The following is a 57,671-nucleotide window of genomic DNA, read 5'->3' on the forward strand; positions in this document are numbered from 1 at the left end:
GCGAAAATTCCAGCTTACGACATGATCAAAACCTCGGTAAACATCATGCGTGGCTGTTTCGGTGGCTGTTCTTTCTGTTCAATTACCGAGCACGAAGGTCGCATCATTCAAAACCGTTCGCAAGAATCTATCTTGAACGAACTGGAAGAGATCCGCGACAAAGTACCGGGCTTTACTGGCACAATTTCAGATCTTGGTGGCCCAACGGCCAACATGTATCGTCTCGGTTGTAGCGATCCTAAAGCAGAAGCAAACTGTCGACGTCCATCCTGCGTGTTCCCAGGTATCTGTAACAAACTCAATACCGATCATAAACACACTATCGATCTCTACCGCGCTGCTCGCCAAGTAAAAGGCGTGAAGAAGGTAATGATCGCATCAGGTGTTCGTTATGACCTTGCGATCGAATCACCAGAATATGTTCGTGAGCTGGTTACCCACCACGTTGGCGGTTACCTAAAGATTGCGCCTGAACATACTGAAAAAGGTCCTCTGGATCTGATGATGAAACCGGGCATGGGTACCTACGATCGCTTCAAGGAAATGTTTGAGAAATACAGTGCTGAAGCAGGTAAGAAACAGTATTTGATCCCGTACTTTATTTCAGCGCACCCAGGCACTGAAGATGAAGACATGTTAAACCTAGCGCTATGGCTTAAGAAAAATAACTTCGAGTGTGACCAAGTACAGAACTTCTACCCGTCACCTATGTGTAATGCAACGTCGATGTACTACTCGGAGACTAACCCACTCAAGCGCGTGAAGTACAAACAGCGCGAAGTAGTGCCTGTCGCTAAAGGTGAACGTCAACGTCGTCTGCACAAAGCACTACTTCGTTACCACGATCCAGCTAACTGGCCAATGATTCGTGAAGCACTAATGGACATGGGTAAGAAACACCTCATTGGTGATAAGCCTAATTGTTTAGTACCTTCAGAAGATCAGGACGTGCTAACACCGGCAGAACGCCGCAAATCAGGCCGTCATGGATCGCAACGTTTCGCGACTAAACACACCAAAAACCAACCGGGCTTTGGCAACCAAAACCAAGGTAATCGAGGTGATAACGGCAGACGCGGTGAAAATGGTAAACGTGGCGAGAATGGCAACCGTCAAGGTGGTCAAGCGCCAGCAAAAGGTGGATTTATTAAGCCGGGAGCGAAGAAACCTGGCGCAAATAAATCACAACAACGCGGTAATGAACAATCTTCACAAGGCGGCAATAAAGGCGGCTCAAATGGTTCCCGAAACCAACAAGGTAACCGCGCAAACCCGCAAGGAAACCGTAAACCTAAGCGTCGTTAATTAGCTTATCAAACCAAGGCCGGCATCACGGCCAGCCTTGGTTATTTCATTAAACTCCTTTCTAGCATAATCCCCTACACCACAGCTTTTATTATTGGCAAGAACCAAGCACCGGTAGGTTAATAGTCCCAATCGAACAATACCCTCATTAAAGTCATTGATATTAATGGTAAAAATCCAAATTTAATCGCTATCACCTGTTCGAAAAATTAAAGTTTTCTTACAATTAATTACAGCAATTTATTCAGAATTAAGAGTAATTCCTATTAATTAGAATGAAACGTTGTGAATGGAACAATATAACTAATCAACAGCACCATTAACTAATCCTTAATTGCTAGAGTGTCGTGGTTTTAATTTTTGTTATTGAGTCCAATATATGAAACTAAGCAATTTAGCAATCAAACATAAACTCACTTCCATAGTAAGCTTGTCTATTTTACTCATTGTTCTAGCGTGTCTCGTTAATTTATTTCAACAAAAAGAAGCCACTCTGACAGAGCGCAAAGCAAAGCTTAGTGCCCAAGTGCAAACGGCACTGAGTGTCACTCAACACTACTATGAAAAACGTGAGTCACTAGGTGACAAAAAGGCTCAGCAGTTTGCTTTAGAAGCTCTAAATTCACTGCGATATGATGACAACAATTATTTCTGGGTAGTCGATCAAAATGTGCAAATTGTAATGCACCCGATCAAGCCCGAGCTTAATGGAGAAAACGCCAATAGTTTTCAAGATGCCTCCGGCAAGTATTATTGGCGCGAGATGGTTAGTTTATCCCAAAACTCAACTCAAAGTGGTTACCTTGACTACCAGTGGTTAACACCCAATCAAGAGCTCCAAGATAAAATTTCATATATTAAGTTATTCCCGGAATGGAATTGGATTATAGGTAGCGGTCTTTTAGTCTCTGACATACAAGAAACTTTTTATGAACTTGCGGTCAAAGAAATCTCAATTGCGTTACTACTTTCGACCATTCTATATGCGCTTGGCAGAGCGATCTCAAACAACATTGTTTTTCCTCTCAACGCCCTAATCGAACATACTCAACAAATTGCTCAAGGAAACCTAAAAGAGCGCATGAATATGTCTCGTAGCGATGAGTTGGGCTCGGTCAGCACCCAAATTGACAAGATGCTCGATAAGCTACAAGAAACGTTTGCTACCGCCAATAATTCAGCGGCCCAGTCAAGCAATATGGCGAGTAATATCGCACAAGCAAGTGAGGAAGCAGCGACAAGTGTTAATTCCCAGCACGCTCAGTTGGAACAATTATCAACTGCCATGACGCAAATGAGTGCAACCATCGCCGACGTTGCCGCTAATGCAGAAGCGACCTCCGCCAGCACCAATAAAGTCACCGAACATGTCCATTTGAGCGATACAGCGATGGCTTATACTTCCGAAACCATTGCAGATGTGTCTCATAATACCTCGACCGCCAATGACCTGATTAAAGAGTTGCAAACTGGTGTCGCAGAAATTGGGAATGTTGTCGATGTAATTCGTGATATCTCCGACCAAACTAATCTTCTCGCACTAAATGCTGCGATTGAAGCCGCGAGAGCCGGTGAACAAGGACGTGGTTTTGCAGTGGTCGCTGAGGAAGTTCGTAACCTTGCTAGCCGCACACAAAGCTCTACCGATGAAGTCCAGCAGACTATTGAAAAACTTACAGAGCAAGCAGGTAAAACAGTTAGCGCGATGGAAAGTGGCCACCTAAAGGTCAGTCAAAGTGTACAAGCATCTGAAGATACGAGGCAGAAACTCAGTGCCATTGTTGATGAAATGCGAAGAGCCAATGATATGGTTGCACAAATTGCCGCGGCTTCAGATCAGCAAAACGCGGTCGCAAGCGACATGAACCAAAATGTCGCGAGCGTTCATCTCTCCGCTAATGAAATTCTACAAGCCTCGCACTCTTTAGCGAGTGATAGTCAAGAAATGGCCTCTACGGCTGAACAACTAAATGAACAGCTCAAGTACTTTAAAGTTTAAAGGTAATGCCCTTAAAACTACAAAGCCCCAAGGCAATCAACCTTAGGGCTTTTCATCTTCATCGATATCGCCAAAGCAACTATTTAAGCGCTTTTTTCATTTGTAAACCAAGGAAAATAAAGCTGATACCTTCAAACAACAACGAAATGCCGACAAACGTACCTAATAGTGACAACGAGAATGCTGGATCATCAAGCAGCGTAAAGAAGTAACCACCGATAAGAAGTGAAACTAAACCACTGACAATAATCCAACCACTGCCTGGTAGAGAGCGGCTACGCAAACCCAAAATCATACGGGTTGCGCCATTAAACATCATTACAACCACCATTAACATGGTCATGGTAATTAAACCCGCGAACGGTTTAAGCAGAATGAAAAGACCGCCAACAATGTACAACACTGCACTAAGCACATACCAGACTTTGTCTTTCCACGCCAGAATACTAAATGTGTGGTAGGCCTGAACCAATCCACTAAATAAAAACAAACCACCAACGATAGTTGTTATCGTTACGCCGGCAGCCACAGGAAGGCTCAATGCGCCAAAACCAGCAAGCGCCACCAGCACACCAACAATAGTGAACCATTTCCAACCTTTTGAAAGTAAAGTTTGCGCCGCTGTTTGAGGGGTGCCCTGTTGAATGTCACTCATGATGATTTCCTATTATTGTTATTTCATATAACCACTGTGCAATCAATTTACGCTTCTTAACGATGCTCGCAACTACCTAATGCAAAAGCACATATTCCACTAATAGTGCTTGAAATCGTCTGCAGCTCGACTAACCGTGTAAATCAACGATGCGTTAATGAAAGCTAAATCTGCAAGATTCAAAGCCTCTCAGCATAGATATGCTTTGTGATGAGGTTTGTGAGTGCCAGTCAACACTGCTGCAACTTCAAGTGAAGCGGGTTTTAGATTTAGCGTTGTTTGCGATAAGTGTAGTCGATATAAAAATGACAGAAACAAAAAAGCCGGCAAATAGCCGGCTTGAGAAATCAGGGAGAACAATACGCTTAAGCGTTTTCCGCTTCAAATTCACGCATAAATTCAACCAAAGCTTGTACACCTTCCAGCGGCATCGCATTGTAAATAGAGGCACGCATACCACCGACAGCACGGTGTCCTTTCAGAGCAACAAGACCGCGAGCTTTTGCCTGCTCAAGGAACAGCTCATCCAACTCTGGTTTAGCCAGCTGGAATGGCACATTCATACGTGAACGGTTATTGCTGTGGATGTTATTGCGGTAAAAGTCTGATGTGTCGATGTAGTTATATAGCAGCGCCGCTTTCTCACGGTTCACTTGCTCAACAGCAGCAACACCACCCTGCTCTTTCAGCCATTTAAATACTAGGCCCGAGAGGTACCAAGCAAACGTTGGTGGTGTATTAAACATCGAGTCTTTCTCTGCCAAAACCTTGTAGTTCAAGAAACTCGGTAGAATATCGCTCGCCAATTCCAACAGATCATCACGCACGATGACAATACATAGACCAGAAGGACCGATATTCTTCTGCGCGCCTGCGTAAATTACGCCGTACTCAGAGACATCTATCTGGCGAGAAAGAATGTTTGACGACATGTCTGCAACGATTGGCTTGTCTGTCTGTGGAAGATCGTCAATTTCTACACCATCGATGGTTTCATTTGGACAGAAGTGAACAAACGCTGCATCTGGGGCAATTTTCCAATCGCTCGCTGGCGTTACCGCAACTTTGCCATCGATTTCAGTTTTCGCGTTGAACACGTCTACTTCACAGTATTTTTGCGCTTCATCAATAGCACTCTCTGCCCAGTAACCAGCGTCAACGTAAGTCGCTTTGCTATTTGAGCCGAGTAGATTCATTGGAACGGCAGCAAATTGTGCACGTGCGCCACCATGGCAGAATAGCACTTTATAGTTGTCTGGGATGGACAGCAGATCACGTAAATCTTGTTCTGCTTCTGTTGCGACTTGAATAAACTCTTTACCACGGTGACTCACTTCCATCACCGAGGTACCGAGTCCATTCCAGTTAATCAATTCCGACTGGGCTTGCTCCATTACCGCTTTCGGTAAAGCCGCTGGGCCGGCACTAAAGTTAAAAACGTTATCCACGGTTTCTTTCCTTGCTCATGCTTTATATAAAAGAGGTATACCAAAATAACCTGACTATATAACCTAGCTGTATAATCTAACTATACAGAGTATTAGCGCGTCTCTACGAGACAACCTATTGAGGTTACTTAGGTATCTCTATCATTAATACCACTTTTTTTCGTATAGAAAAAGCAACAAAAGAGGTCTTAAGACCTCTTTTGTTTGGATAGTGTAAATTTGTTTATACTGAGTAAGCGCTAAGCTACATCATCAAAGGAAGTAAAAGACTCATTAGCGGCACTTTTTGTCCATTTTCAAAGACAATATTACCTTCTTTAATTTCCGCTTTTACTTGGTAGCCTTTGTCGGTTTGCTTAACAAATTCCATAATCAAACCTTCATCGATCGTTTGTCTGATTGATGGGTATTGCTCGACCAACGCATTTGAAACAAATGAATCAAAGTGCCCTTGCAGCGCAGGCATCACTTTCATCGGATCTTGCGAAACATTATCTGTCCCTTCTGGCACGACAAGTTTCCATTGTGAGGTAAACTCACCATCACCAATGTTCATCGCAATTTTGTCACTTGCTAGATAAAAGCCTTTCGCAAACAGACTGTCTACATGCGGTAACATTTGCTGAATATCTTGCGCGTTCAAAACGGGTGAATTTTGGTAAAGCGTAACCAATTGCTCAAATGCGACTGCGTCCAAATCACCAAAGGAGAAATCAACCTCTAAGTTGTCCAGACTCTCTTGATCGACATTAATCTCACTAACGCTAACACCATGCTTACTCGCAACTCGCTGTGTTGCCTCTGCATACTCCGCTGAGTAGTGGTATTGGCCATCTTTAAAGCTAAACATTGAATTTTTCTGTGCGTCACTCACTGACACTTGACCAATGTTCATCACCTGATCACCAATCCAGAAACTATTCATTTTTTTGCCCGAACCCTGACCAGAGACATTCTCAATCATCAGTTTTTCGCCGGTGTTAAAGTCCACTTCGATAGAAGGTACATCAAGTTGGTAATCAACCTGCCCTAGCACAGTCGCATGGCCTTTTAGCGTTGATGGCGTGATTAACATCATCGCACCTTCATTGCCTTCGGTCGTTTGACGCCAAGTGTCCAGTTTAAATTCAAAGTCTGTGTTGCCGTTAAGCTGCGTCACTGTATTTAACGTCAGCGGCATATCAGGCCAATTAGTTAATACCGAATCAGCAGACAAACTGAATAAACCGTGGCTAAGCTCACTATTCACTAGAATTTCCGCAGGAACACCATCAGCGGCAAGTTGTGCTGCAATAGCGGGATCCGTCACTTTATAACGAGTAGTCACAGTAGAAGATAAATAACCACGATCATAATTAACGATTTCAGCCTGCAATGTATCGGAATTTAAATTCGCAATACTATCTTGAATGACATTTTGGCCAATCTGACCAACAGCCAGTGGCCAACAAAGGGCTAAAGATATTGCACCACCAATCGCAGCAAATTTTTTTAGTTGTTGCATCGAACTCACTTATCTCGTTATCCGTTTCTTTGAAAGTATAGCGATTGTTTTGCAATCAACTTGCTAAAACACGCGCTATTTTGTTTAGAGTCTACACTAAAAAAGCATGAGTTAAATCAGACTATTGGAAGTTTTCAGTTAAGGCGAATAATTTCTCTAACTCAGCTCTCATCAACTTCGAGACAAAATTGTTAAAGTAAATGTCTGGCAAGACATGTGATTGGACGCCCTTTTGAATCAATACGCCTTAATCTATCTCGACAACAATCCTGCGAGTTTTGAGCAACTGCGAAATGAGCTTAATGTATTTGCTTCACGATTCGATATCCACTTTGCTCATTCCCTTGAAGCTGCTAACGCTTCGTTGCAAGCCTGTATAGATAACAAACAAGCCATCGCATTGGTTATTGCCAACCAAAATGAAGACTTTAACGGTTCTGATTTTCTAATCCAGCTTGATAAATCACCGTTTACACAGAAAACACGCAAAGTACTCATTAGCTGTGGACAAGACATACAGGCCATCCTCGCCGCGGTAAATGAAGGCCGCTTAGACCATTGCTTGACTCAGCCCCTGCCACGAAATCAGCTTTATAAGACGGTTCAGAATGAACTAACCAATTTCGTAATAGAAGAAGACAAAGAAGATGTCCTTTCTTACGGTTTAATTTTAGACCAGCAGAAATTGCTTCGAGCGCATATCGACTTAAAGATGCGCAGCTATCAAGCTGGGTTTATTTCTGATCATCATAAGATGTCTGACAGTGTGCTGGCTGAAAAAGTCATTAGTGCTTTAATCAAGTTCTTCGCCAACGACGATGAAACTCAAGCTGTCCGGCATTATTCGAGTGACCATCTGCTTACGGTGGAAGGCGAAGAAAATAACTTCCTTTGGTTTATTACCTCAGGCGAAGTTGCACTGTATAAAAAAGACGAGCTAGGTATGCAACGCGAGGTGGTGCGTCACACCAAGGGGAATTTAGTCGGTGGTATGTCATTTGTCACTGGGGAGCCCTCATTTTCCACCGCCGTAACGCTGACCGAGACTGATGTAATCAAACTTGACCGCGAAGTATTTAGCCGCGTGATGTATTCGGACACCGCATTACTTCCCTTGTTTACCAACTTACTACTGCGCCACTTCAACCGTCGACTGCAACGTAACATCAACACTAAAATACAACTTCAGCAAACGCTTGAGTCGTTAGAATCGGCCCATCATCAGTTAATTGAAAGCGAAAAAATGGCGATGCTCGGCCAGCTCGTCGCTGGGGTTGCGCATGAACTTAACAACCCCATCGCTGCAATCTTACGCGGCACCGAAACTCTCACAGATAGCATTACTAGCCTCGTCAATGGCGAAAACCGATGTTCACCTGAAATGACCAGTTATATCATGACACGCGCCCTATCATCTCGACCTAACTCTACTGCCGAAGAACGACAAAAAACCAAAAGTGTCGAAAACCTGGTAGGAGACCGGCGACTGGCGAAAAAACTCGTGAAGCTTGGTTTAAACGAAGACCAACACTGGCTCAAGCGTGCAAAAAGTAATCCTCTACTCGTAAGTGATGAGCTCAATGAGCTTGAAAGCTTTCACGTTGCGGGGGCAACACTGCGCTCTATTAATGTGTGCGCTCAAAGAATCGCAGACATGGTGAAAAGCCTCAAAGGCTATGCACGTCAGGATGATGAAACCTTTCACTTCGTCGATATTCATGAAGGTATTGAAGACACCTTAGTCATATTTGAAAACAAACTAAAACGTCATCAACTCGAGAAACATTACTCGCAATTGCCACCCGTGCGCTGCCTACCCATTGCGTTACAGCAAGTGTGGACCAATCTTATCTCCAACGCAATTGATGCCCTTCCTGAACAAGGGGAATTATCCATCACCACTCGCTTACAAAATAAAGATGATAAACAGTGGGCAGTTATTGAGGTACAAGATAACGGCTGTGGTATCTCTCCCGAATTACAGCAACAAGTATTCGCCTTAAACTTTACGACAAAAAAAGAAGGAAACTTTGGCTTAGGTATCGGTTTGTCGGTTTGCCAGCAGATTATTCATCAACATGGTGGCATTATTGACGTAGATTCAACAGTTAACGAATACACCAAAATGTCGGTCTGGCTGCCGATAGAACAGAAATTTGACAACAGCGAGGGATAAACCATGAATAAATACCTCATTCTATGCGTAGATGATGAACGAGAAGTATTAGACAGCGTACTTCAAGATCTCGACTGTTTCGAAGAACATTTCTTACTTGAAGGTGCTGAATCGGTTGCCGAAGCAAAAGAGATCATTGAAGAAGCTCAAGCAGAAGGCACGCAACTGGCGTTGATCCTATGCGATCACATCATGCCCGAGCAGACTGGCATCAGCTTTTTGATTGAGCTCCACGACAACAATTTGACAGCCAAGGCTAAAAAGTTGCTTTTGACAGGGCAAGCAGGGTTAGAAGATACCGTTGAGGCGATTAACCACGCCAGCCTCGACTTTTACCTCGCAAAACCTTGGGGTGGCGAGCAAATCCGCTCAGCCGTTAAAAGCCTGCTTACTCAGTACATAATTGATAATGAACCAGAACCTATGCCTTGGGCGCGAGCTCTGGATACTGAGAAGATCTTTAATGCAATTGCAGAGAATCGAATCAGTTTTGGTGAATAATTAGCCAACACACTGCTATTTAAGGCATCGAATTTGCATAATTTGTAAATATCGACAAAACAATGACATTTTTGCCTAGAGATACCTCGCAACTATCAGTAATATGCACTTGGTATTGAGGGCTGTATTGTCGCCCAAACATGGACAAATAACTTAAAGGTTTAATTCCTTATGCGTAAAACAATCTTAGCTACAGCGCTAGTACTTGTAGCTGGCCAATCTTTTGCAATGACTGATCCTAGCAGTCCAACAGTTATGAGTAACTTTAGCTACGATTACCTTGAAGCTCGTATCGGCGCTAGCCCTGGTACCTTCGGCGCAGGTATGAGTAAATCAATCCACCCAAATGCACACGCTGTCGTTCGTATTGACTCTGAATTCTCAAACGACTTCGACTCTGCTGCTGGTGTGGGTTTCCATGCTCCTGTTAATAACTGGGCTGACCTAACTGGTGAGATCCTGTTCCGTATGGTTGATAACAAAGAAATCGGTACAGAAACAGGTATGGAATTAAACTTAGGTATTCGTCAATGGCTTGGTCCACAACTTGAAGTGGGCGGTAAAGGCGGTTACGTTTCTATCGACGACAACGAAGATTGGATCGCTTCTGCTTACGCACGTTTCCACGCTACAGAGCTATTCTCGCTAGGTGGTGAAGCTCGCTTCAACGAGTTCTATGGCGACCAATTGATGTTTAGCGCGCGCTTTAAGTTCTAAGCGGCCCGCAATAGACAAAAAAACCGGCGATTGCCGGTTTTTTTATATCGTTCTGACTACTACTCTAAACCCAACTGTTCTGAAATCGCTTTAATCTGCTCAAGATCCATTTCATGCACACGAATCATTTGGTTTATTTGACTCATTCGTGAGTTAGCCTCATCTTGCTTATCACAAGAGTCAGATTTCGCATCCCAGGACGTGCCATCTAAATAAGCATTACACTCTTTTTTCAATGTCTCATACTTAGGCTCAAGCTTAACAAGCTCTTTTTTCAAACTGTCCAGCTCTTGCTTGATCTTCAACTCATGTTGAAACAACTCTCGGGAACGCTCAAGCAGTGATGTTTGCATATCTGCTTGTTGATTTAACTTAGTGTTTTTCTGCTCCGCTTGAGACAGCTCATTCTTTTGCGCGTTAAGCTGCTGAGTTAGCTTCTGCTTGTCTTGATTCAACACAGCAATTTGCTTTTGTAGCTCCGCCAATTCGGCTTGATGGTTCTGTTGAAACTCGCCGACCTTCGCTTCAAGTTTCTTCTCTAATTCAAAATCAATATTGGCAGCACGCTCTTCAACATTGCTCACAAGCTGTTTCTTTTGGTCTTGCGCAGCTTGGTATTGCTGCTGCAATTCTACATACGTAGCTTGCCATTTATTTGCGGTCACGGTCGAACCTAAAAGACCACCAAGCGCGAGGCCTAATACCCCTGCAATAGCGATATAGAGATAGCTACGTTTATCACGCTCCTCAATGACGACTACATCTTCTTCGCTGTTATCTAAATCAGGCGATTTGTTCACTGTTGGCTCCTAAGACCGCTAACGCATAAGTTCGGTGATCATGATGCTGGCAGTGTAGACTAGAAAGCCGGAGATCAGCGTGATGACAACATACTTTTGTAGCTTTTCGTTGGTTCGGTAACGAACCAGCACAAACGCAAGTGCAATAAGAAATACAATCGCAATCAATCTTGTCATAACTTCTCCTTAGCTAGACTCTACGCTAGGCACCATTAATTCTGGATTCTAAACACCTCTTTTATACCATTTTTTTGCTTAAAAAGGTCAGCGCTAGGTAGTTTTCTCGCGTTAAATATAGCTTAGCAATATCGCAAGCTATGAGTTTGATTAAGATCCGCCCGATCAGACTAAATAATTGGTATTATATTTGGGTGATGACGATATTTACTGTATAAACAAATTGTCCTAATGATTCGAGGCAAAAACATGAAACCATTTAAACAAGAAAACAAAAAACGTCGTATTTTGAAGAAAATGTACCTAGGCGAGTTCGCAATGCTAGGTTTCGAAGTAAGCTGCAAAACGAACATTGCAGACTTCGATCGTTACGACGTGTTCGTTGATGAGTTCATCGACTACATCGACAGCCTAGGTCTATGCTTTGGTGGCGGTGGTCTTGAGCTATTCGAAGGTTTCATCTGTGCTTCTGAGCGCTACCAGGACGTAACAGAAGAACAACAAGCACAAGTTGTTGCTTGGCTTCAAGCTCGTGACGAAGTAACTGACGTGATTGCAAGCGAGCTAGTTGACGCTAACTACTTCTAATCGCACGCATATTCATGCTTAAAAACGCTCCTTCATGGAGCGTTTTTGTTTTCTAAACCTTAACTTTTTTCCCCTTCACTGCCAATTTATCCTCAAGCAAAGGTTTTCGTTTATTTCTTCCGCTAAAAACCTGTTGAATTGTTCAAAAAAAGTGATAGAGTTCTCCTGTCGATAGCGACCAGTGCTAACGACTAGCATTTACTCACTAGATGAGTAATTGTTCCGATGAAGACTGCAGGAGAGTGGTTATTAACCAAATTTTAACATTTGGTCAGATTAACCTACCGAAGAAGTAAATCTTTCAGGTGCTACCTAGGTAGCGAGGACTGTAGTTGGAGGAACCTCTGGAGAGAACCGTTAAATCGGTCGCCGAAGGAGCAAGTTTTGCGCAAGCAAAGTGAAACTCTCAGGCAAAAGGACAGAGGAGTGGAAAGAAACATCCTGTCACTTAGACTCGTCTAAGTGCTCTATCTATTGATCGTCCTTTTTATATTGGACTGTCATGCCTTTCCCTCTTCTCCTTAAAGCTTTATTAATTAAGGGGAAACCATGAATAACCTTCATACATTACTAAAAACTATCGACGACTTTGTCTGGGGTCCACCACTACTAATTCTATTAGTTGGTACAGGTATATACTTCACTTTTCGTCTAGGTCTACTGCAATTTAGATACCTGCCAACCGCGTTTAAAATGATCTTCAGTAAAGACGATTCGGATAAACAAGGTGATGTATCGAGCTTCGCTGCACTGTGTACTGCGCTCTCTGCCACTATTGGTACAGGTAACATCGTCGGTGTTGCTACCGCTATCAAACTGGGTGGTCCTGGTGCTCTATTTTGGATGTGGCTCGCTGCCCTATTCGGCATGGCAACCAAATACGCTGAATGTCTACTGGCGGTAAAATATCGCCGTATCGACGACAATGGTGAAATGGTTGGCGGCCCAATGTACTACCTACAATATGGTGTAGGCTCAAAAGCGTTAGCGATCATGTTTGCTATCTTTGCGCTTGGCGTCGCGTGTTTCGGTATCGGTACATTCCCGCAAGTGAATGCCATCCTTGACGCAACTGAGATTTCGTTTGGTATTTCCCGTGAAATTGCAGCCAGTGTTTTGACTCTACTGGTGGCGTTTGTAACGCTAGGCGGTATTCAGTCTATCGCAAAAGTCGCAGGTAAAGTGGTACCAACCATGGCGCTATTCTATGTACTAGCGTGTTTGAGCGTGATCATCATGAATGCCGACCAACTACTACCAGCCGTTGAACTCGTGCTCACTTCTGCATTTACTTCAACAGCAGCAACTGGTGGTTTCTTGGGTGCAAGCATTATGCTGGCTATCCAATCTGGTATTGCTCGCGGTGTCTTCTCTAACGAATCTGGTCTTGGTAGTGCACCTATGGCAGCAGCGGCTGCGAAAACAGACTCTTGTGTAAAACAAGGTTTGATTTCAATGACAGGTACGTTCATTGATACCATCATTATCTGTACCATGACTGGTCTTGCGCTAATCCTTACCGGCGCTTGGCAAAGCGACTTCGCTGGCGCCGCGATGACAACTCACGCGTTTGCGGTTGGCTTGAATATGGACACATTCGGTCCAATGCTGATCTCTATTGGCCTGATGTTCTTCGCTTTCACCACCATTTTGGGTTGGAACTACTACGGTGAGCGTTGTGTTGTCTTCCTATTGGGTACTAAAGCGGTTCTACCTTACAAAATTATCTTCGTAGCACTCGTCGCATCAGGCGCTTTCTTGCACCTAGATATGATTTGGATTATCGCGGATATCGTCAATGGCCTAATGGCAATCCCTAACCTGATTGGCCTGATTGCTCTGCGCCAAGTGGTGATTGAAGAGACGAAAATATTCTTCTCTGCCAACAACGAGAGCACACTGGACTCAGTGAAAGCCTAACCTCGTCACTAAATTCAAGCGATAAAAAACGCGGCTACTTAGCCGCGTTTTTTATCTTTAATTTTTCTCAACACTATTTATCTTCAAGCAACAGCTTGACGCCCAGCGCCACCAGCACAACACCGGTTGTCGCTTCCATCCAAGTCATAAAACGGCTGCTCTTAAGCAAACCTTTTGCGGTATCTAAAGCGCCAGCTAAACCACATTGCCAAATCATCGCTATCACAAAGTGAATCGCCGCCATAAGCAGTGACTGGGCAAAAGCTGAGCCTTCTGGATTAATAAACTGCGGCAAGAAAGCAAGATAGAAAACCGCGGTTTTAGGATTCAATACGTTAGAAAGAAAGCCCTCGCGCAATGAACGCTTTAAATTCAAGCTCTGCTGGTTCAAGGTTAATTCTGAAGGCATCGCCTGCCCTTTCGTCAAAGCTCGTAAGCTCGAGAAGCCTAACCAAATCAAATACGCCGCGCCTACCAATTTGACCGCAGCAAACAACTGTGCCGATTGAGCCAACAGCGCTGAAATACCAATAGCGGAAAACGTTGCATGGACAAACAAGCCCAAACAAATACCCAAACTGGTTGTCGCACCATCCACCACGCCCCCGCGTGAAGAGTTACGAATCACCAGTGCGGTATCCACACCTGGAGTTAAAGTTAAAATAGTAATCGCGATTAAAAAAGCTTCAAAATTGACAATCATACTGCTGCGTCCTTGTAGTTGTACTTTCTTTATACCGCTAACTTAGCGACTTGGAAATAGTTCACTATGCCCCTTCGCAATTTTCCTTGCACTCGTATCAGTGGCAATGCTTTGAATCCAGCACCTTTAAGTCACTTGAATAAATTGTCACAACAAACAATTTATCTTCGCCACACTGATTGCTAGACTGAGGTATCTTTCCTATTTAGAAGGCCTAACCCGATGAGCGCATTCGAAAAACTGGTTTCTCACTCAAAGAAAATTGCCCATTTTAATCACCTAGCCGCCATTTGCGGTTGGGACCAAGCTTCGATGATGCCAAGTGGCGGTAATCAAGCGCGTTCTGAAGCAATGGCAGAACTGTCCGTTCACATTCACTCACTACACACGCAACCGCAACTGGCAGACTGGTTTGCCGAAGCGGAACAAGAACCCCTAACCACCGATCAATCGGCAAGTTTGCGCGAACTAAAAAGACAGTGGCAACAGGCGAATTTACTGCCTGAAGATCTCGTTCAGGCGAAGTCACTGGCCGGTTCAAAATGCGAGCACGCATGGCGCACACAACGTAAACAAAACGACTGGCAAGGTTTTGAAAAGAACTGGGCGGAAGTGGTAAAGCTCTCGCAAGAAGAAGCGCAGTTACGCGCTGATGCAAATGGCTTGACGCCTTATGACGCTATGCTCGACATCTATGAACCGGGAACCTGTTCAGCGTCACTCGATACTTTATTCGCAGATGTGAAACTTTGGCTACCAGAGATGATCGATCAAGTGATTGAAAAGCAGGCGAGTGAAGCTTTTATTGAGCCAACTGGTCAATTTGCCGCTGACAAGCAAAAGGCACTGGGGCTTGAAGTGATGCAGCTGCTGCAATTTGACTTCGAGCACGGCCGCCTCGATGAAAGCGTGCACCCATTCTGTGGTGGCGTACCAAGCGATGTGCGTATTACCACTCGCTACAATGAAAATGAGTTTGTGCAATCACTGATGGGGATTGTGCATGAGACAGGCCACGCGCGTTACGAGCAAGGCTTGCCAAAAGCACTAGCTGGCACACCAGCGGGCGAAGCGCGCTCAATGGGCATTCATGAATCACAATCACTGTTTTTTGAGATGCAAGTAGGCCGTAGCGATGCGTTTATTGCGCACTTAGCAAACCTTGCCGGCAAGCACTTTAACACTGCCAGTCCTGAGCTATTCTCGCAGCAGAATTTCCAAAAGCTCTACACTCGTGTGAAGAAAGATTTCATCCGCGTCGATGCCGATGAACTCACCTACCCTGCGCACGTCATTCTGCGTTACGAGATTGAACGCGATTTGATTAACGGCAACATCAAGCACACTGACGTTCCAGAACTTTGGAACCTGAAAATGCAGCAATACCTTGGCCTATCAACCGAGGGTAACTACAGCAATGGCTGTATGCAGGATATTCACTGGACAGATGTCAAGGGAACAGTCAACACTAATGGAAAACGCCTTGCAAAACATAACTATAAAGATGGGTGTATGCAAGACATTCACTGGTGCGATGGAAGTTTTGGGTACTTCCCAAGTTATACACTAGGAGCTATGTACGCAGCACAATTTATGGCTGCGATGAAGAAAACCGTTGATGTGGACGCTGCAATTCGAAGCGGTGATCTAACTCCTATCTTCACTTGGCTTAGTGATAACATTTGGACCAAAGGTAGCTTGCTAACGACTAATGAGTTAGTCAAGCAAGCTACTGGTGAAACACTCAACGCTGCGTATTTCAAAGATCATTTGAGAACTCGATATCTAGACAAAGCATAAACCAATGTGCAGAGTCCGCGTGCTTTCGCGGACTCAAAATGGACACTCGATATTCATGCTAGTTATTCTAATTAGCTTTATCTGATAGCTAACGGCAAACTAGGTGGCTAACAAACATGCCGCTCAGCGAAATTGAACACCTCAAACACCCTGCAAAACCAGACCTAAAATGCCCAGTGTTTGTTTGTCAGTCTAAAGGGTTTTGTTATGCATTTAGCAGCAAGTACACCATCAATGACATCACTGTCAATGAGATGGGTAATCTATAGAACACTGATAACGTTGCCATTTTATCTAGAAATTGGCTATATCTTGATGTGAGAAATGCAAGATACCAAACAATTAGGTTAAAGCAGATGACAAAAAATAAAGAAACTACTACTCCTGAACCGAAAAGCCCTGCTTGCCACCATGTTAACGTGTCATAGGGCAGAAAAAACAATTGACCTACAACCAACCCTAAAGTTAAACAGCCAACAGAGTACGTATTTAATAAAACCCTGTTTGTAACATAAGAAATACCACGTGTTTTGGGAAGCAGCAAACATGCCCCAAAGAGTAACACCCCTAGACTACCGATTAAATTCCAAAAATTTGGCGCTTTACCCTCATTAATAGCCTTAGAATAAAACTCAGATTCAGGGTAACAATAAGAACTCCACAGCACGAATAGAAAAGCAGGTAAAAACCAAGAAAAAAACGAAATCAATGCCTTTACGTAATCCTCATCTTTCGGTTTTAATGCTGTCTTACCAAAATGATCGGTAACTCTTACTCCAATTTTCATCATGTTAACCTCTGATACCAAACGCCTGCTAAAGTGCAGATAACTATTATGATACCTGAGCAAGTCTGCGTAATCACTAAACCCAAATAACCAAATCAGCAGAGTTGCTTACACCTCAACTGAGCCTGAAGATAACCAGAAAACAACTGTTTAACCATTTTTTTGAATAGAGCGTGCTGAGGTTAACCAATAAGTGTATAGCGACCCAAGCAATGTTGGTTGCCAGCGGAGAGACTGCAATAAGAGATCCTCAATATGTGTTTGTCGCAAGCAATACTTAATGACCGAAATGACAAAACGAAATAGATAAACTTTGTTGTTCGCAGATCATTGGCTTATAACGCAGTCAGCGGGATGTTATCGCCCATTGACAGGTAGAAGGCTCATATGTTTGTTATACCGTTGTTTCACGCTGATTTGCTTTAAATTGCTCAATAGACTCCTTAATCGTTTCACGAGACTCAAACTCTGTAATGCAAGAGTAAAGCATCCACTGATGAATTAGCTTTGGTTGAGCACGAAACGCGATAAACGAGTTGATTTTTGCATACCTCTGTAAAGACTTAGATTTAGTGTATATTTTTGCTTTCAAAAATGCCCGTTCGTACGCAAGGAAATAGTAAAAACAATAGATGTATGGCAGCAAACTAACAGATAGCAACATGGGGACGAGAAAATCACGAAATGTCCCGATACTGAAAAATTTAGTTGGTTCGCTATAGATGTTTAGCAACGAATCAATGAGTAAGAACAGCCCCAAAATAGCGATGGTTACATCGACTACTTTTTTCACTGGTAGATGTTTCGGTTTCACGGCGAAAGCACTGCAAAAACTAAGAAACGTCAATAATGACACTAAAATTAATTCCTCCACAAAACTATATGAATGAAATGCCACCAAAAATTCAACAAGCACTATTAATTTTAACTGACTATTTAAGGACTCTCGAAGAAACTCGATAGGTTCGCTAACTTTCGTTGTTTTTAATAGCTGAACGAATGCGACAAACACAAACCATAATATGGTATTTTTTAACTGACCAACATTCCAAACATCAATACGCTCAAGTAAGAAAACCACGAAGATTGTATAAACGGCTAGTGTCGCAAGCGTAATGATAATTGTCTTCTGTAGCATAGATCGGGCAATACAACCTAGCGAACGTCGTACTTCTGAGTCTTTAATCATCATCAAAGCAAAGAAGACAATTATGATAGTCGCCGAGGCTAATTCTCGATTATTGAATACGTTCAAAATACTCCTCACTTATGAGAACAGTATAACTGTCATTAGACCTTAAATTTCTACATTTAAATGCTAATTTTTCTATCTAGTTCTTTGTTATCACAAGTTTAAATGAAATTTTCATTATAAACAGTGGGTTATATTTAAGAATCAGAACGTCAAATCCAAACTATACTGTTAATCTGCATAGTTTAATGTAAGCGGCTAACGCATAGGCTTTTAATTAAAGAAAAGGCTTGAATGAGGTGATATGAGTCACCATACGACTACGATGACTCAACGGCATCTCCTTAACGACTAGCTAAGCTTCAACTATCGTTCCCTACCTCTGCTATTTCGATTTGACTGCCCCTTTTCAAACAAATCCAAATCAATATCTGCGGCAAGCAGCAACTGACGAATTTCAGCCGACACATCAAAATCAAGCTTTTCTGCGATTTGTTCTGTGAACTCTCGAACTGCTCTCGGATACTTTTTATGCTTAGCTTGCATCAGCATATAAGCATCAACTAAAATCTCTTTAATCAACTGTTTAGTTCGCTGATCTGCACCTACTAGTTGAGCTTCTTTTTCAGCTAACAATAACTCAGCTTGAGCGAGTTCACCGTTTTTTTCTAACAAACGCTCTTCATAATAAATATAGCGATTTGTGGCTTCTTGAAGTTCGAGTTGGTAATAGCTTGTCTTTCGCTCGATTTCTTCGAGTTCGTCCGCTTTTAATTTGAGATTAGCATGTAACGTATCAAGCTGACTGACCATCGCATCAAATTTATCGGATTCGTCTGCTCGTTCATCTTTTAGCTCTTGTACTTCAGCTGTTAAACTCTCCATTAGGCGAGTCTGATAGTTAAAATCTCTTTGTGATTTAGGAAGTTTTGCTTGGCGAAGCATAGATTGATACCGTTCGGTCTTTTTTTCAGTCTCTTCAGTAAACTCTGCATCTAAACCTTTAGGGTTCAGCAATTTAGTGTTCATGAATGTTTGTACCAAACACTGCCAATAGTGACCCAAAGATCTCGATTGCGCATGACTTAACTTCCCATCTATCGGTAATAGTTCATCTTCTATCCGTTGTTTAGTAATGTACTCGTTAACTAGTAAAATTTGACGTTTTCTCAAATCATACTCACCCGTCTTGTTGTTTCTACCAGCCAAAAAGTAGTGAGTGTGCATACCCGTTGTTTCATTCGAAGACCGCTCATCGTCATGCCCTACAATTGCTTTAATCGAATGGTCAGGAAAATGCTGTTCTAAAAACTGTTTTGTCGCTGCAATATACTCTACTAGCGATATATCATTAGAAGTAACGTTCCATTTATGCGGTATTTTGAAAATACCTTCTTGTACCACTGTGCTATTCGAGCTTGGTGGGTAGTGACATAAAATATTATGTGATATCGCATATTTTTTAATAGTGCTCATCCGCTGCTTTAATCTAGACAGCCCAACTACCTGGATATCTTTCAAGTGAACACGAGTAATTTTATCTTTTTCATTTACTATGCTTTCTATAAACTTAGCACCTTGCTCATTACCACGCGCCCTTTCGGATTTAACTAATTTCTTAAGCTTATGCCGATATTGTCGATGCTGTGTTTGATATTTCCTGTGATTTTTTACCTTAGCCTTAGGTGCAATTCCAAGAAGTATTTTCCATCTTTGGTCATCTGTAATATGCCTGTTTAACCTATAAAGCTTATTATTGGTAAATAGTAAGTTATTGCCAGTGAGGTCAGGATTCCATTCAAGATTTTTGACTGATTCAGTTGTTAGAGATATTCGCAATGAATGTTTGAGCGATTTTTCACATCCACGACGACTTTTTGAAGTAGAATTAAAATTAACATGACGATGGAATAGACGGATAACTTTTGTTTGACTAGTCATTCCAACCTCCTTGAGGAGGTTGAATCAAGAGAGTCGAGAGATACTTCTCTCGCCCGCGGCTTTCGTTCATCTTTTGCTTAGCAAAAGTGTGACGAAAGCGTAGCGGGTTACCCAAGCGTAACATTTCCCAATGTTGCTTGATTTCCCCCACTTCACCTTTGGCGAATGACGTCACTTTTACGATGATGCAAGGGCTACTGCCCTTGCCTTTTTCTATATTCAAAACAATTCCTCCTCATCAGAAGAGGAGCATAATTTACTTATATTGAACTCTTTAAGCTGTTCAAACTGATGCTGTAGCTGGCGCTTCAATTCATCGCGTTCTAAAGTTATTGCTTCATACTTACCTTGCAGTTTCGCAATATCTTCTCTCTGGGTTTGTAACTCATCTTTGATCATTAGCAACTTTGCATTTTCAATCTCGAGTTCTTCTTGCTTATGATTACGAATAAGAAATTCTTCTTGTTTAATTTTCAACTCTTGTTCAAGCTGTTTAATATGAGACACAAGGTTTTCTTTTTCTACAAAGAGAGTATTTATATATTCTTCTAACTCAATATTCACGGACTCAGCAGAGCGTTGTCGCTCATGTGCCAGTTGAACTTGAGTCCGAATTTCATCCTGAATGTGAGATTGGGCTTCTTGCCACTTTGCAAGGCAGTTCTCTTTTATGCTATCTGCTAACACCGAATACCAAACGGGACAATCAGAATACTCGTCCTGAACAGTAATTTCTTTCGAAAGAAGATCATAAGCAAACGATGCTATATTAAACTTCCCTTGAATAACTGAGTGGAATTGTGTTCGAGTTATGTTTTTTGAACGATTTTCTGTTAATCGAATATACGTTTGATAATAGTTGTCCCATGTATTCTTAAGCTTTGTTGGATCTTTAATTTTGAAGTGTTCGACTAACAGTTGATGAAAATCCTCGTTAGATCGGATGTTTTGATAGTTATTATTACTCATTACCAGCCCTCCCTATCCTGAAAGACGACTGTAATGTATGAAGTATCACATCTAACGGTGTTTGCCAGACAAGCAGATGGACAGACTCTTTTATATAGAGCTATTGAATACAAACTTGGAGAGTGCTTTTTTACAAGCTGTTTATTTGAAAATAACATCTTCATTTTCCTCACTAACTGAGGCAAATAAAGCTTCGATTAAACCCATCATGGGAAAGATCCAACAACATCAACTTAGATTTGACGCAAATCACTAATCTCTACATGAAGATCAGCGTTAATTGAGTCTAATTATTATTATATTATCTTATGATGTTATTATTATTCATCTCGCATATATATGCGCTTGCTTGATGATGTGCAGCGTGGCTAGTGTGCTATCGATAGCATCTGTTATTTTGAGCTGCTAGTTATTGTTGAGGACCATCGAGCTTCACAAGCCAATGGTTTATTTTACGCTATCACTCACAGCTTCATATGTCAACACTTGCACAGCAACAAATTGAGAGCACTACTTTGATGGACATAAATGAGCCCATCCATATAAATAAGTAAGTCAGTAAGTCAGTAAGTCAGTAAGTCAGTAAGTCAGTAAGTCTAATCTAGACCTGGTCTATCTCGAAATAACTAACTCTCTCTGACTATACTATTCTTTTATCACTGCTCACAGATGCTCTTTGATCGTAGCGCACACATATTAATCAAAGCTAATACCTGCTTTTTTACATAAGTGCTCAGCAAACTGCTTCCTAGTACTTGCTCCGCCAGTGCTTACGATATATTTCTGTTGAACAGAATTAAAATATACACAGCTACAATCTTGCCAATGATTCGCTTTACGTGTGTAATCTAGCTTTCCCAATCCCTTCGCAGCTTTGAAAATCAAATTAGTTCGCTCGGCAGATGGTAACTCTCGCGCTAAGCTGCAAATTCGATGAAATACAAGACCTAAGCCTTGAACTAATGTCGTTACGAGTTGAAAGCCATCCCGATTCGCCGAAAAGCTATCTTCTTGCTCCTCTACCCACACAGAGAAAAACATCAACAAGTCATCACGTATCTCTGAAATATGCTTTTCAGAAAGCATCGTACCATCTTGCATTTCTCTAACACCACGAACTCGAGACTGCAGTTTATAGCCGCCTACAGCTCCTAGCACAAAGCGAGTTAACATATCGAGACTAACTACAAACTCACTTTTGTCCGTCACTCTAGAGCGCTCATCAGTCATACCTCCGTGCGCAGTAATACATGGCAGATTTCCTATTTCTCGAGCTAAATCGACAACAACATCTGTTCTCGCCAATTTCATAATTTTATTTGTACTGATAGGTTGCTGTTGACCATTGACGTCACAAAATATTTGTGAAAAGTCTCTTGCTTCCAGAGCTTTATCTATACGAAAAATAAATACAACTTGCATGCTCAAATCAGGCAACAATCTGGCTAATTCAACTCGACGCTGTAAGCGTCCATCTGAATCACTCTGTTTTTTGATAAGACTATTGTCATATCCGCCTAAGATATTACCCGACGTAATTAATCGGTTCAGTCCATCCACAATAAAATTGTTGTCAGGTTGCACAGTGAGGCAATCATTCTGTCTTGGGTCATCTGAAAATTCACATACAACATCAGACATACAGCCGACCAGAACTGGTGGAATAACCCCTCCTACAGTGGTGGTCCCCGTGAGGTGCTTATAATAGTAATCTTCAAATCCATTCCTTCTTGAAGCAGTTACCACTCGTTGTATTTCTCTATACATTTTCTTTAAGTGTGGCGGCACTAAATCTAAAGCACATGTTCGTAACAAATCGGCTACGGACATCACTGTCGACATGGTGTAAACCCCATTAAAGCTGTTATGAGTGACATTACCAAAGATCTGCCTCGTAGTGACACCATAGAGTTTCTTATCTTTCGCCGTTGATATTTTCATTGTTGCGCTTCTAAAAAGTATGTTTCGATGAATAATTCTTGATCGGGCACTGCGCCCGATCAAGTTGTTTTTTTGTTTTTTTTTTACTATTCATAAAAAACAAAGCGTTAGTTGAAATGAACAATTTCCAAAAGATTCTTGGCATCTGTACAAGCTGTAAAACCAGTGGCATATCAAAACTTCAGGCATTTGTTAACATTGCTCAGCTTTTAGAAGTTTTACCCAAAGAACACGAGTTTTTTGATAAATTATCATCGGGTTACGGACGCTCTATAAACAGAAGCAGGCAAAATAAAATCCAAGATTTGCTTTGTAAGCACATAAAAGAAAACCTAGTCATCGACACCCTAACGTTTTCTTTTGCTACAAAAGGAAAAGTTTCTTCGAAAGCTTTGATGAGTAACTTTCATGAAGTTGTACTTTCGCCTGAAGATCTAACATTGATCGACGGTTTTTTGTCTATAAGTGCGATATGTGAATTACTGGATCTATCTGACCCATTCACGAAAAAAAAACAAAAGAACACGACAACCCCGCTAACAAATCATGAACAAAAAAAGCTTCTTGAAACTCAAGTACTATTTAGCTTGCTGTTCTCAGAAACGGGCGCTTTGGATATCAGCCAAATTGAATCTTTAATTACAAGTATCAATACTGTCGATAAGAGAGTTCATTCCCACACTTTATCTGCTAACTCTAGTACAGAGTCACCTCTAATCTGGGGAGCTGAAATGTTGGCAGACAAGCTCGAGCTAAAAAGACTGGGAGGCGTTTCAAATCTAAGTAAAATAACTAAGTCTGATACATATGTGACAACGCAATTTAGTTTGATTTACATCATTCTTGCCAGTTTAGGCGGACGAGGAGTTAAGATAGGTAAAGATCTGCCAAAGCAACTACCGAATAAGGAATCAATAACACAGCATCTTTTGAGCGACATCCTTCCTCTAATTTCAGCATTCATGCAAGGATGGCTGAGCAATTTACAAAACGATTTTTTACACAATAGAAGCGGCTTCCACAATTCACTTCAGGTTTGGCAAGCTTTGGGTATAGTGATTCACGAGTTATATCAAAAAATGATTCTAGATGAACACTGTTACTACAAAGCAGGTATGAAATTATCTCAGCTAGATTACTCAAAAAATGCACCGCACTGGGAACATTGCAGTGCATTTAAACGTGACGCTACCAATAGTTATTGGATCAATGCCACAGGTGGCGGTAGAACTTTCAGGCTAAAACTTGCTGATTACTTTATCTCAATCATCAACCAATAAGCTGAAAATGCCTGTCAGTAGTCACAAGCTCGCCTGATAATCAAGCGATTTCACAAAGCCGCGATAGAACGCTACAAAACTCCGACTTCAATACTTCTGGACGAGATCATGTTAGAATATGGCTACTAATATGCAATTTTTTAATTAGAAAAAGCATCATTAGCGTTAAAAACTTATAATAAAGTTATTTACCATCCGTCATTTGTATAAACTTGCCTAGATACCAAACTCCCATCATGGTGGATCTGAATTGAGTGGTCAGCTTTTGTGTCGTAGCTGTTTTGGGTTATTTGTATGGTATTGAACAACTTTCTATCTAAAGGCACTTCCGCATACGGGTTGTAGTATATATGGAGACCATCTACATGGCTTTCCCGCCACTCCGATGTGTGGCAAAAATGTACATCAGAGCCTCCAACTATATCCCCAATAAGATAACGAAGAGATATTATTTCATGCGTGTCACTTATACATTTTTCAGACTTACCAAATACATTCTTCCTTTTATTAGCTCGAAACTTCTTGAGGCTAAACTGTCTATACTTTGTTGCTCGAACCATTGCGTCGATTTTACTTTCGACAATAGCCTTTCCAAACATGCCTGTCGTTGAAAAAATTACTGCACTTATTTCTTTATAAGAGTCATTAGTAAATATACCCAAATCTAGTTTAGTGCCATTTTTTTTCTCAACATATTGCACCTTATCTTGAACGATCTCTCCAGAATAATTTCGTCTTGGAGGGTTGATACCAAACAACACCCGATTAATCGCCATATTGTTTTGTGTAAATGATAAGTGATTATCGAATGGAGCCACTGCGATAACAAAAGGCTTATTTTTAACATGTTCAAGAGATGAATAAGGGTGTTCTTTAAGATCTTCGCCAGTGAATAGTTTCTTTTTATCTCGAATTACACCAAGTAGTTTAATAGTTGCATCATCTAAAAACTCGCCCATTTCTTGTTGGCTCGATTCGCTCACTACGTCTCTTTCGTAATATGCCTTGTCTCTATTTTTTGCATTATTAGTCGTGACTGCTTCAACATTGATTTCTTGACCATTTTTAGATGTCAAGCAAAAGTCTGGTGACTCTTTAGAGTAATCAACTTTAAAGCCAAGTTCTTTGAATGCTTTATTTAAATACAGTTCCCACAATGAGGAGTTAAAGCTAAGTTGAAACTCGTCAATGAATTTTATCATTTCACCTTTTCGGTCTTCCATTCCCTTCGCCCACTCTGCGATTACTTCTCGTACTGGAGCGTACTTTGACTCTTTGATTAATCTAACAAAATATGGATGGAGTGCTTTTTCTTTGAATCTTGGTGTAAATAAATCCACTCAGTTTACCTTTATAATGAAGGCTACTTCATTCGCCCAATGCTAATTTGCCAATTCAATCGGATAGCTTTGACTAACGAAAATTCAGATTAATAATATATAGATGAGTAAAAGGTCTACGCACAAAGGGAAAATGTGAGCTAGCTATGACAACTAACTCATTGTTAGACAATTACTCTACAGTCTTAAGGATAAGATAAAGTATCTTGAACCTTAAATGTTGCTAGGTTAACAATTTAGTTAAACCATCCAAATAAGGACCAACAATAGGACCAAGAACAGTCATATGATTTGAAAGAATTGACATGAATGAAGTGTACTTAACTCTATAGTTGTCAGTACCTCGAGCTTGCTGCATTTCGCCCACAAGATTAATAACTTGTTCAGCTTCTTGCAATTGGTCTTTAACCTTACGAAGATCTTCAATTAGCTTAACAAAAAGCTCGTCATTTTTACCATTAAACTCAGCAAACTGTGTTACGTTAGTACCTCCATTTGAAATGTTTTGAACAGTACCACCATGAATATTAGTATTGTATATATTAGTCATATTTTCCCGTTTTGTTAGAGATGGATCATTTTGTGGTTGAGTTAATTCCATCTTTGTAGCCAAAAGAATTTTTAGTTTGAATTCTTTTATAAGTAGTTCAAATGTATTTTTTGCTGTCACACTATGTTGTATTACAAGTTCGGGATTGTTTATTAATTTTCCTATTTCTCTATAGTAATCAGCATTATGAAAAACATTTTCATCATTCAGACTTTTAGACAGAACAATTGAAAGCTCTAATAAATTTGCAATGCTCTTGAATTTTCTAATTGTTTCTTTGTCTTGATTTAAATAAATTGGAACTATATGCAACAAACCCTGTCTATCAACTAAAGCTCGACTTGCATTTAGCTGATGCTCAGAGTTTTTTTCAATTACACTTTTGACAATATTAATATTCGCACCAGAGTGCCTGGTTAATATTTCAACAGATTGTTCTTCCGATATGCATACCTGATCATTATTTTCATATATAATCGTGCATGGATATGATTTGATTGAACTTATCGATTTAAAACCTTTGAGCTTTCCTGATTTTATTAATCCTCCAGCAGCGAGAACTAACTTATTAACATTTGATTGCTTAGTTAAGTTTTGAAGTAATGCAATGTCATCATATTCACAAGGAACTGCATTTTTTAAGGAAACAGTCAATACAACATAACCTTCTACATAGTAGTGAATATTGATATTGACTTCGTTATCAGTAAATTTATATGGAAACTTTTTGCCAGAGAAGCCTAGTTGTTCCCTAAACTTGGAAAGAGCTTTATGAAAAGCCACCGTAGGTTGCAACACAATTGGTCGAAATGCTAGCTTTTCGATACCTCCAATCGCTCTTAGGAAGTTGTTACCCGTCAAGCAATTAAACAATTTGTTGGAGGAGATGTAATTAGCCTCGCTTTCCGCAAGTGGAATTACCACTTTCCAAGCTTGCTTAACTTCGTAATTCATAGCAGATCCTCTTGGGCTGAGGGAGAGGGAATCGAACCCCCCCTGACGCTGCGATATTTCAACAGCGGTACGCACCTTGCGATCCCTCAACATCGCATTGAATTATATCGATTATTTTATTTGTGTAAAGCCTCAAGCTGGCTTTTATATCGAACCATCAAAAAATGAAACTAATTAATTAATAGTGTAAAAATAATAGCCTACTTTGTAATAATGAAGTGATTTAAGTAGCATGTTAATGAATACAAACCTTAAGTAAATTATCCGCTCTCTTCGAAGGTGGTTTTACTTCAAGTCCCCTAGAAGGGTCTCATAAACTGGTGCGATGTGTCTATTTCATGCTGATGGACAAGGCGGTGTTTTATAAGAAACGATTTTTACCCCAATAAGTCGCACAATGAAGTGAACTGTTGTTACTCAGGCTGTTTTGCAGCCCAATGCCACTAGAGCCCACAACGACAAGCAAAGCGACACGGCTTTGCCCTTGATGTCAGCATGAAGTAATGTGCATGGGGATCACTCGAGCGAGGTAGCCGAAAGGCATTGATAATAAGGCGAATGTCCATCATGAAAATGAGGAGATGCAGCACATAGAACAGGTAATATAAAACAGTTAACTCATTGATAAGGTGAAACTCTCTGCCTTGCAATGACTGCGCTCGCCTTAAGAAAAACGCTAAGGCAAGCCACCCTTCTAGAGCAGATCGAACAATTTAGAGGATCGGGCTTGTTCAACACTTCGGATTTAACGCTGGCTGCGCAGCGCTTAATCCTTATTTGTTATGTAAATTTTCACACCACTTGCATGCCCTCTCTGACATGCGAAGGCAGGTGATCTAGCCATTCTATTTGTTGATTCGCATCATTAAAATGAACAAGAATAGTTGATGAAATCATAACTGTCTCAAGGTCTAAGCCTATGTCCTTTTCAGAGACTAAGCCATCATTATAGTCTTTTAAAAAATCTAGGTAAGCGTGAACAATTTTATTGTAATCTACTTCAGTTGAAAATTTCGGTACAAGTAGTTTAAACCGACGCCCTAAGTCAGCATCCGAATAAATTGAGAAAGCTGATGAATAATGGTTATTGGAGCTAATTTTCCCTTCTGTTCCCGCGAATACAGGTTCTATTCTTGGTTTTCTCAGCGTTTTCACACACAAACCAGACATTTTATTCTTAATGATCTGATAAAGATCTTTACCAACCTCACTTAAGAAACCAGCAGAAATCCCAGCTACTATAGTCGTCGGTATCAGCCATTCGTTACAAGCATAGAACCCTGATTCTGGTCTCGATAACACTACGGATGGAACACCAATTTTAGATAATTCATCTGAAAAATTATCATAAGCTTCATCATGTTGAGACTCAACATAGAATAAATAAACACCATCAGGAAACTGCATTCTTCCTCCATTTCCATAACGCTTTATAGACGGAATTACTCTATGTTTGCATTCCGTCTATGATGCTTCCATTAAATATGAAACTCAATAGGTATCAAACTGTAATGTGAATCGACAAAGAGTTCCAGGTTAGAATTACGGAAAAATTTCGTCTAAGTGCCCAAAGTACGGATTAGATTAATTTGATCTATTGCAGTACTGATTGGTCAATTCGTCGGTCTACGAAGGTTCTAGGCATTTGCGAGCTAGCTTTTTGAGCAAGCACTAATGTTACGGGAGCAATAACCACGTCCCAATAGTTTTAAAAATATGAGAGGCTTACAATTTACCGACACGACTGTAAGACTCTCACCACGAAGAAAATAACTTATTCATTTGATTCCATATGCTCCGCTATAGCTGTAGTCATAAACTCAGCAAAATCAGATGCGAACCAAAGGTTCTCTGGCGCATTAACACCGTCGATTATGTCCGTTTTACATATCTCCATTAGTGCTTCATAGCCATACTTGTTCCAATTTTGCAGTTGCTGTTCAGTAAAGCTCCCTCTAGCATCATTAGAGAATTCATCGCAAATGCGTGTAAAAAGCAATTGATTTGATGTCGCACTAACGAAAATTGAAAGCTGGCGATTTGAATAGAAGTCAACATCAATTACATGCACTCGGTCATTACCAAAAATATTGCTATAGCCATAGTCACTGAGATTTTTCGCTTCCATATGAACATCTAGCTTTCTGATTGCTTTAACTAAAATGTCTTTTATAAAACGTCGCTCTTCATGATTTTCGTAATTTCTTGCGGCATTCACTTTGTGGATGAACTCTTTAACCGCGTCTGCGCTAATATCGTATGTTTCAACTTCTTCGATTTTACTAGCTAGCTGCTCTTTTTCTTCTTCAAGCTTTTTATACTCTGCTTTCTGCCTTGTTCGCACATTAGAGTCTGTGATGATCGTTAATGTGTCTAAAACATTCCTGATTTGAACATCTATCTCAGCTATTTGCTCTTCAACTGTTATTTTCTGTTTTTCTAGTTGCTCCGTATCAATCAAACCGTAGTCAATGTGGCGCGATACCGAGACTAAAAACGCATCTTCTAAGTAATCTTGAATGATGCTTTTACAACAATTTGCGGTTTCTTTATGTGTACTACAATGCAAACGACGTCGAATCCGATTTTTTTGCCGCTGCGGCTGGGAGCCAATGCTTCGTTGACATTTTCCACATACCGATTTCTTTCCATAATCTGTAAGCAAATAAACCATTCCCCCTCCCCTTATACTTTTGTCACCCCTCATCGCACTGTGTTTTCTCTTCTTTATTGCTCGGATAGCGTCATATTGATCTTTCGTTATTAAGGCTGGGTAATAATTTTCAAGACAGTACTTTTCCGTTTCTTCGTTCCCATCGCTTAGATATTTGAGTACAAATTCTTTTCGCCCACACAATGCTGCGTTATCTAAAATCGTTGAAATAGTAGAAACACCCCACATTGATCCACCTTTTGGCGCTTTTATGCTTCTACGGTGTAATTCTTTGCTTATTTCTCTTAGTCCAAGACTCTGATTTAAATAAAGATCTACAATTAGCAGGGCAACGTCGGCTTGGTCATTTAAACGAAACTTTGTCTTTGAACATGCTTCCATTGAAACCTTTCGCTCGATCCAAAAGGGAATACTTCCTGCAACGTCAGCAACTTCACCGCTGTTAAACTTCGCAATTTCCGCTTGTATAAAATCTATTGAGCGTTGCTGCTTAACTAGTGATTCATTATGTGCACGCACCATCTCTAAAATAGACAAAATCATTGTTCCAAGGGGATCTTGGGCAAAAGTTTGCTTGTTATAAACTCGCTTATCTAACGTCGTTATAACCGTAATATCTGATTGTACTAGAGCGGATAACGTCGATTGCGCAATCATCGGACTTTCCCTGCTTAAACGATCTAGGGACTCCACTAGCAATATCGAACCAGCCGCTACATAGCTCTCTTCGACCAATTTTAGAAATACACCGAAAGCACCTCGCGATTTGTGCTGTGCATGGAAAGCAGAAAATCCTTTATCAGTCATTACCAAATCTTGATTGATCTCCAGCCCATGTTCTTTGGCAACTTTTAAAGCAAACTTATCTTGGCGTGCAATCGAACGTCCGTGTTCTTGCTCTATATTTGAGAAACGTCGATACGAGTATACTTGAGGCTTGGCACTAGCTATCAGCATTCCAGTACCTCCGTGAATACCGCAACAACTTCAAATTCTCTTCTAAACACGCCATGCTTGCGGAACATCGAGGAGCGTAACGAGTATATCGCCAGGATTAAATTAATGTATTTAGTGTTGTTGTGTTGCTTCATGGATCCTCCCATTAATGAAAAACATTACTGAGAGCTTTTGAAAAGGAGCGAATTGGAACCGCTCAAATAACGTACTATTGCAAACTCTCAATTGTCAACAGAGACTCGTAAGATCGCTGTTTGAGTACAGAGTAAGTATGAGTGTTCATTAAAGGGATGGCGCATTCGGTTACTTCCCAAGTTACACACTAGGCGCAATGTATGCGGCACAGTTTATGGCAGCGATGAAGCAATCGGTAGATGTCGAAGCCGCGATTCGCTCTGGCGACCTCACTCCAATCTTCACTTGGTTAGGTGATAACATTTGGAGTAAAGGCAGCCTACTTACCACCGATGAGCTAGTGAAAGGCGCAACCGGTGAGACATTAAACGCAAAATACTTCCAAGATCATTTGAGAAGTCGTTACCTAAATAACGCATAATTGGATAACGCTTAGAAATTTATTGCCTGATTGATGGAATCTTTCAGGCAATTTTTTTCGATTTTTCTGTACGTTTAGTTGGATTATACGTCCCGCGTAAAGTCGTAGTGAACCCTGCAAGGCTGTCCAATCACTCTTTGTCTTGGCTAACATTTATGGAAAACAAGTAACCATGTTTCTTTGGCTTTGTCCGTCGATCTGAGGCGTTTTTGGACAAAAGTTCGTTAGAGTTAGTGCTTCAAAGCGTCTGCTTCGGATAACTTCAGTTAGGGGAAGTCGAAGTAGATGATTTGTTGTTCAAGAGTATTGGCTGCTAACACAGCCAGGAAATTGCTATTGCCTTTTGACCGTAGAAGGACTCGTATGTGTCAGATGGCTATTCTTCGTCTGGGTCAAATGTGTATTCAGGGTAATAGTTGAGGACATTGTACATTTTAGGTTTGCCTCTTACAGTTTGAACCTCAACATCTACGACAAAAGCAAGCTCTTGCCAAGGCTTACCTAACGATGGATCTGGATGTAACATTGCCTCTTTTAGTGCGTTGTTTTCAAAGATAACTTTTAAAGCCGATTTTGAAATGTCATCGATGATTGCTTTGTTGCCTGTGTCTGAATTGGGGTCAAACTTGGTTTGATACCAATACATTACCTTTTTTAGATGTTTGTTCTCTTGGGGAGTATCAATATCTTCAACTAAACGACCGATGCGGTTTTGTATTGCAGCTGCTTCAGTGGAATTGAGAATGAACTGATTGATAACCTTACCGCCGTCTGAAACATTTATGTTCATTTGCGAACCATGATCTTTAGCAATTGGCTCTACAATTTTGTTCCACTCTTGCAAATCTTGTTTGGTCATTTCTTTGGGAGGTTGAGTAGTATTACCTAGTAACCAGTTACAAGTGTTTTGCACTACAGTTGCCCATTGAGCTAAAGAACCTCCCTCCCAAATTAACGGAACTATAGGGGCTGCCTGTGAAACTAGCTCTACAACAATTGATCCTTTTCTCACTTCTTTAATAAGCAATTCCGAACCAACATCTGTTAATACATCGGTCTCTGACTCCACAAATTTGTGGAACTGCTTGTTGAACGATAACAAAGACAAAGAAAGATCTTCAAGTCCGACAGGAAGCTTATTATCAATTGTGATCTCTAACTTTTTCGAAAAGTCTATTTCTATTATATTCGACATTATTGACTAACTATTTAACGCCGCGCTTTGCGGCTGGTTTTGAGCGTGTCGGACAAATAGTCCGACAACAGCGCTTTGGTTAAATGCTATATTGTTACTCATCACTAGGGTAACTCGCACGGTGAGCCTCATCTATAATTATCAGATTTTCAATAAGTTCATTCTCGGCGTCTTCCATCTCTTTAGTCACAGCCGCATGCACAATTTTCAAGCCCTCAGAGAGCTTATTTGTAAGATGGATTTTTCTCTTTCGGCTTACTCGCTGACTAAACTCTTGCTTTAACCAGTCATTGAGATACGACTTATCCTTATAGATGGAGCCAAAGTCCTCATCACGTGTAACAATTACAATATCCTTTCCACTTTCCATTGAACAATTTACAACCCATTCCCAATTAACTGCATCACCAATTGAAGTGTCATTCTGTTTACGGGGTGGATAACCAAGAACGAAACGTTTTTTTGCAAGATCGCGTATCTTAAAACGAATCTTTGCATCTCTGTTTAAGTTATATGGTGATGAATGCTTAAATACACGCTGCAAAGATTGGTAAACAGGATCATTTTGACTTGGATTACTTAGAATTTTTTGAATTTTCTCGTTAACTTTTCTATATTGCCCGTCAATCTCTTTTTTCTTCTTATCTATTGTTTGAGAAGCCTGAAAGCTTGCTAATAATGCTGGGGCGGACAGCTTTCCCCAATCAGGTTTAGAGAACTGATTTAAAGACTCTACAATTACCTTTTGTCTGTTTTTTTTGTATTCCATTTCCACCTGCGATCCAGTAATAATCCTGTCTTTGCAAGCTTCAATTTGCTCTAGGTATTTTATGCTTATGTCAGACTTCCTGATCCTATAGAAATCCAAAAGTATATTCGTATCAATAAAAAGAAGTGCATCCATTTCTGGTTTCTTTGCCATGTGTATCCCTATAAGCATTTAACAATTAATTGGATCCCAAAGTAAGTAATCCAACATCCCACAATGGGATATTTCATGCATATGCCGAGCACTAAGGTTCAGCATAAGCACATGTTTTAATTAGATTATCATTATGTGCCCCAAAATCACGAACGAGAAAATACAACAACATGGGATATTTCCATACAGATCACGTTTGGCATTAGAAAACCTATCGAAAATTCTCGGAAAGAGATGGATGCCGTTGGCTTTCGCTAGCAAGCAAAGGGGCAAATCTGAGTTACGACCATATCCGACATTAGTCGCTCATTTACTGACCAGAGGAGCCTTACAGACAGCCAAAATATGCATCATCCTAGGTAAGAATTCAGGACAGAATTTTTAGGATTTCGGCGTCGGGAACGCCTAAATCCGGCCGAACAACATCAAAGAAGCCAAAAGCGCCTTTCTGGTTACTCTTTGTCCTTTATTGATAGCCAAGACAAAGAGTAACTAAACCGCTGATGAAAAGATTCAAGAAATTGGAAGCCTTAAAAGCGGGTCATACCGACTCGTCCAACTAATATTCATCAACAAGCGAAACATACACAACATGAATTCGGTGAGGATGACAACACATGAACATAGACGTCAACGCTCCCAATCACCGCGGCTTAGCAAACACCTGCGTCCAGTAGTAACCATAAGCTCCCGAGTGATTCTCCACCAGCGAAGCCCCCATCTGCTCAAAATCGGCATTCATTATATTCATACAATGCCCTTCACTGTTTAACCAAGCGTTGACCACTGCATTAATTGAAGTCTGTCCTACCGCAACATTCTCCCCTATACGGCTCCAAGCATAGTTCGTCGCATTTACACGATCTGTCAGCGTACTGCCATCCGAGCCGGTGTGGCTCATAAAATCGCCATTCGCCATATCGCTAGAATGCCTAAACGCGGCACTTTCCAAGTCATAATCCCATGTGAGAGCGTTTACTGGCGGCATATATGTTGAACCACACTGACGTGACGTTGCACGAGCGCTGTTCACCGCTGCAAGCATTTGTTCTGCAAACGTCGCTTGTGGATCATTTGGATCTGAGGCTTGTGATCCGCCACTCGGCTGGGTGCCAGTTTGATTAGATTGAGAAGAACCCCCTTCCCCTCCACCACACGCACTTAGAAGCAAAGCGAGAATAGGTACAAATATCTTGGTTGGCATCGTCGTTCCTTATTAAATAGCAAAGAGAACACGCTCTTTCATATAACTTCGCCAAATAAGCTAACAAACGACCATAAAATAACCATATGAAACATTAATGCCTAACTAAATACTTACACAAAACTGTCATTTATATGTGTGTCGTTTAGTTGAAATATAAACACTTGAATATCATAAACTTGCATATTTAACCATTTGGATAGAATTCAGTTAAATTGCATCAATAAACATATTGATGTTCTAAAAACCTTAATCAATATATTGCCGCAATACTCACTATTAGAACTCCAAGAGATAAGTAGCAGCAATAATCGTTAGGACTGTCACTTTTCGTTGTCACACCAAAACAATGAATTATACAAAGACATATCTAAAGAAAGAGGTAGGCATTTGTTTAATTGATTTAATCTCTATTTCAAACTCAACTACTCCTATCACCTCTGTGGGTACGGGCCTTTTTGTGATAACCACCCAGCCTATTAATAATAGAACGATAAATAACCGTTATCGTGCGAGAGAACTCACATAACCTCCCACGCCGCCTGTTTATAGTGCGAGCAATCTTAATGAGAAATAGCTTTCTACTATTCTAAGGCGGTCATTACATGAAAAAATCTCTATTAGCGCTTGCTACTATGTTTGCAGCAAGCAGTGTTTTCGCAAGCAATGTCATCATTGATGGTCCAGTCGATACCAACTCAATTCGCGTCGCATCTTATAACATCATGGCTTCACGTATGGGTGATACTCAAGTAATTCGTGATGCTATAAAAGCAATTGATGCCGACATCATTGGTTTGCAAGAAGTGGACAACAACACAGGTCGATCGGCAGCAAACTTTGGTGGTTCCAATACCACACCTGTAAACCAAGCTAAGTACATTGCTGATGAACTCGGTATGAACTTTGTTTTTTGTGAAGCCATTGAGTTCGATGGTGGCAAATACGGCACAGCAATTCTCTCTAAACACCCTATCAAACTTATCGAGCATATGTATCTACCAAATATGGAAGGCAAAGAGCAACGCTCCGCTTGTTCGGTAGAAGTTAATATTCCAGGGTACCCCGCTCCAATAGCCGCAATCACAACGCACTTAGACCATACCGACACTGCTTTGCGTATGGCGCAAGTTCGCACGCTAAATGATGCGTTCTCGACTTGGCAACTACCTAATGCTCTACCAATCATCATTGGTGATTTGAACTTAACGCCAGTTAACCCGGAGTATGTTGAGCTACAATCTTGGTTCACGCCTGTTGATCACGAAGACTTAACCTATACCGCTCCTTCTTGGAACCCAGATCGTAAGATTGACTACATATTAACTAGCAATGCTCAGCAATGGGATATTGAAAATATTGAGGTGCCAAAACCGACAGATAAAGTATCCGGTAAAGCATGGCATGAGATAGCGGATCACCTGCCGCTTATTGTCGACATGAAGCTTGAAGAAAAATAACCGATAAGAATCAAGAAGAGGTTATTGCCTCTTCTTGACTACTGCCCTTTAAGAACAACAAGCAATGAATGTAGAACTTAAAGGGACACACCACTCCCACATAAATAAGGAAGCAATTCTCAAAAAGTTCACCGCAATTCCCTTCTCTGTTTCATGGTTAAATTATTGGCAACCCGATTGTATTTAACTCAACAACACTGAGGGAATATAGCCATGAACCGTGAAGCACAAGCCCCTCTCAGTCACCTTTGCGCTGAATACGACAAGTTGTCGGAGAGTTTCGACGCTCGTCCATTTCCGGAATTCTCCGAAACCATTAACCATCCGCTTGGCCATTGCTTTGTGCGCTGCCCTGTTGGTAGTCAGCGCTTTTCCATCGTTTCAGTGAGTTTTGCGCCGTTGGTTCGCGGGCAAGGAGTGCTCACTGCCTTTCTCAACTATGTTGATCATCATCGCTATCATTACCAAGGCGTTGAAGTTGCGATCATTGAAAACAAAAGTTTGGCGAAGCGGTTATTTAACTTAGGATGGCAATACAAATCCCTATTTAGCCAATTGTTTTGCGCCAACCGACCCACTCTGGTTAAGGATTTCTCGTAAATTTGGCGAGTTTAACTGTAAACCGACGATGAGCACCAAATAACTGTCTGAAATTTGTTTGTCTATTGATCAACCGTTCCTAATATTTATTTATTGAACGTAAAAGTCTCAATGCTCGTAAGCATTAACAATCAATGACAACAAGGACGTTAAATGACGCAACCTCTGGTTAAACTGCACAATGCGACCAAAATTTTTGTTGATGGCGAGGAGCAGCATTGTGTACTGGATAACATCGACTTTACTTTAGTCAGCGGCTCTAGCATTGCTTTAACGGGAGCCAGTGGCAGCGGTAAAAGTACCTTGCTCAATCTAATTGCAGGCTTCGAGCCATTAAACAGTGGGAAACTTGTTTTAGACGGGCAAGACTCTTCAGCCTGGCAAGATAAACAATGGAGTCAGTTTCGCCACCAAAAGCTTGGTGTGGTATTCCAGCAATTTAACTTGCTTACCCCGCTTAACGTTAAACAGAACATAGAGTTTCCGCTGCACCTAAATCAGCATAAGTGGGGAGAATGGTGCGACTATCTCGTCAAGAAATTAAGCATCGAACACCTGCTAGATAGACATGTATCGGCTTTATCTGGTGGACAACAGCAACGTGTCGCGATTGCCCGATCCTTGGCTCATCAACCTCAACTTCTGCTCGCCGATGAACCAACGGGTAATCTAGATCAAAAAGCGGGCATTGAAGTAATGCAACTACTCCGTGACATCACCACTCAAGGTAACACAGCCGTTCTGCTAGTCACTCACAGTCCAACTTGTGCGGCTTTTATGCAAGCCCAACTCCACTTACGCAATGGTCAGCTCTCTCAGCAGATGCCTGCATCTGAGATTAGCTATGAAATGGAATAACGCAGTCATTCCTGCCCTCTCCCATACTATTCTGGCTCTGAGGATATTTGTCGCCCACTATCGGCAAGCGCCACTGCAAGCTGCAGCCATTCTAATAGGTATTGTACTGGCGGTAAGCTTATTTGTCGCAGTGCAAGCCATCAACCTTAACGCTAAGCGCAGTTACAGCGATGCCTCTGAGCCACTTAGCACTCAAGCTAAACAGCTCATCATTCCCCCGTCAGGTCAGCGCTATTTGTCCGAATCGCTCTATTTTTCGCTACGCCAGCATGGTTTCGCCAATATTGTACCATTGATCGATGGGCGTGTGCGTGACGACAATGGACGTCGCTGGTCGATACAAGGCATTGATGTGATTGCAGCGATTACCGCCAGGCAAAGAGCAGAGAAAGATCATTCGTCGTCCGCCCAAACCAAGGGCAATAGCTCAAACAATGCTTCGCTTTCCAGCACTGAACTCCCGCTAGCTGAGCTTATTTCCGGTGAACCTGTGTTAATGATGAGCCAAACTCAGCACCAGAGCATTAAACAAGTCCGTTACCTAATGTTAGATAAGGTAAGAATTAAGGTGGTGGCATTGCCTGATGGATGGCAGTTAGGAAATCGAGTATTAGTGGATATTGGCTTTGCTCAACAGCTACTCGGTCAATCAGGCAAACTCAGTTATATCGCGATTTTGGAGAACACCTCTGAACAAGCGCTTATGGAAAACGTCGTCGGCGACCTTGGCCAAATAACCATTAATCAACAAGACTCTCAGCTCGATTCACTTACCGATAGCTTTCATCTGAATTTAACGGCAATGAGTCTGTTGGCTTTCTTGGTGGGCCTTTTCATCACTTACAACGGCGTTAAGTACAGCTTATTAAAACGTAATCGCTTACTGGTGCAGATCCAACAAATGGGTGTCGCTCAACGCTATGTACTAAGTGCGCTAGTGGTAGAGTTGGCAATCCTAGTTTCGTGTGGTACCACGCTAGGCTTTGTGCTTGGCATTCAACTTAGCCACTGGTTGCATCCCACCGTTGCGCTAACGCTTGAGCAATTGTACGGCGCGACGATTCTCCCCAATTCTTGGCAATGGCAATGGTGGCTGCAAGCTTTACTCCTCACGTTAGCAGCAACGATTCTGGCTAGCTGGCAACATTTACGCCAACGTATTCGTCAGCCACTCTCATCACACGGTGGGTTTTATCATGCGCCTGTAACCGCGAACAATAGTCTTTTATTCATCGTCGCTGTCACGCTGACCTTATTCGCCTTACTCGGATTACTGATCAGTGACCACCATCGAATCACGATGGCATGGCTTGGGGTACTCATTATTGCTGTTCCGCTCTATCTTCCAAAAACTCTCAGTGTGCTCGCTGGCTGGAGTGAGCAGCAAACCCCAAATGGGCTATTGCTTTATCTGCTCGCTGAACTAAAAGAACTCATTGCCCCGCTCTCTCTGGCTATGATGGCGCTGCTGCTCGCCGTTACCGCAAATATTGGCATCAATACCTTAGTAGGCAGTTTTGAGTACACACTTAAACAATGGTTAGATCAGCGTCTGCATGCCGATATCTATATAAGTCCAGCGCAAAACGAAATGGCAGAAATAGAACAAGCATTGGATCAGATGGATAGTGTCGACAAGGTCTATAGACAGTTCTATGTGGATGACCAGCTGCTAGGTTTGCCGATTTTACTCGGTACCAAAGATCGCGATACTTTAGAACAAACCATGGTGTTTAAATCTCATATCGATAACTTCTGGCCGCTGTTTTTTGCCGGAAAAGTGGTTGCGATAAGTGAACCCACCGCAGTCAAACTCGGATTGTCATTAAACAGCCAAGTAGAACTTGAAGCATTACCTAAACAAACTCTGATAGTTGGGGCGGTGTTCCATGACTACGGTTCCCCCAACGGTGAAGTACTGATCGCACCTCAGCTTTGGCAGCAAAACGGTTTTACTCGACTGCCAACTAGCCTTGGTGTTAAAGCCGCAAGTGATCCACAAAGCCTATATCAGCAGCTTATTGCGCGATTCAAGCTTCATCCGAGTCAGGTTTATGACCAAGCGGACATTAAAGCAATCGCGTTAGAGATATTCTCGCAGACTTTTGCTATCACACGCGCGCTCAACAGCGTCACTCTGCTGGTTGCGGTGATCGGTTTGTTCTGCTCTTGTTTTATGCTCCTCGATGCTCGTAAGGCTGCAATCGCAAGACTCTATGCTCTTGGGGTGAACCAACAAAAATTAATGTTGATGGTGATTGGGCAAATGGTCGTATTGGTCGTATTTACCTTGAGTATGGCTCTGCCGTTGGGTGCGCTTGTCGGATTTGTACTAACCGATATTGTCACGCTACGAGCATTTGGCTGGAGCCTAGAGTTTGTTTGGCATTGGCAAGACGCGCTGACCATCGCAGGCATAACGCTCATCGTCGCCATCATCGCCACCCTAATTCCTCTTTGGCGTCTTGTTCGTAGACCGATTTTGGCCAGTTTGCAAAATGAGGTGCTGTAATGATTAAAATACGGAAAATCGGCACTCTGTGTATTGCCGCATTACTATTGATAGGTTGCGATCAACCAAAGTCTAACAGTATGAGCAATTGGCTCGGTGATAGCACAAAGCCAAGTGGTACAGAGCCAGATGACGCCTCCTACGCAGTCGTGGTTGAAGGTGTTGATATTCGTTTTCCGGACGATCACCAAGCTCATGAGAATTTTCGTCATGAATGGTGGTATTTTACCGCCAATTTGGTTGATGAAACGGGGCAAACTCTCGGCATACAGTGGACACAATTTCGATTTGCAACCGCCCCCCAGAACGACAAATCGAATGATTCCAACACCCCATGGCATAGTCAACAAATCTACATGGCACATAGCGCTGTTACCAACCAAACAAGGCACTTTACAGATGAAAAATGGTCACGCCAGCATCCTCAACTGGCTGGCGTCGAAAAACATCCCTTGCGCGTCTTTGTTGATGATTGGCAATGGCAATCGCAAAGCGATGAACTTCTGCCCGCTAAACTAATGGTCAAATCCAAACTGTTTAGCTACACGTTAAACCTTACCAGTACTGCCCCATATCAGAAACAGGGTAACCAAGGTTACAGTAAGAAAAGTGCGGATGGTAAGGTCGCTTCCTACTATTACAGCCAACCTTTCATTGAAGTGACAGGTGAAGTCGTCATTCAAGGCAAACGCCATCAAGTCAGTGGCAATGGTTGGATCGACAGAGAATGGAGTTCTCAGTTTCTGCTCGACTCACAGCAAGGCTGGGATTGGTTTGCTCTAAGGCTCAACAACCAAACTACGCTCGTCGTCTTTCAACTTCGCGGGGAAGACAAAACCCAAACGCATTACGCTCACGCTCGATTAATGCAGAGCAATGGCGAAAGTATCTCTATCTCGCCGAACGACTTTAGTCTGAGTTCTACCAAACAAACCAACATTCAAGGGACTGATTACCCGACTGGTTGGCTACTTAAAATACCAAAACACAAAATCGACCTGACCATATCAGCACTCAATCCAAACGCTAAGATGCCATTAACTGTGCCTTACTGGGAAGGACCGATAGTGATTGAAGGGACTCATAGTGGTAGTGGATATATGGAACTAACCGGGTATTGATACCGTCATTCCAAGCTATATACGGTGTTACTATTTTACGAGACATTCAACCCAAATAACCTCAAGGTGCTTGGTATATAGTCATAAATGATTTAGCTTCATGCTGGTTACAACCAAGGCTCTTAAATTGACAGGTCTATTTGGCTCACTGTATGTTAATCAATGGCCTACATAAATAGACAAGTAAAGATATATGGACTCAATAACTCAAGCAGCCCTTGGTGCAACGGTAGCAGGCGCCATTGCAGGCAAACGATGCAATGCCAAAGTACTATTGGTAGGTGCGGCCCTCGGAACCTTACCTGATCTCGATGTGCTTCTCGACTATGGTGATGCCGTTAGCAATACAATTAAGCATCGTGGATTTAGCCATTCTCTTTTGTTGCTTCCTCCTTTTGCGTTGCTCATCGCTTGGTTTTACACTCGTTTACGCCCAGATAGCTTTTGGAGTTTCGCTCGCATCTCAGCTTTAACCACCAGCGTTTTAGTCACTCACACGCTACTAGATGCAATGACCACCTATGGCACGCAACTTTTATGGCCAATCAAAGGCTACTTTGAAGTGAGCAATATCTTTATTATTGATCCTATTTACACCTTGCCTCTACTGGTCGCAATTGGTGTCGCGTTATTCTCAAAAACTCGCGCAGGGCACTGGTGCCAAGCAGTTGTTGCCCTATCCACCCTATATCTTGTTTGGGGATATGCCGCACAGCAAACCATAACTCAACGAGTGGAACAAAACTTACGGGCTCAAAATCTACCAGCGACGGATGTGTTGGTGATGCCAAGCCCTTTCAACACGGTGCTTTGGCGAGTAGTTGTATTGGGTGACGGTCAATATTGGGAAGGGTTAGCTTCTCTGTTGGATAAAAATGACCGTATTGATTTTATCTCTCGCCCATTAGGTGAGTGGCCTTTAGAGCAAGAACCACAAACGCTTGCCGGACTAAAAGAGTTCTCACACAATTACTTAAACTATCGCCAGGATGGCGATTCGCTGATTGTCACTGACTTACGATTGGGAATGGCAGACAATCTTGCTTTTCAGTTTGTTTTTGCCGAAAAAGACAAAATGGGCAATTGGCAACTACTCAAGGCACCAACACGCCATCCAACAGAACGGAACGTAGACCAATTAGGTACGTTATGGCAAAGATTAAAAGGTGATCAGAGCATAAATGCGAATTTGCAGCGACTAGAGTTGAGCTCGACAAATCAGTAATTTTCGCAGAATAATTTCAGTTGCGTGCATCATTAAGGCACGATGCACGCTAACTGGTGGGCAATATCACTAAGGTAAACAATATCTATTTGGGGTTGCTCAGGCTTAGTTCTACTCGACGGTTAGCCTTACGCCCGTCTAGAGTCTCATTTGAAGCCATTGGTTGCGACTCACCAAAGCTTACGGACTCTAGATTCTTTGACTCAACGCCTTTAGCAACCAGATGACTTTTCACTGATTCCGCCCGTTGAAGCCCCAAAGAAAAGTTATAACTTTGCTCTCCGGTTGAATCAGTATGACCAGCAAGAACAATCGAGCTAGATGAACTGCGGATTTTATCAAGCAAACTATCAAGAATCTGCTTTGATGCAGGCGTTAATTGGTGGCTATCAAAGCCAAAGTACACTCGACCATCCGCTTGGTTAGTGCTTCCGTTTGCGAGAAAATACTCAGCACAGTCATGGCCAACCCCTAAAGCAGATAGCTCTGCGGCTAGTAATTGTTTGGTTGGTGCGACGCCCTCACCATCAATCACTAACATCCCTCCTTGTAAAAGTTCTACCCGTTGAGATTGACCCACTTTAACAACTTGTTTGGTCGTGACACCCGATTGAGTACAAATCTTCTCTAATTGGTTGTCCATATCTGCATAAGCCGCAAAAGATAGAGCCACTGCACCGGTACTGACTATTGCTTTAACAAGGTTAGTCATATTTACATTCCTTTTATTTTAGATGCCCAATTTCTTCTGCGATTAAAGAAAGGATTTTATTTAGAATCTGATCTTTGTTTTGTGCATACAATATATTGTCTTTACCAACACAATTATCTAATGGAATATTGGTTGAACCAGAAGTGTAGTCAAACCCGATCAAATACATCGTTGCTTCTTTGTCATCTCTCTCTAGCTCATCTCGAATTTTCTCACACATTTTGTGGTTATTTATTAGTTCTGAAGAATGTTTTTTATAATCTCGATTATCTTGACCATCAGATAATATAATTAACAAACGATTATCATTTTTTCCATGACGAAGTAATTTAAATCCATCAATGATGCCTTCATATGAGGCTGTGCCACCCGTAGGCTCAAATTTATTGATGTCTTTTTTAAATTTGTTGAAATCTCTCGTCAGAGCAAGACTGTAATAGTCATGTGAACCTAGTCTTCTATCATATCCACACTGTTCATAAGGTCGATACATACTTTCAATAGTTTTTTCATAATCAACATAATACCGATACTCGACACACCTTCCCCATCTCCACCTTACGCATTTCCTTACTGTTTCTAGATGAGATATTTCACCAGCTTTGTATGTATTTGAGTTAGCGCAACCATTACCTTTTAGATCCCGATAAACGTCAGCACTATAAGGAACTATCCCGATTGTATTGATTTTATCAGGTATTTTTAAGTCATTGAATTTCTGCAATTCATCAGCAACATCTTCGATAATATCGACCAGATCCTTATATTTTCTCTTACTCCCACCTCTCCAACCATCATCCATAGAGCCTGAGAAATCCGCCACTAACATAACGTCGATCGCATCACTTTGATATTTTCGAGATGTACCTGCACCGGCAACTGAAATCTCATCGCCAAATCCAGCAATCGCATCATTGCCAGGGAACCAAGAATCGTATTTCACCGTTGCACTGACTTGATACTGGAAGAAACGATGACCTTCAGTATTACAATCCGCTATTTGTTCACAGTTTTTTCTGACTATATTTATATTTTGCAGATCACCATCTTTTAATGACGGGAAATACGCTTTCATAACATCAGTCACGATCGCGGTATTAACCGTGCTGCCTTCTTGGTTGTCATCGGCATGCGCTGAAACCGCTAGTGCCGCCACTTCTGCTGCATCCATTACACGCGCTTTTTGTTGCAGCGCCCTCGCGCCATCAGAACCCAGCATAAATACGCCAAAGAGTGCTGGCACAATGATGACAAAAAGAATTGATGCGTGCCCTTTTTGATAATTACGTTTATTACTCATAATTACCTCCCAATCATCACTGCGTCAGACTGGACCGTAGTAAAATCCATATCGAGCAAATCGCCAATCCAGTTATCCGTTTCATAGCAAAGTGTTACACGATAAAGTGTTGCTCTACGTCCCCAAGTCGTTATTTTGGAAAGGTGTTGCATTTGCTCGAGTGTTTGCTCTGTTTGGCACCTTGCACCCGTGCCTGTCGGGGCAAAAGCTTGGTAACTTGGCTCCTGAGCTTGATTAAATGTTACGGCTTCAATCAAATATCCAAAATTTGCATCTTCAAATTGTTGTACTGTTCTTCGCAATGAGTCCGTGGCAATGTTAACAATCGAATCAATTTGCGATTGTTTTATCTGAAAGTCTTTTCCGTATAGTTGCGTTCTTTCTTTTAAAATATTAACTAAAGAATAAGAAAGTCTGTCTAACTTGCCTTTATGGGCAAGTTTAATTGTCATATCGCCAGCAAAAACAAAAAGCAGGCTAAGAAATAGCCCTACTATTGCGAATTCAATCGTAAAAGTACCCTTCTGCTTTAATCTATTACTAATATATGAATTCATCGCGTTCATATTCCTGTATCATAATTACTTCTCTAGAAAACAGCTGACTTGAATTAAGGAAATAATTGAACATTGGCTGGTAATCATAATTTATACGGTAAACCGCAATAGAGCTGTGCTCGGCCGTTCCACACTCATTGGTCGTTTCACCTTCTGCTAGTGGACAATAGTCATCAGCAAGCTGTTCTAATTCACTGGGCGTTTTTACATACTGAATCGTGAATCGTATTTTTGACGGATCGACAAACTTAGACCAAAGCGAATCTCCATTTTTCAACGCTTGCTGAAAGCGCTGCGCATAGGTTTGGTTTTTACCTATTGAGTTATCAAGTCGCGTTTCACGCGAAGCTTCACTGACCGCTAAATCTGATACTGCCGATATATAAGACATATAGCTGGTTTCTACCCAGGCCATACACAACCACCAAAACAGCATAAAGCCCATTACGAATTCAATCGCGACCGCCCCTGTTTGTTTTCTGCATGTTTTCATCTTTGCTCCACTCCCTACTGGCTCAACTCGTGAGCTATAGAAGAAGGCATGGCACTTGCTTCAATATCGGTTTCACTCTCTGATTGCGCAGAGCTATCGCTGACTTTTAGACTCGTATTTCTTAACGCCAGATAAATGTTCCTTTTCTGACTGCTCGTCAACGAGTCGTCCAATTCACGCATCACCATTTGCTCTTGACCATTTTTGGCCATGACTAACAGTAAATTAGCTCGCGTTTGCTTATCCAATTGTGGGTCTGAAGCCACCGAAGATAGGCGATCCAACGCTGCCACATAATCCCCTTCGAGTATGTCTAGTAACGCTAAGTTATTCTTAATCTTTAAGTCGTTATAGAATTGACTTCTTGCTGCCTCAAACATCTTACGCGCTAACTTTAATTGCCCTTGCTCTGCATACACGACACCAAGTAAATTGGCTATCTCACCATCATTCGGCGCTTGTTTATAAGCCTGCTCGAGTAGTGGCAGCGCTACCTCAAAATCACCTAAGTCCATATGAGCTTTGGCCGCAACGACAGAGCTTTTCACAGAAATCTGCGCTTTGTTCATTAAAGGAGATAACGTAAACAGTGCTGACTCAGGATCATGTTTCTTTAAATAAACTTCAGCGAGTTTGATTCGATAATCTTCAGAATCGTGTTGCTTTAATTGCTGTTGATAGAACTCGATCAGCCCGACCGTATTATTGGAAGCCAACAAGACTCTCTCTTGAGTTTCCAAACTCAACTCTTCAGGATCGGCCAGCTTAGTGTTACCGGATGCTACACAACCTTGCAGCATGCTGATCAGTAACGTTGAAACAACGGTTGATTGAATTAATTTACGCACCAGAAAGCATCCTCATTACACCAGGGGCCGCTATCAAAATCACAATTGGCATCATGATAAAAAGAATCAAGGGTACCGACATTTTTGCCGCTAGTTTACCGATGCGCTCTTCTGTCGTTAGCATCGAAACTTGGCGAATATCCGCAGACAATGTGGTTAACGTTGAATAAATAGAAGAACCATATTGAAGACTCTGCTTTAGCGTCATAACGAAACTGCGCATTTCTGGTGTCGGAATGTGGCTATGAACCTCATCCAAGGCTTTATCTAACCCCACCAGTTGCGCCCTTTCATTGGTTCTCTGTAGTAACTGTGCCAGTTTAGGGTCAAAACCTTGCATTTCTTTAGCTAGATAGCTTAATGATGACTCAATCGTCATACCTGTCTGAACACAGACTGCTAGCAAGTCAATCAAATAAGGTAATTGACGATTAATGGCTGCTTGGTACGCTTTGATTCGCGCATTCAAAATCATGTCCGGAACAATTAGCGTAGCAATAGCCCAACAAGAAATAGATGCGATCAACATTGGCAGCTCCAATGAGCCGTAAAACATAAATCCGATAATCGCTGAGCCTATCGCTAACATCGAATATTTAATCGGCAAATATAAGTGAGCGTACTTAAAGGAGTAATTGCCAGAGTCATATAATTTTTGTTGAATTTCTTTTTCGTTAACCGATAAAGATTTCGGCACAATAACTTCTAACCAATCACCCAAAGATTGAGATTCATTGTCTTTATCTTCGGCTAAATACTTGTATATCGACTGATGTTTTTTCTGCTGACGAAATGAAATAACTAACGCCAGTAAGCCAACACCAATCAAACACAGTGCAACGTTAACGTAAGAGAGAAAACTCATGCTTCCACTCCTTTCATTAATTTCCATACGATAGCGATACCAATAAACTCACTGACTAACACGTAATACAGTATCACCCGTCCTTTAGGTTCAAACATAACGTATTCATAATTATCAGGGCTTAAAAACTGCAGCATAAACAAGAAAATAAAAGGAATAGCCGCAACAATCTTGGCTGATGTTCTTGCCTCAGATGTCAGAGCATATTTCTTCTTTTCCACCGCCCTAGCGTCAAACATCAAGCGGTTCAGTCGTGTCATGACTTCTTTTAACTGACCGCCACGCTGCATATTGGCCCGCATGGTAATAACAAAAAAATGGAAGGCTGAGTAAGGGAATCGTTTACACGACTTCCTAAATACAGAGTCAGGCGACTCGCCCATTTGTAAGCGCTCACCCATTATCTTGAATTCTTTCCCCACTTCACCATCAAGAGTTTTACCAACGTACAAAATCGCATGCATTAAGCTTTCACCCGAGCTTATTGCACTAGTGAGCATATTAAGTGCATCCGGGAATTCTGTATCAAATGCAGCTTTCTCACGCTTTTGTAGCCATTGATAGCCAAAATACAGCCCAACAAGCTCTACAATAGCTAGAACTATCCACGAATCACCACGAACAAAGTTCTTATTGATGTAGATAGATAAAATGCCTAAGAGGAACACAACTGCCGCGAGCTTAATTAGCGCGCCCGACCCAAGCTGCCTGCGCGTATTGGTAAACTCACGGGAAAGTTTTTGCAGAAAGGTTTCATCACTCAGGGAGTTTAAGTTAACCGCATTACCTTGCTCCATAGAGGCGACAACTTTCACCTTGGTTTGACGTTCTAATAGATGAGCAGCACTTTTCTTTTTCTCGCCTCGAGCAAGGAAAAGCAGCAATACACCACCTAACAGCAAACTTAACCATGCCATAATCACCCTCCTGTGAAGCCGAAAATAGTGTTTAAGTTTCCTTCCAAGCCAAAGAAGCGGGCTTTTTCAACCAGCACTGAACGTTTCATCAATCCTGCGGAAACATATTCGCCATTGACACGGCCATCACTGTCATTGCCAAAAGATGGTTCAAAACGGAAAATTTCTTCCATAACCACATTTGACCCTTCTAGGCCTATCACTTCGGATATGCTCATGATCTTGCGCGAGCCGTCATGTAAGCGGTTAACTTGCACAACCAGGTCTATCGCACTCACGATCGTTCGACGAATCGCTTCTAACGGCAAATTATTGTTTGCCATCATCACCATTGCCTCCACCCTTGCTAAAGCATCACGCGGAGTATTAGCGTGAAGAGTCGACATTGAGCCATCGTGACCAGTGTTCATGGCTTGCAGCATTTCAAAAGCTTCACCACCACGACACTCACCAACGATGATGCGATCGGGACGCATACGAAGTGAGTTAATCACCAACTCTCGCTGGGTAATAGCGCCTGTCCCTTCAATCCCTGATGTTCTTGTTTCTAGACGCACAACATGGGGTTGTAGCAGTCTAAGTTCAGCGGCATCTTCAATGGTGACGATACGTTCCTTTTCTGAAACAAACTGAGATAACGCGTTTAATAACGTCGTTTTACCCGAACCTGTACCGCCAGAAATAAGGATGTTTAATCGACAGCGTGATGCAATCATCAATATTTTGGCCATCTCGGGGCTTAAAGCACCAAAACCAACTAACTGCTCTAAATCAATACTCTGTTTCTTAAACTTACGAATCGATATCGCTGTGCCGTCTATAGCAATTGGGGGAATAACAATATTCACACGACTGCCATCTTCTAAACGAGCATCACAGGTTGGCGAAGAGTCATCGACACGTCTACCAATTCGAGCTGCAATTCTTTTTGCTATCTGCAACAACTGTTGCTCGTCGATAAACGAGACCGTTGAACGTTCGACAATACCATTGCGTTCGATATACACGTTGTGATGACCATTGATCATGATATCGGTGATGCTTTCATCATCCATTAAAGGCTGAAGGGGACCTAACCCCAGCAGCTCATCAATGATATTCTTCACGTACTCTCGTCTAACAACCGTTGCAACCGAATAGTCATTTCTATCAATTAATACATCAATTGCGGTTGATATTTGGTCTGTGAGTTGCTCGCGTGTTAGTTTATTTACGATATCCGCTTCTAACGCATCGTAAATTTGTTTTCGCAATGAAATAAAAGTACTGCGAGATTGTGTTTGAATCATAATTATTCCTCACCGCACTACTTTCTTAACAACCATTGAGTAAACGTTTTTTTCTTGGGAACGGCAGTCTCTCCCATGATCATTCCAATCAGCTCTTGAATCGACGCCGCTACCGAAAGCTTGGACTGATGCAAATATCCACCATCAAGAATATGCTTCAATAAATCTTGCTCATATGGGATTTCAATATCGATTGGGCGTCCCAAAAATTTCTCCACCTCAACACGTGAAAGTATTGCTGCTTTTGCAGGACGAACATGATTAAGCACAATGATTTGTCTCGAGCTAGGACTATGAGTGGTCAAATGCTGCAAAATTTTCTTTAGTTGTCGAACACCTGAAACCGTTGGGTTAACCACCAAAACGGCGGTATCCACCTTATCTGCCAGATATTGATAGTCAGCATTGGTTTGTCCGCCTTTGGAAAGGTCTGAAATAACAAAGTTATTGTGTTCGTATAACAATGCTTCCAGTGTCCGGATATACTCTTTTAACTCATGAGCATCGTGAGTTTCTGAAGTCAGAGATAAGACAGACAACATATCATTGACTTTTCTAGTTAGGCTGCTGGCGTATATCCCATCAAGGTCATGATCAACACTGGCGATGGTTGCTGGCTTTTTCTCAAACCCTTCTAGTTTGAGTAGAATATCGATATTTCCTGCATAATAATCATGGTCCACAATCAGACACTTGGCATGATATTGCTTCGCTAGGCCATGACCAATTTCACTACAAAGTAAAGACGTCCCCGCCCCGCCGGCACATCCCCAAACGGCAATATTTTTGGCATAACGTTTTTTCCCAAGTCCGCTCGCACGAACTCGGTTATCAAAAACGTTTTTAACAAAATCCAACAGCTCTGCTTTGGTGACGGGCCAAAATAGATAGTAGAAGCCCATTGCCTTTAAATTGCGAATTGTCGATATTGCATCCTCTTGTCCAATCACAATCACCGAAGCATGGTTCGGTAGCAAATGGCTGATACGCTGCATATCTTCAGTCACATTGGGTGAATCATTTAACTCGACCAAGACAATTTCTATTTCACTTTGGCGCACGTGTGCTTGAATATCTGCGTCTGTGTTTGGCAAGCTGGTTGGAGGCACCAATCCATCAAAGCGAAAAGCCTCTTCAATTAAGAGGCGGCATTGCTCACTTTGAGTAAACGCAACACAATTAAAACGTAGCGATTCTTTAGCCTTTTTTTCTACTTTATTTAGAGACTCTAATATATCTAACATAAGTCACTTCCTTTTAAGGCTGTAAGGTATTTCCAGATGGCATTTGGCCAACACTTGCCCCCGCAAGAGCCGCTTGAGGTGCAACCATTGACTGCCAAAGGTTGCTATTTGGCGCACAGCCTACTCGTTGAGCCGCATATTCACTGACTTCTTGTGGCTCACAAATAGGGGTGACCACTTTGTAGTTGATAAACTGAACTTGAACATCAAACTCACCAAGCTGTTTACTTGCAACAACAGAGATCAGCTCATCCTTGGCACCTTGCTTAAGCAGTTCACTGCTCCATCGTTTGGCAAGTTTTTTACCTGATGTGCTCGAGTAATAAAATGCAACAGGTTGACTCAGTAAGGTTTGAGAAGCACTGTGTTTAAGTTCTAACCATTGACGCTCTGCCTGCTTTTCACTGCCATTTTCAAGCGACATAGAAAGCTGATATTCAACAGGATAGACATCAACAGCAATACTGTGATTTTCATGGACAACTGCACAGGCATTGAGGAAAAAGGCAACAAATAGCGTGATAATCCATCGGCTCATTTTTTAAATCCTCCGGTAGCTAGAATATCTTGTGTGCGTTGAGTCACCACTGGTGAATACTGTTCTTTAACGCCGAATAATCGAGTTAGATTTGATGTACGCTTCATTGAAGGCAGCTGAACTTGATGAGGTGCTATCGGCTGAACTAAGTTAACGGTCGCAACAATCACAAGCTCGGTTTTATTCCGTGACGTTTCGGTGTGACGAAACAGCGCACCAAGAATTGGAATATCACCGATGTACGGAACCTTTCTCAAACTTTCAACATCTTCGGTGCTAAGCAAGCCACCTAAGACAAAACTTTGTCCATTACCTAACTCAATAGTGGTTTTCGCCCTACGAGTTTTTAGCGCTGGTAAGCTGTAACGCTCATCGGTGTATTGGGTATCGAGTGAACTTACTTCAGGCTGTAACGAGAGTTTGATTTTGTCATCACGAAGCACTTTAGCCACCATGTCTAAACGGATACCAAATTCTTTGTATTCGACGTTGGTTGCGTTATCGACAATCGTCACCACCGGGATTTCACCACCGACTAAGAACGATGCACTCTCTCCAGAGATCACTGACAAATTAGGCTCAGCCAACACTTGACCTATCGAATCGTCACCCACTGCTGTAATCGTCGCGAGTAAATCGTCGGCGCTGAAATCCAAAATCGGGTTTACAAACACACCTGCTGTTTGCCCTGCATTACCATATTGCACACCAAAGTTTTCCATAAAGCTTTGCGATACTTCAGCGATCGAAAGCTTTACATTGACCTGCTTGGTGACATTAACTTCGATTTGATTAACGATGCCTTTATATTCACGTTTGGTCATGAAACCGATGATTTCGTCATCGCCTTCATCTTTTTCCCATGTATGAATGGTTTTCTCGACGTCTTTAGACAGTAATTCACCGACTAAGTCATTGATGCCATCTTTTTCGTCTTCCGTTGCTACAACACCGGTTAGCACAACTTGTTCACCAATATTGCTTATTGATACATCCGACGTTGGAAAATGAAGGCGAACTTGTTGGCTGATCTCGGCAAAGCTCTGGTTAATAACCAATTTGCGATTAACCAATGTCTGAGCGTTTTCATCAAATAGCATTAGAGATGTGGTGCCCATTTTCTTACCAAACACGACTATTTTTTTTGTGTCGATAACTTGATAATCCGCTATCTCGGGATTAGAAATAAACACAGTATCAATATCTGTGGTGGTGATGACTGGCTTGGCCTCACCTTCCATCAAATACATAAAACTGGTAGCGTTGGCAGCAATCGAAAAGAACAAACTCGCCAACAAAATACCTAGGGTAAAATTAGAACGGGACATAACGGCTCTTCCTTAGCTATTAATTGACAGCAATTTTTTCTGCTCTTAATTCTTTGATTGCTTTAAAGTCAGGTAACACATCACCTGCATTGGCTTGGAGTTCATTGACTGAGTAATGACCAACGGCTTTGTGTACTTCAATTTTAGAAATTGTTTTAGCGACCGTGAGTACAGCCACTTGCTTTCGATTCAATTCCAAAATCAGATAACTTGGCTTAATTTGATCGTTATTCAGCGCCAACTCTGCTTTCGGCTGCTCTACTTTTAGCACTTTAATATGTGTTAACACCGGATTAATTGACACTTGCTCGCGTCTGAAATTTCCTAACTCATTGCTCGAACTGTCTTGGCCTGTTAACGCCAAGATATCGATATAACTGCCATTACCTATTACGCCCCCCACAATTGAGCTAGGTGATACCTCGATAGCAAATGGCACATGGTCAGGTTTAATGATGAAATCGATATAATTATCTTGCGATGGTTGAACAAGATTATCGGCGAAAATATGCTCACCTTGCCCAATATCGCGCGCGTAAACTGAGCCACTCTCAAATTCAAATAACATATCTGAGTCAAAACCAAATGAGTTGGCTTCTTCTTCACTTATTTTAACAATACCGAAATCGGTGCGTTTAACCTGCTGCCCTTTTTTAACTGTGTCTTGGGCTAAAACGTACGTTTTGAAAAAAACGGGCGCTTTCTCCTCCGGCGTAGCAGCTACTGGTTGGACATTTTGTTTAGGAAAAAACAGACCGAAGAGACCCGCTACGATCGCAACAATGGCGACAGCCATAATGATTTTTGAGCGCATGTTCTTTCCTTATAGTGATGCTGCGATAAAAAACAGTGCAGATAAACAAATGGGTATACCAAACGGCAAACCACGCTGCTTTACTTTCTTCATTCCTACAAAACAGCCATAAAAAAGATAAATCATTGCTAACGCACCACCTAAAACAGCAATAAACAACAAATACAGCCATAAATACTGTTCAGATACCGCTGGTAAAAATGCGATAGCTAATTTGCTATCCCCCCCACCCCATATCGAGAGACCATATAAAGTGAGTAAAACTACGCAAACTAAAATGGTTTTAACCACAGCGATGTGAGTAAAACCCATCAATAAACTAATACCGAGTATTGCGGCGCATGCTCGGTTGGAAATTGTGCGAGTGGATATATCGCGATATATCACTCGGCAAGATAGGATGGCTAATAAGAACCATCCTAAAAAGCTATATTCTGAGACACTAATCAGTTTGTTGTACCTGTGTCTGCTTCACCAATATGACCTGTAATTGTTTTGATAGCGCCCTCTAGTGCACCTTTTAGGCCGCCGTCTTCACCAGCGCCATTAAAGACAGCTAGTACAATAGCCGATACAGCAACACCAATGATTGCGTATTCAATTGCGGTTACACCACGTTGATCATTTTTGAAGTTCTCAACAGTCAGTTTAGTTTTTACATATAGTTCAGTTAACATTTTTTACCTCGACTTTACTTTTTACTAAGTAGAGACTAGCTCTATCCTTTACGGCCGGATTATCACTGAGAAATATGCAATCTTACAAATATTCACAATTTAATAATTCGTTACAAAAATTAACCATTCCCAACATGAGAACCACACAAAATACATTAAGACAACGACGTCATGTCTCATTTTTGACAATGTCAAATTGACATAAATATCAATTAAAAAGCTATTTTTTGGAACCGGTTCAAATAATAAGAAATCAGATAGAAATAAAAGTTTATATTTCGAGATCTAGATCTCATTAAGAAAACATTTACTAATACTTTAGGTTGATAGCTTTATTTTTTTAACAAATAAAGTTTTTACTCTAAATTCTGTTCTGTAAAGGAGTAGTGTGTGGTTTCAAAACGGATTGGCTCAACATGAGTAGAGAAATTGTTATTTACTATACCCAAACAACTTGCAGGTGCAGGTGGCCGACAAAGAGACAAAGCCGCCGATCATAAATGTAATACGTGATGAGGTTAGTGGGTGCCAGTCAACATTGCTACAACTTCAATATCGACCGGTATATCTAAATATATCTTTCAAATAAGCAGGCATTCATTAATGGAGTCTAAAAATAATTTTAACTGTAAGTATTTTTTCTTGTTCTCTAATTATAAAAATGGCCTTAAAAACTCAAGAAACACTCAAAAACCCTCAGTTACAACGAATTATTCGGCACTGATCACAACCCTAAAAATAGATTCAATACCAAACTATTAATTACACCTCTAATGAATACACTTGTAAGGGACTCTGTAACTCGTTCCGTATTACTGATTGGAATTGGATTTAGACTTTGCTGTTTTTCCCCAATTGTTATTCGAACGAATCAGAAATAAATGACAAAACTGGAGGGACATGATGTCCATTTTTAACCATTTTAAGCAATTGACTGCGGTTTCATGCGTTGCGGCTGCGCTAAGTTTTTCATCTATCGCCAATGCTGACACTTGGCGTTACGCTCACGAAGAATACAAAGGCGACGTACAAGACGTATACGCGCTGAAGTTTAAAAAATATATTGAAGACAACTCTGAGCATACGTTGCAAGTTTACCGCTTTGGTGAGCTGGGTGAGTCGGACGATATCATGGAGCAAGCGCAAGCTGGCATTCTTCAGTTTGTTAACCAATCTCCTGGTTTTACTGGTGCACTTATTCCAGAAGCTCAAATCTTCTTTATTCCTTACCTAATGCCGACTGATATGGCATCTGTGGTTGAGTTTTTCCGTCAGAGTAAAGCGGTGAACGAAAACTTCCCTAAACTTTACGAGGCGCAAGGTCTAGAGTTACTTAAGATGTATCCTGAAGGTGAAATGGTGATGACCGTTGATGAGCCAATCACTTCACCTGAAGATCTAAAAGGTAAAAAGATTCGCGTCATGACTAACCCGCTGCTTTCATCTACTTACGAAGCTTTCGGCGCAACACCTACGCCACTACCTTGGGGCGAAGTATACGGTGCGTTACAAACCAACATGATTCAAGGTCAAGAAAACCCTATTTTCTGGATCGAGTCTGGCGGTTTATATGAAGTATCTCCAAACCTTGTATTCACTAACCACGGTTGGTTTACTACTGCATCGATGGCCAACAAAGACTTCTTCGATAAGCTTTCCGCAGAAGATAAAAAAGTGGTTCGCGATGCAGCCGATTACGCGTTCGATGAAACCATTAAACACATTAACGGTTTAGCCGACAAATCTCTGCAAAAAATCCAAGCCGCGAGCAAAGATGTCACCGTTACTCGCCTAACAGACGCGCAAATCGCTAAATTCAAAGAACGCGCACCACAAGTAGAAGCGACTTTCTACGAAATGACTGGTGATAGCGGAAAACAACTACTTGATCAATTCAAGCAAGACCTTGAAGCCGTAACCAAATAGTCGTTTATCAAACAGGCACTCCACTTGGGGTGCCTGTTTCTTTGCAGGGAAGTACGCAATGACTGATGCAGAAGCACTGACCTATCGTTCAACACTGCCTGGTTTTCTTGGCTTGTTGGACGATTTTATTTGTAAACTCGAATCTTTTTTACTCGCCGCTGGCGTCCTTTTGATGGCACTCAATACCTGTGTCAATGTTGTCGCCCGCTTTGTGTTTGGTGAAGGGCTATTTTTCTCCGGTGAGATCAACCGAATCCTGATTGTCCTGATCACGTTCGCGGGTATTGGCTACGCCGCTCGTTATGGTCGTCATATTCGGATGTCTGCCATCTATGATGCCCTGCCATTTAAAGGGCGAAAAATCTTAATGACCATCATCGCACTGTTCACCTCTGTTGTGATGTTTGTCCTCGCCTACTTTTCTCTTGAGTACATCATATCCATATACGAACGCGGAAGAATTCTCCCTGCACTGGGGTTTGAAATCTGGTGGATCTACGTATGGGTACCACTTGGCTTTGTCATTACAGGCATCCAATACGCCTTAACCATGTACAAAAACCTTACCTCTTCTGATGTCTATATTTCTGCTGGCGTTCTGGATGGATACGCTGAAACTGAAAGTGAAGTTTAATAAGGCAACTTTTCTATGGCTTTAACCTTAATGTTCATCATGATTGCCCTGTTGATTCTTGGCTTTCCAATGATGATCCCTCTAATTACCGCGGCACTGACGGGGTTCTATATGACCTTCGGCGGTGTCGGACAAATGGATACATTTATCCAACAGGTGCTCGGTGGTATTCGTCCTGCCTCATTAATTGCGGTACCGATGTTTATTCTCGCCGCAGACATTATGACTCGAGGTCAATCAGCTGCGCGCCTGATCGATATGGTCATGGCTTTTATCGGTCATATACGTGGCGGTTTAGCCATCAGCACCGCTACCTCCTGTACCCTATTTGGTGCGGTTTCAGGTTCAACACAAGCAACGGTTGTTGCGGTCGGCTCTGCACTCAGGCCTAAGCTGTTACGCGCAGGCTACAGTGATTCTTTTTCATTGGCTCTGATTATCAATGCCAGTGATATTGCCTTTTTGATCCCGCCAAGTATTGGCATGATCATTTATGGCGTCATCTCAGAGACTTCCATTGCAGAACTGTTTATCGCAGGTATTGGTCCAGGGCTAATGATCTTGTTCCTGTTCTCGCTCTATTGTCTCTACTACGCCACTGTCAATAACGTACCAACCGAAGAGAAAGCGAGCTGGAGCGAACGTTTTCAGGCGACTAAACGCGCGCTATGGCCATTAATGTTTCCTGTCATCATCGTTGGCGGTATTTACGGCGGCGTATTTAGCCCTACGGAAGCTGCGGCAGTATGTGTGTTGTATGCCTTTATTCTTGAGTTTGTTATCTTCCGTTCGCTTGGAACTCACGATATCTTCACCATCGCTCGCTCAACCGGGCTAATCAGCGCTGTGGTGTTTATTTTGGTTGGTGTGGGTAATGGCTTCTCTTGGATAATCTCATTTGCGCAGATCCCGCAAGCTATTCTTGAGGCCGTTGGCATCAGCGAAATGGGACCAATGGGCGTATTGGCTGCAATCTCAATCGCGTTCTTCATTGCCTG

At 41.8% G+C, this 57,671-nt stretch carries 51 protein-coding genes, 1 pseudogene and 2 riboswitches (2 of these 54 only partly in view); of the genes and pseudogenes, 19 read left to right on the top strand and 33 right to left on the bottom strand.

The annotated features are described in order from the left end of the window. Nucleotides 1-1,305 carry the 3' portion of a YgiQ family radical SAM protein gene (locus tag IRQ95_RS01035; RefSeq protein ID WP_194435158.1) on the top strand. It extends 1,077 nt beyond the left edge of the window, so only the last 1,305 of its 2,382 coding nucleotides appear in the window; its start codon lies off the left edge, out of view; its stop codon occupies nucleotides 1,303-1,305. Nucleotides 1,306-1,684: 379 nt separating this feature from the next. After that, on the top strand, nucleotides 1,685-3,304 hold the full coding sequence (locus tag IRQ95_RS01040) for a methyl-accepting chemotaxis protein (RefSeq protein WP_194435159.1): 1,620 nt from the start codon (nucleotides 1,685-1,687) through the stop codon (nucleotides 3,302-3,304). Nucleotides 3,305-3,383: 79 nt separating this feature from the next. Here IRQ95_RS01040 and IRQ95_RS01045 read toward each other — a convergent pair whose 3' ends face one another. The 3 genes from IRQ95_RS01045 to IRQ95_RS01055 all read right to left on the bottom strand — a co-directional run bounded on the left by IRQ95_RS01045 (nucleotide 3,384) and on the right by IRQ95_RS01055 (nucleotide 6,911). Then, nucleotides 3,384-3,959 (bottom strand): HdeD family acid-resistance protein, encoded by a 576-nt coding sequence (locus IRQ95_RS01045; RefSeq protein ID WP_194435160.1) that lies wholly within the window; start codon nucleotides 3,957-3,959, stop codon nucleotides 3,384-3,386. A gap of 365 nt (nucleotides 3,960-4,324) precedes the next feature. Next, on the bottom strand, nucleotides 4,325-5,407 hold the full coding sequence (serC, locus tag IRQ95_RS01050; RefSeq protein WP_194435161.1) for a 3-phosphoserine/phosphohydroxythreonine transaminase: 1,083 nt from the start codon (nucleotides 5,405-5,407) through the stop codon (nucleotides 4,325-4,327). A gap of 244 nt (nucleotides 5,408-5,651) precedes the next feature. Continuing rightward, on the bottom strand, nucleotides 5,652-6,911 hold the full coding sequence (locus IRQ95_RS01055; RefSeq protein WP_194435162.1) for a DUF945 family protein: 1,260 nt from the start codon (nucleotides 6,909-6,911) through the stop codon (nucleotides 5,652-5,654). 232 nt (nucleotides 6,912-7,143) lie between these two features. Here IRQ95_RS01055 and IRQ95_RS01060 point away from each other — a divergent pair, with 232 nt between their 5' ends. The 3 genes from IRQ95_RS01060 (at nucleotide 7,144) to IRQ95_RS01070 (ending at nucleotide 10,305) form a co-directional block, all read left to right on the top strand. Further along, nucleotides 7,144-9,087: an ATP-binding protein gene (locus IRQ95_RS01060; RefSeq protein WP_194435163.1), complete on the top strand. Its 1,944-nt coding sequence runs from the start codon at nucleotides 7,144-7,146 to the stop codon at nucleotides 9,085-9,087. A 3-nt stretch (nucleotides 9,088-9,090) separates the two neighbouring features. Then, nucleotides 9,091-9,588: a response regulator gene (locus IRQ95_RS01065; protein ID WP_194435164.1), complete on the top strand. Its 498-nt coding sequence runs from the start codon at nucleotides 9,091-9,093 to the stop codon at nucleotides 9,586-9,588. A gap of 171 nt (nucleotides 9,589-9,759) precedes the next feature. Next, nucleotides 9,760-10,305 carry a hypothetical protein gene (locus IRQ95_RS01070; protein ID WP_194435165.1) on the top strand — a complete coding sequence of 182 codons (546 nt, stop codon included), beginning with the start codon at nucleotides 9,760-9,762 and terminating at the stop codon, nucleotides 10,303-10,305. 59 nt (nucleotides 10,306-10,364) lie between these two features. On the opposite strand, the gene IRQ95_RS01075 is transcribed toward IRQ95_RS01070, so the two are convergent. Together IRQ95_RS01075 and IRQ95_RS01080 are read right to left on the bottom strand one after the other, a co-directional pair. Continuing rightward, on the bottom strand, nucleotides 10,365-11,105 hold the full coding sequence (locus IRQ95_RS01075) for a chromosome partitioning protein ParA (RefSeq protein ID WP_194435166.1): 741 nt from the start codon (nucleotides 11,103-11,105) through the stop codon (nucleotides 10,365-10,367). Nucleotides 11,106-11,123: 18 nt separating this feature from the next. After that, on the bottom strand, nucleotides 11,124-11,282 hold the full coding sequence (locus IRQ95_RS01080) for a hypothetical protein (RefSeq protein ID WP_194435167.1): 159 nt from the start codon (nucleotides 11,280-11,282) through the stop codon (nucleotides 11,124-11,126). 249 nt (nucleotides 11,283-11,531) lie between these two features. Here IRQ95_RS01080 and IRQ95_RS01085 point away from each other — a divergent pair, with 249 nt between their 5' ends. After that, nucleotides 11,532-11,870 (top strand): 50S ribosome-binding protein YggL, encoded by a 339-nt coding sequence (locus IRQ95_RS01085; protein ID WP_194435168.1) that lies wholly within the window; start codon nucleotides 11,532-11,534, stop codon nucleotides 11,868-11,870. Between the two features lie 225 nt (nucleotides 11,871-12,095). Next, nucleotides 12,096-12,209, top strand: a riboswitch (glycine riboswitch). 2 nt (nucleotides 12,210-12,211) lie between these two features. Continuing rightward, nucleotides 12,212-12,295, top strand: a riboswitch (glycine riboswitch). Between the two features lie 124 nt (nucleotides 12,296-12,419). After that, nucleotides 12,420-13,790, top strand: coding sequence for an alanine/glycine:cation symporter family protein (locus tag IRQ95_RS01090; RefSeq protein ID WP_194435169.1), 1,371 nt, complete (start codon nucleotides 12,420-12,422; stop codon nucleotides 13,788-13,790). Between the two features lie 73 nt (nucleotides 13,791-13,863). Here IRQ95_RS01090 and IRQ95_RS01095 read toward each other — a convergent pair whose 3' ends face one another. Then, nucleotides 13,864-14,493, bottom strand: coding sequence for a LysE family translocator (locus IRQ95_RS01095; protein ID WP_194435170.1), 630 nt, complete (start codon nucleotides 14,491-14,493; stop codon nucleotides 13,864-13,866). 222 nt (nucleotides 14,494-14,715) lie between these two features. Here IRQ95_RS01095 and IRQ95_RS01100 point away from each other — a divergent pair, with 222 nt between their 5' ends. Further along, entirely contained in the window at nucleotides 14,716-16,293 is a 1,578-nt protein-coding gene (locus tag IRQ95_RS01100) for a carboxypeptidase M32 (protein ID WP_194435171.1), read from the top strand. A gap of 205 nt (nucleotides 16,294-16,498) precedes the next feature. Here IRQ95_RS01100 and IRQ95_RS01105 read toward each other — a convergent pair whose 3' ends face one another. From IRQ95_RS01105 to IRQ95_RS01130, 6 genes are all read right to left on the bottom strand, one after another. Beyond that, entirely contained in the window at nucleotides 16,499-17,083 is a 585-nt protein-coding gene (locus IRQ95_RS01105) for a hypothetical protein (RefSeq protein ID WP_194435172.1), read from the bottom strand. A 391-nt stretch (nucleotides 17,084-17,474) separates the two neighbouring features. Then, nucleotides 17,475-18,335 (bottom strand): hypothetical protein, encoded by an 861-nt coding sequence (locus IRQ95_RS01110; RefSeq protein WP_194435173.1) that lies wholly within the window; start codon nucleotides 18,333-18,335, stop codon nucleotides 17,475-17,477. A gap of 303 nt (nucleotides 18,336-18,638) precedes the next feature. Further along, on the bottom strand, nucleotides 18,639-20,213 hold the full coding sequence (locus tag IRQ95_RS01115) for a hypothetical protein (RefSeq protein WP_194435174.1): 1,575 nt from the start codon (nucleotides 20,211-20,213) through the stop codon (nucleotides 18,639-18,641). Further along, nucleotides 20,206-20,436 carry a hypothetical protein gene (locus tag IRQ95_RS01120; RefSeq protein ID WP_194435175.1) on the bottom strand — a complete coding sequence of 77 codons (231 nt, stop codon included), beginning with the start codon at nucleotides 20,434-20,436 and terminating at the stop codon, nucleotides 20,206-20,208. Before IRQ95_RS01120 ends, IRQ95_RS01115 begins: the two co-directional genes overlap by 8 nt. Next, nucleotides 20,433-21,182 (bottom strand): hypothetical protein, encoded by a 750-nt coding sequence (locus tag IRQ95_RS01125; protein ID WP_194435176.1) that lies wholly within the window; start codon nucleotides 21,180-21,182, stop codon nucleotides 20,433-20,435. The genes IRQ95_RS01120 and IRQ95_RS01125 overlap by 4 nt, the downstream gene beginning before the upstream one ends. Nucleotides 21,183-21,878: 696 nt before the next feature. Beyond that, nucleotides 21,879-23,123, bottom strand: coding sequence for a ParB N-terminal domain-containing protein (locus tag IRQ95_RS01130; protein WP_194435177.1), 1,245 nt, complete (start codon nucleotides 23,121-23,123; stop codon nucleotides 21,879-21,881). 116 nt (nucleotides 23,124-23,239) lie between these two features. Between IRQ95_RS01130 and IRQ95_RS01135 the strand changes: the two genes are divergently transcribed. After that, on the top strand, nucleotides 23,240-24,403 hold the full coding sequence (locus tag IRQ95_RS01135) for a DNA sulfur modification protein DndB (protein ID WP_194435178.1): 1,164 nt from the start codon (nucleotides 23,240-23,242) through the stop codon (nucleotides 24,401-24,403). Between the two features lie 188 nt (nucleotides 24,404-24,591). Here the strand turns inward: IRQ95_RS01135 and IRQ95_RS01140 are convergent, their stop codons facing one another. From IRQ95_RS01140 to IRQ95_RS01155, 4 genes are all read right to left on the bottom strand, one after another. Continuing rightward, nucleotides 24,592-25,743, bottom strand: coding sequence for a hypothetical protein (locus IRQ95_RS01140; protein ID WP_194435179.1), 1,152 nt, complete (start codon nucleotides 25,741-25,743; stop codon nucleotides 24,592-24,594). 223 nt (nucleotides 25,744-25,966) lie between these two features. Continuing rightward, a complete protein-coding gene (locus IRQ95_RS01145; RefSeq protein WP_194435180.1) occupies nucleotides 25,967-27,322 on the bottom strand; it encodes a hypothetical protein in 1,356 nt (451 codons plus the stop codon). Between the two features lie 717 nt (nucleotides 27,323-28,039). Next, nucleotides 28,040-28,654 carry a hypothetical protein gene (locus IRQ95_RS01150; protein WP_194435181.1) on the bottom strand — a complete coding sequence of 205 codons (615 nt, stop codon included), beginning with the start codon at nucleotides 28,652-28,654 and terminating at the stop codon, nucleotides 28,040-28,042. A gap of 367 nt (nucleotides 28,655-29,021) precedes the next feature. Next, complete coding sequence (locus tag IRQ95_RS01155) at nucleotides 29,022-30,878, bottom strand: recombinase family protein (protein ID WP_194435182.1); 1,857 nt, start codon at nucleotides 30,876-30,878, stop codon at nucleotides 29,022-29,024. 289 nt (nucleotides 30,879-31,167) lie between these two features. Here IRQ95_RS01155 and IRQ95_RS01160 point away from each other — a divergent pair. Continuing rightward, nucleotides 31,168-31,434, top strand: a pseudogene (locus tag IRQ95_RS01160) (carboxypeptidase M32); the annotation flags it as partial. Between the two features lie 376 nt (nucleotides 31,435-31,810). Here the strand turns inward: IRQ95_RS01160 and IRQ95_RS01165 are convergent. From IRQ95_RS01165 to IRQ95_RS01175, 3 genes are all read right to left on the bottom strand, one after another. Beyond that, nucleotides 31,811-32,629: a hypothetical protein gene (locus IRQ95_RS01165; RefSeq protein WP_194435183.1), complete on the bottom strand. Its 819-nt coding sequence runs from the start codon at nucleotides 32,627-32,629 to the stop codon at nucleotides 31,811-31,813. Between the two features lie 94 nt (nucleotides 32,630-32,723). Then, on the bottom strand, nucleotides 32,724-33,551 hold the full coding sequence (locus IRQ95_RS01170) for a PIN domain-containing protein (protein WP_194435184.1): 828 nt from the start codon (nucleotides 33,549-33,551) through the stop codon (nucleotides 32,724-32,726). A gap of 643 nt (nucleotides 33,552-34,194) precedes the next feature. Beyond that, nucleotides 34,195-34,755, bottom strand: coding sequence for a CAP domain-containing protein (locus IRQ95_RS01175; protein WP_194435185.1), 561 nt, complete (start codon nucleotides 34,753-34,755; stop codon nucleotides 34,195-34,197). 605 nt (nucleotides 34,756-35,360) lie between these two features. On the opposite strand from IRQ95_RS01175, the gene IRQ95_RS01180 reads away from it, so the two are divergent. The 6 genes from IRQ95_RS01180 (at nucleotide 35,361) to IRQ95_RS01205 (ending at nucleotide 42,531) form a co-directional block, all read left to right on the top strand. Then, nucleotides 35,361-36,215 (top strand): endonuclease/exonuclease/phosphatase family protein, encoded by an 855-nt coding sequence (locus IRQ95_RS01180; protein ID WP_194435186.1) that lies wholly within the window; start codon nucleotides 35,361-35,363, stop codon nucleotides 36,213-36,215. Between the two features lie 213 nt (nucleotides 36,216-36,428). Beyond that, the gene (locus tag IRQ95_RS01185) at nucleotides 36,429-36,815 is read left to right on the top strand and encodes a hypothetical protein (RefSeq protein WP_194435187.1); all 387 of its coding nucleotides are present in this window, start codon (nucleotides 36,429-36,431) and stop codon (nucleotides 36,813-36,815) included. A gap of 153 nt (nucleotides 36,816-36,968) precedes the next feature. Then, complete coding sequence (locus IRQ95_RS01190) at nucleotides 36,969-37,673, top strand: ABC transporter ATP-binding protein (RefSeq protein ID WP_194435188.1); 705 nt, start codon at nucleotides 36,969-36,971, stop codon at nucleotides 37,671-37,673. Next, nucleotides 37,660-40,185 carry an ABC transporter permease gene (locus IRQ95_RS01195; protein WP_194435189.1) on the top strand — a complete coding sequence of 842 codons (2,526 nt, stop codon included), beginning with the start codon at nucleotides 37,660-37,662 and terminating at the stop codon, nucleotides 40,183-40,185. Before IRQ95_RS01190 ends, IRQ95_RS01195 begins: the two co-directional genes overlap by 14 nt. Continuing rightward, entirely contained in the window at nucleotides 40,185-41,306 is a 1,122-nt protein-coding gene (locus IRQ95_RS01200) for a lipocalin-like domain-containing protein (protein WP_194435190.1), read from the top strand. The genes IRQ95_RS01195 and IRQ95_RS01200 overlap by 1 nt, the downstream gene beginning before the upstream one ends. Before the next feature lie 193 nt (nucleotides 41,307-41,499). Next, nucleotides 41,500-42,531, top strand: coding sequence for a metal-dependent hydrolase (locus IRQ95_RS01205; protein ID WP_194435191.1), 1,032 nt, complete (start codon nucleotides 41,500-41,502; stop codon nucleotides 42,529-42,531). Between the two features lie 85 nt (nucleotides 42,532-42,616). On the opposite strand, the gene IRQ95_RS01210 is transcribed toward IRQ95_RS01205, so the two are convergent. Genes IRQ95_RS01210 through IRQ95_RS01275 form a run of 14 tightly spaced genes read right to left on the bottom strand, consistent with a single transcriptional unit; the run spans nucleotide 42,617 to nucleotide 54,113 of the window. Continuing rightward, nucleotides 42,617-43,243 (bottom strand): OmpA family protein, encoded by a 627-nt coding sequence (locus tag IRQ95_RS01210; RefSeq protein ID WP_194435192.1) that lies wholly within the window; start codon nucleotides 43,241-43,243, stop codon nucleotides 42,617-42,619. Nucleotides 43,244-43,256: 13 nt separating this feature from the next. Beyond that, nucleotides 43,257-44,543 carry a TadE/TadG family type IV pilus assembly protein gene (locus IRQ95_RS01215; RefSeq protein ID WP_194435193.1) on the bottom strand — a complete coding sequence of 429 codons (1,287 nt, stop codon included), beginning with the start codon at nucleotides 44,541-44,543 and terminating at the stop codon, nucleotides 43,257-43,259. 2 nt (nucleotides 44,544-44,545) lie between these two features. Continuing rightward, the gene (gene tadF, locus IRQ95_RS01220; protein WP_194435194.1) at nucleotides 44,546-45,100 is read right to left on the bottom strand and encodes a tight adherence pilus pseudopilin TadF; all 555 of its coding nucleotides are present in this window, start codon (nucleotides 45,098-45,100) and stop codon (nucleotides 44,546-44,548) included. Next, nucleotides 45,084-45,593 (bottom strand): TadE/TadG family type IV pilus assembly protein, encoded by a 510-nt coding sequence (locus tag IRQ95_RS01225; RefSeq protein WP_194435195.1) that lies wholly within the window; start codon nucleotides 45,591-45,593, stop codon nucleotides 45,084-45,086. Before IRQ95_RS01225 ends, tadF begins: the two co-directional genes overlap by 17 nt. A gap of 14 nt (nucleotides 45,594-45,607) precedes the next feature. Next, nucleotides 45,608-46,441 carry a tetratricopeptide repeat protein gene (locus IRQ95_RS01230; protein ID WP_194435196.1) on the bottom strand — a complete coding sequence of 278 codons (834 nt, stop codon included), beginning with the start codon at nucleotides 46,439-46,441 and terminating at the stop codon, nucleotides 45,608-45,610. Next, nucleotides 46,434-47,306, bottom strand: a complete 873-nt coding sequence (locus IRQ95_RS01235; RefSeq protein WP_228481041.1) for a type II secretion system F family protein — start codon at nucleotides 47,304-47,306, stop codon at nucleotides 46,434-46,436. The genes IRQ95_RS01230 and IRQ95_RS01235 overlap by 8 nt, the downstream gene beginning before the upstream one ends. Beyond that, nucleotides 47,303-48,223: a type II secretion system F family protein gene (locus IRQ95_RS01240; RefSeq protein WP_194435198.1), complete on the bottom strand. Its 921-nt coding sequence runs from the start codon at nucleotides 48,221-48,223 to the stop codon at nucleotides 47,303-47,305. Before IRQ95_RS01240 ends, IRQ95_RS01235 begins: the two co-directional genes overlap by 4 nt. A 2-nt stretch (nucleotides 48,224-48,225) precedes the next feature. Further along, nucleotides 48,226-49,512, bottom strand: a complete 1,287-nt coding sequence (locus tag IRQ95_RS01245) for a TadA family conjugal transfer-associated ATPase (protein WP_194435199.1) — start codon at nucleotides 49,510-49,512, stop codon at nucleotides 48,226-48,228. Nucleotides 49,513-49,529: 17 nt separating this feature from the next. Then, on the bottom strand, nucleotides 49,530-50,756 hold the full coding sequence (locus IRQ95_RS01250) for a CpaE/TadZ family protein (protein WP_194435200.1): 1,227 nt from the start codon (nucleotides 50,754-50,756) through the stop codon (nucleotides 49,530-49,532). A 13-nt stretch (nucleotides 50,757-50,769) separates the two neighbouring features. Further along, nucleotides 50,770-51,294, bottom strand: coding sequence for a hypothetical protein (locus IRQ95_RS01255; RefSeq protein ID WP_194435201.1), 525 nt, complete (start codon nucleotides 51,292-51,294; stop codon nucleotides 50,770-50,772). After that, nucleotides 51,291-52,622, bottom strand: coding sequence for a type II and III secretion system protein family protein (locus IRQ95_RS01260; protein WP_194435202.1), 1,332 nt, complete (start codon nucleotides 52,620-52,622; stop codon nucleotides 51,291-51,293). The genes IRQ95_RS01255 and IRQ95_RS01260 overlap by 4 nt, the downstream gene beginning before the upstream one ends. Nucleotides 52,623-52,641: 19 nt before the next feature. Next, entirely contained in the window at nucleotides 52,642-53,436 is a 795-nt protein-coding gene (cpaB, locus tag IRQ95_RS01265; RefSeq protein ID WP_194435203.1) for a Flp pilus assembly protein CpaB, read from the bottom strand. Nucleotides 53,437-53,445: 9 nt separating this feature from the next. Next, nucleotides 53,446-53,886, bottom strand: a complete 441-nt coding sequence (locus tag IRQ95_RS01270; protein WP_348541574.1) for a prepilin peptidase — start codon at nucleotides 53,884-53,886, stop codon at nucleotides 53,446-53,448. Continuing rightward, the gene (locus tag IRQ95_RS01275) at nucleotides 53,883-54,113 is read right to left on the bottom strand and encodes a Flp family type IVb pilin (RefSeq protein WP_194435205.1); all 231 of its coding nucleotides are present in this window, start codon (nucleotides 54,111-54,113) and stop codon (nucleotides 53,883-53,885) included. The genes IRQ95_RS01270 and IRQ95_RS01275 overlap by 4 nt, the downstream gene beginning before the upstream one ends. A 900-nt stretch (nucleotides 54,114-55,013) precedes the next feature. Between IRQ95_RS01275 and IRQ95_RS01280 the strand changes: the two genes are divergently transcribed. The 3 genes in view from IRQ95_RS01280 to IRQ95_RS01290 are tightly spaced (at most 58 nt apart) and all read left to right on the top strand, a layout consistent with a single transcriptional unit that may run on beyond the window. After that, nucleotides 55,014-56,039, top strand: coding sequence for a TRAP transporter substrate-binding protein (locus tag IRQ95_RS01280; protein WP_228481045.1), 1,026 nt, complete (start codon nucleotides 55,014-55,016; stop codon nucleotides 56,037-56,039). Between the two features lie 58 nt (nucleotides 56,040-56,097). Next, entirely contained in the window at nucleotides 56,098-56,673 is a 576-nt protein-coding gene (locus tag IRQ95_RS01285) for a TRAP transporter small permease (protein WP_194435206.1), read from the top strand. Nucleotides 56,674-56,688: 15 nt separating this feature from the next. Continuing rightward, nucleotides 56,689-57,671, top strand: partial view of a TRAP transporter large permease gene (locus tag IRQ95_RS01290; RefSeq protein ID WP_194435207.1) — the 5' portion only. It continues 301 nt past the right edge of the window; only the first 983 of its 1,284 coding nucleotides appear in the window; it begins with the start codon at nucleotides 56,689-56,691; its stop codon lies beyond the right edge, outside the window.

Source organism: Vibrio fluminensis, assembly GCF_015278125.1.
Lineage (GTDB): Bacteria > Pseudomonadota > Gammaproteobacteria > Enterobacterales > Vibrionaceae > Vibrio > Vibrio fluminensis.

Excerpts from the sequence above, each read along its gene's own strand:
- IRQ95_RS01040 (WP_194435159.1), top strand. The coding sequence starts at position 1,685 with ATGAAACTAAGCAATTTAGCAATCAAACATAAACTCACTTCCATAGTA.
- IRQ95_RS01045 (WP_194435160.1), bottom strand. The coding sequence starts at position 3,959 with ATGAGTGACATTCAACAGGGCACCCCTCAAACAGCGGCGCAAACTTTA.
- IRQ95_RS01055 (WP_194435162.1), bottom strand. The coding sequence starts at position 6,911 with ATGCAACAACTAAAAAAATTTGCTGCGATTGGTGGTGCAATATCTTTA.
- IRQ95_RS01065 (WP_194435164.1), top strand. The coding sequence starts at position 9,091 with ATGAATAAATACCTCATTCTATGCGTAGATGATGAACGAGAAGTATTA.
- IRQ95_RS01070 (WP_194435165.1), top strand. The coding sequence starts at position 9,760 with ATGCGTAAAACAATCTTAGCTACAGCGCTAGTACTTGTAGCTGGCCAA.
- IRQ95_RS01080 (WP_194435167.1), bottom strand. The coding sequence starts at position 11,282 with ATGACAAGATTGATTGCGATTGTATTTCTTATTGCACTTGCGTTTGTG.
- IRQ95_RS01085 (WP_194435168.1), top strand. The coding sequence starts at position 11,532 with ATGAAACCATTTAAACAAGAAAACAAAAAACGTCGTATTTTGAAGAAA.
- IRQ95_RS01090 (WP_194435169.1), top strand. The coding sequence starts at position 12,420 with ATGAATAACCTTCATACATTACTAAAAACTATCGACGACTTTGTCTGG.
- IRQ95_RS01095 (WP_194435170.1), bottom strand. The coding sequence starts at position 14,493 with ATGATTGTCAATTTTGAAGCTTTTTTAATCGCGATTACTATTTTAACT.
- IRQ95_RS01100 (WP_194435171.1), top strand. The coding sequence starts at position 14,716 with ATGAGCGCATTCGAAAAACTGGTTTCTCACTCAAAGAAAATTGCCCAT.
- IRQ95_RS01105 (WP_194435172.1), bottom strand. The coding sequence starts at position 17,083 with ATGATGAAAATTGGAGTAAGAGTTACCGATCATTTTGGTAAGACAGCA.
- IRQ95_RS01115 (WP_194435174.1), bottom strand. The coding sequence starts at position 20,213 with ATGACTAGTCAAACAAAAGTTATCCGTCTATTCCATCGTCATGTTAAT.
- IRQ95_RS01125 (WP_194435176.1), bottom strand. The coding sequence starts at position 21,182 with ATGAGTAATAATAACTATCAAAACATCCGATCTAACGAGGATTTTCAT.
- IRQ95_RS01130 (WP_194435177.1), bottom strand. The coding sequence starts at position 23,123 with ATGAAAATATCAACGGCGAAAGATAAGAAACTCTATGGTGTCACTACG.
- IRQ95_RS01135 (WP_194435178.1), top strand. The coding sequence starts at position 23,240 with ATGAACAATTTCCAAAAGATTCTTGGCATCTGTACAAGCTGTAAAACC.
- IRQ95_RS01150 (WP_194435181.1), bottom strand. The coding sequence starts at position 28,654 with ATGCAGTTTCCTGATGGTGTTTATTTATTCTATGTTGAGTCTCAACAT.
- IRQ95_RS01155 (WP_194435182.1), bottom strand. The coding sequence starts at position 30,878 with ATGCTGATAGCTAGTGCCAAGCCTCAAGTATACTCGTATCGACGTTTC.
- IRQ95_RS01165 (WP_194435183.1), bottom strand. The coding sequence starts at position 32,629 with ATGTCGAATATAATAGAAATAGACTTTTCGAAAAAGTTAGAGATCACA.
- IRQ95_RS01170 (WP_194435184.1), bottom strand. The coding sequence starts at position 33,551 with ATGGCAAAGAAACCAGAAATGGATGCACTTCTTTTTATTGATACGAAT.
- IRQ95_RS01175 (WP_194435185.1), bottom strand. The coding sequence starts at position 34,755 with ATGCCAACCAAGATATTTGTACCTATTCTCGCTTTGCTTCTAAGTGCG.
- IRQ95_RS01180 (WP_194435186.1), top strand. The coding sequence starts at position 35,361 with ATGAAAAAATCTCTATTAGCGCTTGCTACTATGTTTGCAGCAAGCAGT.
- IRQ95_RS01185 (WP_194435187.1), top strand. The coding sequence starts at position 36,429 with ATGAACCGTGAAGCACAAGCCCCTCTCAGTCACCTTTGCGCTGAATAC.
- IRQ95_RS01190 (WP_194435188.1), top strand. The coding sequence starts at position 36,969 with ATGACGCAACCTCTGGTTAAACTGCACAATGCGACCAAAATTTTTGTT.
- IRQ95_RS01195 (WP_194435189.1), top strand. The coding sequence starts at position 37,660 with ATGAAATGGAATAACGCAGTCATTCCTGCCCTCTCCCATACTATTCTG.
- IRQ95_RS01200 (WP_194435190.1), top strand. The coding sequence starts at position 40,185 with ATGATTAAAATACGGAAAATCGGCACTCTGTGTATTGCCGCATTACTA.
- IRQ95_RS01205 (WP_194435191.1), top strand. The coding sequence starts at position 41,500 with ATGGACTCAATAACTCAAGCAGCCCTTGGTGCAACGGTAGCAGGCGCC.
- IRQ95_RS01210 (WP_194435192.1), bottom strand. The coding sequence starts at position 43,243 with ATGACTAACCTTGTTAAAGCAATAGTCAGTACCGGTGCAGTGGCTCTA.
- IRQ95_RS01215 (WP_194435193.1), bottom strand. The coding sequence starts at position 44,543 with ATGAGTAATAAACGTAATTATCAAAAAGGGCACGCATCAATTCTTTTT.
- tadF (WP_194435194.1), bottom strand. The coding sequence starts at position 45,100 with ATGAATTCATATATTAGTAATAGATTAAAGCAGAAGGGTACTTTTACG.
- IRQ95_RS01225 (WP_194435195.1), bottom strand. The coding sequence starts at position 45,593 with ATGAAAACATGCAGAAAACAAACAGGGGCGGTCGCGATTGAATTCGTA.
- IRQ95_RS01235 (WP_228481041.1), bottom strand. The coding sequence starts at position 47,306 with ATGAGTTTTCTCTCTTACGTTAACGTTGCACTGTGTTTGATTGGTGTT.
- IRQ95_RS01240 (WP_194435198.1), bottom strand. The coding sequence starts at position 48,223 with ATGGCATGGTTAAGTTTGCTGTTAGGTGGTGTATTGCTGCTTTTCCTT.
- IRQ95_RS01245 (WP_194435199.1), bottom strand. The coding sequence starts at position 49,512 with ATGATTCAAACACAATCTCGCAGTACTTTTATTTCATTGCGAAAACAA.
- IRQ95_RS01250 (WP_194435200.1), bottom strand. The coding sequence starts at position 50,756 with ATGTTAGATATATTAGAGTCTCTAAATAAAGTAGAAAAAAAGGCTAAA.
- IRQ95_RS01255 (WP_194435201.1), bottom strand. The coding sequence starts at position 51,294 with ATGAGCCGATGGATTATCACGCTATTTGTTGCCTTTTTCCTCAATGCC.
- IRQ95_RS01260 (WP_194435202.1), bottom strand. The coding sequence starts at position 52,622 with ATGTCCCGTTCTAATTTTACCCTAGGTATTTTGTTGGCGAGTTTGTTC.
- cpaB (WP_194435203.1), bottom strand. The coding sequence starts at position 53,436 with ATGCGCTCAAAAATCATTATGGCTGTCGCCATTGTTGCGATCGTAGCG.
- IRQ95_RS01275 (WP_194435205.1), bottom strand. The coding sequence starts at position 54,113 with ATGTTAACTGAACTATATGTAAAAACTAAACTGACTGTTGAGAACTTC.
- IRQ95_RS01280 (WP_228481045.1), top strand. The coding sequence starts at position 55,014 with ATGATGTCCATTTTTAACCATTTTAAGCAATTGACTGCGGTTTCATGC.
- IRQ95_RS01285 (WP_194435206.1), top strand. The coding sequence starts at position 56,098 with ATGACTGATGCAGAAGCACTGACCTATCGTTCAACACTGCCTGGTTTT.